At 74.8% G+C, this 55,940-nt stretch carries 58 protein-coding genes and 1 pseudogene (2 of these 59 only partly in view); 39 read left to right on the top strand and 20 right to left on the bottom strand.

The features are described from left to right. The 19 genes from I4I81_RS17880 to I4I81_RS17790 form a co-directional block, all read left to right on the top strand. Positions 1-376: the final stretch of a hypothetical protein gene (locus I4I81_RS17880; protein WP_218603712.1), read on the top strand. Its footprint begins 842 nt before the window's first position; only the last 376 of its 1,218 coding nucleotides appear in the window; the start codon falls outside the window, past its left edge; the stop codon is at positions 374-376. Continuing rightward, a complete protein-coding gene (locus I4I81_RS17875; protein ID WP_218603713.1) occupies positions 373-1,236 on the top strand; it encodes a NifU family protein in 864 nt (287 codons plus the stop codon). Before I4I81_RS17880 ends, I4I81_RS17875 begins: the two co-directional genes overlap by 4 nt. After that, entirely contained in the window at positions 1,233-2,420 is a 1,188-nt protein-coding gene (locus I4I81_RS17870; RefSeq protein WP_218603714.1) for an NHL repeat-containing protein, read from the top strand. Before I4I81_RS17875 ends, I4I81_RS17870 begins: the two co-directional genes overlap by 4 nt. Then, on the top strand, positions 2,417-4,741 hold the full coding sequence (hypF, locus tag I4I81_RS17865; protein ID WP_226363434.1) for a carbamoyltransferase HypF: 2,325 nt from the start codon (positions 2,417-2,419) through the stop codon (positions 4,739-4,741). The genes I4I81_RS17870 and hypF overlap by 4 nt, the downstream gene beginning before the upstream one ends. A 3-nt stretch (positions 4,742-4,744) precedes the next feature. Continuing rightward, complete coding sequence (locus I4I81_RS17860) at positions 4,745-5,005, top strand: HypC/HybG/HupF family hydrogenase formation chaperone (protein WP_218605177.1); 261 nt, start codon at positions 4,745-4,747, stop codon at positions 5,003-5,005. Further along, positions 5,002-5,682 (top strand): hydrogenase assembly protein HupF, encoded by a 681-nt coding sequence (locus tag I4I81_RS17855; RefSeq protein ID WP_218605178.1) that lies wholly within the window; start codon positions 5,002-5,004, stop codon positions 5,680-5,682. The genes I4I81_RS17860 and I4I81_RS17855 overlap by 4 nt, the downstream gene beginning before the upstream one ends. After that, complete coding sequence (locus I4I81_RS17850; protein ID WP_218605179.1) at positions 5,679-6,317, top strand: D-sedoheptulose-7-phosphate isomerase; 639 nt, start codon at positions 5,679-5,681, stop codon at positions 6,315-6,317. The genes I4I81_RS17855 and I4I81_RS17850 overlap by 4 nt, the downstream gene beginning before the upstream one ends. After that, positions 6,314-7,402 (top strand): hydrogenase expression/formation protein HypE, encoded by a 1,089-nt coding sequence (hypE, locus tag I4I81_RS17845; protein WP_275967473.1) that lies wholly within the window; start codon positions 6,314-6,316, stop codon positions 7,400-7,402. The genes I4I81_RS17850 and hypE overlap by 4 nt, the downstream gene beginning before the upstream one ends. Positions 7,403-7,414: 12 nt before the next feature. Then, the gene (locus I4I81_RS17840; protein WP_218605180.1) at positions 7,415-7,684 is read left to right on the top strand and encodes a HypC/HybG/HupF family hydrogenase formation chaperone; all 270 of its coding nucleotides are present in this window, start codon (positions 7,415-7,417) and stop codon (positions 7,682-7,684) included. Beyond that, positions 7,681-8,808: a hydrogenase formation protein HypD gene (gene hypD, locus I4I81_RS17835; RefSeq protein WP_218605181.1), complete on the top strand. Its 1,128-nt coding sequence runs from the start codon at positions 7,681-7,683 to the stop codon at positions 8,806-8,808. Before I4I81_RS17840 ends, hypD begins: the two co-directional genes overlap by 4 nt. After that, positions 8,792-9,499 (top strand): DUF6390 family protein, encoded by a 708-nt coding sequence (locus I4I81_RS17830; protein ID WP_218605182.1) that lies wholly within the window; start codon positions 8,792-8,794, stop codon positions 9,497-9,499. The genes hypD and I4I81_RS17830 overlap by 17 nt, the downstream gene beginning before the upstream one ends. Next, positions 9,496-10,326 (top strand): hypothetical protein, encoded by an 831-nt coding sequence (locus tag I4I81_RS17825; RefSeq protein WP_218605183.1) that lies wholly within the window; start codon positions 9,496-9,498, stop codon positions 10,324-10,326. The genes I4I81_RS17830 and I4I81_RS17825 overlap by 4 nt, the downstream gene beginning before the upstream one ends. An 81-nt stretch (positions 10,327-10,407) precedes the next feature. Next, the gene (locus I4I81_RS17820; RefSeq protein ID WP_218616201.1) at positions 10,408-11,067 is read left to right on the top strand and encodes a DedA family protein; all 660 of its coding nucleotides are present in this window, start codon (positions 10,408-10,410) and stop codon (positions 11,065-11,067) included. A gap of 62 nt (positions 11,068-11,129) precedes the next feature. Beyond that, complete coding sequence (locus tag I4I81_RS17815) at positions 11,130-11,870, top strand: class I SAM-dependent methyltransferase (RefSeq protein ID WP_218604072.1); 741 nt, start codon at positions 11,130-11,132, stop codon at positions 11,868-11,870. Then, positions 11,870-12,886: a pyridoxal-phosphate dependent enzyme gene (locus I4I81_RS17810; protein ID WP_218604071.1), complete on the top strand. Its 1,017-nt coding sequence runs from the start codon at positions 11,870-11,872 to the stop codon at positions 12,884-12,886. The genes I4I81_RS17815 and I4I81_RS17810 overlap by 1 nt, the downstream gene beginning before the upstream one ends. Beyond that, on the top strand, positions 12,883-13,686 hold the full coding sequence (locus tag I4I81_RS17805; RefSeq protein ID WP_218604068.1) for a Rossmann-like domain-containing protein: 804 nt from the start codon (positions 12,883-12,885) through the stop codon (positions 13,684-13,686). The genes I4I81_RS17810 and I4I81_RS17805 overlap by 4 nt, the downstream gene beginning before the upstream one ends. Further along, positions 13,686-14,654 carry an ABC transporter substrate-binding protein gene (locus tag I4I81_RS17800; protein ID WP_218604067.1) on the top strand — a complete coding sequence of 323 codons (969 nt, stop codon included), beginning with the start codon at positions 13,686-13,688 and terminating at the stop codon, positions 14,652-14,654. Before I4I81_RS17805 ends, I4I81_RS17800 begins: the two co-directional genes overlap by 1 nt. Further along, positions 14,651-15,730 carry a FecCD family ABC transporter permease gene (locus tag I4I81_RS17795; protein WP_218604066.1) on the top strand — a complete coding sequence of 360 codons (1,080 nt, stop codon included), beginning with the start codon at positions 14,651-14,653 and terminating at the stop codon, positions 15,728-15,730. The genes I4I81_RS17800 and I4I81_RS17795 overlap by 4 nt, the downstream gene beginning before the upstream one ends. Before the next feature lie 10 nt (positions 15,731-15,740). Beyond that, positions 15,741-16,523 (top strand): ABC transporter ATP-binding protein, encoded by a 783-nt coding sequence (locus I4I81_RS17790; RefSeq protein WP_218604065.1) that lies wholly within the window; start codon positions 15,741-15,743, stop codon positions 16,521-16,523. On the opposite strand, the gene I4I81_RS17785 is transcribed toward I4I81_RS17790, so the two are convergent. Next, positions 16,493-18,052, bottom strand: a complete 1,560-nt coding sequence (locus I4I81_RS17785; RefSeq protein ID WP_226363433.1) for a molybdopterin-dependent oxidoreductase — start codon at positions 18,050-18,052, stop codon at positions 16,493-16,495. The two genes, I4I81_RS17790 and I4I81_RS17785, sit on opposite strands and share 31 nt — an antisense overlap. Before the next feature lie 107 nt (positions 18,053-18,159). Here I4I81_RS17785 and I4I81_RS17780 point away from each other — a divergent pair, with 107 nt between their 5' ends. Further along, a complete protein-coding gene (locus I4I81_RS17780; protein ID WP_218604064.1) occupies positions 18,160-18,981 on the top strand; it encodes an SAM-dependent methyltransferase in 822 nt (273 codons plus the stop codon). Here the strand turns inward: I4I81_RS17780 and I4I81_RS17775 are convergent. From I4I81_RS17775 to I4I81_RS17755, 5 genes are all read right to left on the bottom strand, one after another. Continuing rightward, positions 18,978-19,853: a Sco1979 family transcriptional regulator gene (locus I4I81_RS17775; protein ID WP_226363432.1), complete on the bottom strand. Its 876-nt coding sequence runs from the start codon at positions 19,851-19,853 to the stop codon at positions 18,978-18,980. The two genes, I4I81_RS17780 and I4I81_RS17775, sit on opposite strands and share 4 nt — an antisense overlap. A gap of 31 nt (positions 19,854-19,884) precedes the next feature. Then, positions 19,885-20,535, bottom strand: coding sequence for a class II aldolase/adducin family protein (locus tag I4I81_RS17770; protein WP_218604063.1), 651 nt, complete (start codon positions 20,533-20,535; stop codon positions 19,885-19,887). Continuing rightward, entirely contained in the window at positions 20,532-21,986 is a 1,455-nt protein-coding gene (locus I4I81_RS17765) for a YibE/F family protein (RefSeq protein ID WP_218616200.1), read from the bottom strand. Before I4I81_RS17765 ends, I4I81_RS17770 begins: the two co-directional genes overlap by 4 nt. 67 nt (positions 21,987-22,053) lie before the next feature. Continuing rightward, positions 22,054-22,761, bottom strand: coding sequence for an SIMPL domain-containing protein (locus tag I4I81_RS17760; RefSeq protein WP_218616199.1), 708 nt, complete (start codon positions 22,759-22,761; stop codon positions 22,054-22,056). 233 nt (positions 22,762-22,994) lie between these two features. Further along, entirely contained in the window at positions 22,995-23,408 is a 414-nt protein-coding gene (locus I4I81_RS17755) for a MarR family winged helix-turn-helix transcriptional regulator (RefSeq protein ID WP_218603737.1), read from the bottom strand. A 61-nt stretch (positions 23,409-23,469) separates the two neighbouring features. On the opposite strand from I4I81_RS17755, the gene I4I81_RS17750 reads away from it, so the two are divergent. The 7 genes and pseudogenes from I4I81_RS17750 (at position 23,470) to I4I81_RS17720 (ending at position 30,538) form a co-directional block, all read left to right on the top strand. Then, positions 23,470-24,045: an AMP-binding protein gene (locus tag I4I81_RS17750; RefSeq protein WP_225925764.1), complete on the top strand. Its 576-nt coding sequence runs from the start codon at positions 23,470-23,472 to the stop codon at positions 24,043-24,045. Further along, entirely contained in the window at positions 24,042-24,815 is a 774-nt protein-coding gene (locus I4I81_RS17745) for a crotonase/enoyl-CoA hydratase family protein (protein WP_218603735.1), read from the top strand. The genes I4I81_RS17750 and I4I81_RS17745 overlap by 4 nt, the downstream gene beginning before the upstream one ends. Further along, the gene (locus I4I81_RS17740; RefSeq protein ID WP_218603734.1) at positions 24,812-26,719 is read left to right on the top strand and encodes an acetoacetate--CoA ligase; all 1,908 of its coding nucleotides are present in this window, start codon (positions 24,812-24,814) and stop codon (positions 26,717-26,719) included. The genes I4I81_RS17745 and I4I81_RS17740 overlap by 4 nt, the downstream gene beginning before the upstream one ends. Next, positions 26,716-27,606, top strand: coding sequence for a 3-hydroxyacyl-CoA dehydrogenase NAD-binding domain-containing protein (locus tag I4I81_RS17735; RefSeq protein ID WP_218603733.1), 891 nt, complete (start codon positions 26,716-26,718; stop codon positions 27,604-27,606). The genes I4I81_RS17740 and I4I81_RS17735 overlap by 4 nt, the downstream gene beginning before the upstream one ends. Then, on the top strand, positions 27,606-28,472 hold the full coding sequence (gene couO / locus I4I81_RS17730; RefSeq protein ID WP_218603740.1) for an amidohydrolase family protein: 867 nt from the start codon (positions 27,606-27,608) through the stop codon (positions 28,470-28,472). The genes I4I81_RS17735 and couO overlap by 1 nt, the downstream gene beginning before the upstream one ends. A 284-nt stretch (positions 28,473-28,756) precedes the next feature. After that, positions 28,757-29,086, top strand: a pseudogene (locus I4I81_RS31340) (transglycosylase family protein); the annotation flags it as partial. Between the two features lie 126 nt (positions 29,087-29,212). Further along, positions 29,213-30,538 carry an ABC1 kinase family protein gene (locus tag I4I81_RS17720; protein WP_218603731.1) on the top strand — a complete coding sequence of 442 codons (1,326 nt, stop codon included), beginning with the start codon at positions 29,213-29,215 and terminating at the stop codon, positions 30,536-30,538. A 5-nt stretch (positions 30,539-30,543) separates the two neighbouring features. Here I4I81_RS17720 and I4I81_RS17715 read toward each other — a convergent pair whose 3' ends face one another. Further along, positions 30,544-30,858: a hypothetical protein gene (locus I4I81_RS17715; RefSeq protein WP_218603730.1), complete on the bottom strand. Its 315-nt coding sequence runs from the start codon at positions 30,856-30,858 to the stop codon at positions 30,544-30,546. A 105-nt stretch (positions 30,859-30,963) separates the two neighbouring features. Between I4I81_RS17715 and I4I81_RS17710 the strand changes: the two genes are divergently transcribed. Then, positions 30,964-32,076 (top strand): cysteine--tRNA ligase, encoded by a 1,113-nt coding sequence (locus tag I4I81_RS17710; RefSeq protein ID WP_226363431.1) that lies wholly within the window; start codon positions 30,964-30,966, stop codon positions 32,074-32,076. Here the strand turns inward: I4I81_RS17710 and I4I81_RS17705 are convergent, their stop codons facing one another. The 9 genes from I4I81_RS17705 to I4I81_RS17665 all read right to left on the bottom strand — a co-directional run bounded on the left by I4I81_RS17705 (position 32,077) and on the right by I4I81_RS17665 (position 41,550). Further along, positions 32,077-32,949, bottom strand: coding sequence for an oxidoreductase (locus tag I4I81_RS17705; protein ID WP_218603729.1), 873 nt, complete (start codon positions 32,947-32,949; stop codon positions 32,077-32,079). It abuts the gene before it with no gap. 44 nt (positions 32,950-32,993) lie between these two features. Further along, positions 32,994-34,820: a thiamine pyrophosphate-requiring protein gene (locus I4I81_RS17700; protein WP_218616198.1), complete on the bottom strand. Its 1,827-nt coding sequence runs from the start codon at positions 34,818-34,820 to the stop codon at positions 32,994-32,996. 44 nt (positions 34,821-34,864) lie between these two features. Further along, positions 34,865-35,524 carry a glycosyltransferase family 2 protein gene (locus tag I4I81_RS17695; protein ID WP_218616197.1) on the bottom strand — a complete coding sequence of 220 codons (660 nt, stop codon included), beginning with the start codon at positions 35,522-35,524 and terminating at the stop codon, positions 34,865-34,867. Beyond that, positions 35,524-36,774, bottom strand: coding sequence for a bifunctional PIG-L family deacetylase/class I SAM-dependent methyltransferase (locus I4I81_RS17690; RefSeq protein WP_218606246.1), 1,251 nt, complete (start codon positions 36,772-36,774; stop codon positions 35,524-35,526). Before I4I81_RS17690 ends, I4I81_RS17695 begins: the two co-directional genes overlap by 1 nt. Beyond that, complete coding sequence (locus I4I81_RS17685) at positions 36,771-37,691, bottom strand: acyl-CoA dehydrogenase family protein (RefSeq protein WP_226363430.1); 921 nt, start codon at positions 37,689-37,691, stop codon at positions 36,771-36,773. Before I4I81_RS17685 ends, I4I81_RS17690 begins: the two co-directional genes overlap by 4 nt. Further along, positions 37,688-38,518, bottom strand: a complete 831-nt coding sequence (locus I4I81_RS17680; RefSeq protein WP_218616196.1) for a glycosyltransferase family 2 protein — start codon at positions 38,516-38,518, stop codon at positions 37,688-37,690. Before I4I81_RS17680 ends, I4I81_RS17685 begins: the two co-directional genes overlap by 4 nt. Beyond that, on the bottom strand, positions 38,515-39,495 hold the full coding sequence (locus I4I81_RS17675) for a glycosyltransferase (protein ID WP_218605292.1): 981 nt from the start codon (positions 39,493-39,495) through the stop codon (positions 38,515-38,517). The genes I4I81_RS17680 and I4I81_RS17675 overlap by 4 nt, the downstream gene beginning before the upstream one ends. After that, a complete protein-coding gene (locus I4I81_RS17670) occupies positions 39,492-40,556 on the bottom strand; it encodes a glycosyltransferase (RefSeq protein WP_218605293.1) in 1,065 nt (354 codons plus the stop codon). The genes I4I81_RS17675 and I4I81_RS17670 overlap by 4 nt, the downstream gene beginning before the upstream one ends. A 100-nt stretch (positions 40,557-40,656) precedes the next feature. Then, positions 40,657-41,550 carry a WcbI family polysaccharide biosynthesis putative acetyltransferase gene (locus I4I81_RS17665; RefSeq protein ID WP_218605294.1) on the bottom strand — a complete coding sequence of 298 codons (894 nt, stop codon included), beginning with the start codon at positions 41,548-41,550 and terminating at the stop codon, positions 40,657-40,659. Positions 41,551-41,604: 54 nt separating this feature from the next. Between I4I81_RS17665 and I4I81_RS17660 the strand changes: the two genes are divergently transcribed. The 4 genes from I4I81_RS17660 to I4I81_RS17645 all read left to right on the top strand — a co-directional run bounded on the left by I4I81_RS17660 (position 41,605) and on the right by I4I81_RS17645 (position 45,792). Then, positions 41,605-42,612 (top strand): glycosyltransferase family protein, encoded by a 1,008-nt coding sequence (locus tag I4I81_RS17660; RefSeq protein ID WP_218605295.1) that lies wholly within the window; start codon positions 41,605-41,607, stop codon positions 42,610-42,612. Next, complete coding sequence (locus tag I4I81_RS17655; protein WP_218605296.1) at positions 42,609-43,538, top strand: glycosyltransferase family protein; 930 nt, start codon at positions 42,609-42,611, stop codon at positions 43,536-43,538. The genes I4I81_RS17660 and I4I81_RS17655 overlap by 4 nt, the downstream gene beginning before the upstream one ends. Then, positions 43,532-44,719 (top strand): glycosyltransferase, encoded by a 1,188-nt coding sequence (locus I4I81_RS17650; protein ID WP_218616195.1) that lies wholly within the window; start codon positions 43,532-43,534, stop codon positions 44,717-44,719. The genes I4I81_RS17655 and I4I81_RS17650 overlap by 7 nt, the downstream gene beginning before the upstream one ends. A 113-nt stretch (positions 44,720-44,832) precedes the next feature. Next, on the top strand, positions 44,833-45,792 hold the full coding sequence (locus I4I81_RS17645; RefSeq protein WP_218616194.1) for an IS481 family transposase: 960 nt from the start codon (positions 44,833-44,835) through the stop codon (positions 45,790-45,792). Here the strand turns inward: I4I81_RS17645 and I4I81_RS17640 are convergent. Further along, complete coding sequence (locus tag I4I81_RS17640) at positions 45,789-46,298, bottom strand: GtrA family protein (RefSeq protein ID WP_218616193.1); 510 nt, start codon at positions 46,296-46,298, stop codon at positions 45,789-45,791. The two genes, I4I81_RS17645 and I4I81_RS17640, sit on opposite strands and share 4 nt — an antisense overlap. Before the next feature lie 46 nt (positions 46,299-46,344). On the opposite strand from I4I81_RS17640, the gene I4I81_RS17635 reads away from it, so the two are divergent. The 3 genes from I4I81_RS17635 (at position 46,345) to I4I81_RS17625 (ending at position 49,041) form a co-directional block, all read left to right on the top strand. Continuing rightward, entirely contained in the window at positions 46,345-47,520 is a 1,176-nt protein-coding gene (locus tag I4I81_RS17635; protein WP_226363429.1) for a 5-(carboxyamino)imidazole ribonucleotide synthase, read from the top strand. Next, positions 47,513-48,016 (top strand): 5-(carboxyamino)imidazole ribonucleotide mutase, encoded by a 504-nt coding sequence (purE, locus tag I4I81_RS17630; protein ID WP_218616192.1) that lies wholly within the window; start codon positions 47,513-47,515, stop codon positions 48,014-48,016. The genes I4I81_RS17635 and purE overlap by 8 nt, the downstream gene beginning before the upstream one ends. Before the next feature lie 137 nt (positions 48,017-48,153). After that, positions 48,154-49,041, top strand: coding sequence for a helix-turn-helix domain-containing protein (locus tag I4I81_RS17625; protein WP_218604198.1), 888 nt, complete (start codon positions 48,154-48,156; stop codon positions 49,039-49,041). Between the two features lie 256 nt (positions 49,042-49,297). On the opposite strand, the gene I4I81_RS17620 is transcribed toward I4I81_RS17625, so the two are convergent. Beyond that, complete coding sequence (locus I4I81_RS17620) at positions 49,298-49,972, bottom strand: TetR family transcriptional regulator (RefSeq protein WP_218604197.1); 675 nt, start codon at positions 49,970-49,972, stop codon at positions 49,298-49,300. Positions 49,973-50,031: 59 nt separating this feature from the next. Between I4I81_RS17620 and I4I81_RS17615 the strand changes: the two genes are divergently transcribed. Further along, positions 50,032-51,186, top strand: a complete 1,155-nt coding sequence (locus tag I4I81_RS17615; RefSeq protein ID WP_218604196.1) for an acyl-CoA dehydrogenase family protein — start codon at positions 50,032-50,034, stop codon at positions 51,184-51,186. 41 nt (positions 51,187-51,227) lie between these two features. Next, the gene (locus tag I4I81_RS17610) at positions 51,228-51,821 is read left to right on the top strand and encodes an HNH endonuclease (RefSeq protein ID WP_218604195.1); all 594 of its coding nucleotides are present in this window, start codon (positions 51,228-51,230) and stop codon (positions 51,819-51,821) included. Between the two features lie 5 nt (positions 51,822-51,826). Here I4I81_RS17610 and I4I81_RS17605 read toward each other — a convergent pair whose 3' ends face one another. After that, on the bottom strand, positions 51,827-52,534 hold the full coding sequence (locus tag I4I81_RS17605) for a TIGR03089 family protein (protein ID WP_218604194.1): 708 nt from the start codon (positions 52,532-52,534) through the stop codon (positions 51,827-51,829). A 23-nt stretch (positions 52,535-52,557) separates the two neighbouring features. Next, complete coding sequence (locus I4I81_RS17600) at positions 52,558-54,303, bottom strand: LCP family protein (RefSeq protein WP_218616191.1); 1,746 nt, start codon at positions 54,301-54,303, stop codon at positions 52,558-52,560. A gap of 168 nt (positions 54,304-54,471) precedes the next feature. On the opposite strand from I4I81_RS17600, the gene I4I81_RS17595 reads away from it, so the two are divergent. Next, a complete protein-coding gene (locus I4I81_RS17595; protein WP_218604192.1) occupies positions 54,472-55,299 on the top strand; it encodes a glycosyltransferase in 828 nt (275 codons plus the stop codon). Positions 55,300-55,348: 49 nt separating this feature from the next. Beyond that, positions 55,349-55,940: the 5' portion of a tetratricopeptide repeat protein gene (locus I4I81_RS17590; protein ID WP_218604191.1), read on the top strand. 251 nt of this gene lie beyond the right edge of the window; only the first 592 of its 843 coding nucleotides appear in the window; it begins with the start codon at positions 55,349-55,351; the stop codon falls past the right edge of the window.

The raw sequence follows: 55,940 nt of genomic DNA, 5'->3' as shown, positions 1-55,940 counted from the left end.
GCGCAACGCACTCAAGGTCTTCACCCGCGAGGACCACCCGGAGCGCTGGGCGTCGACGCAGCTCAACCTGGCCAACTCGCTGGTCTACACCCCGTCCACGCACCAGGCCGACAACCTCGTGGAGGCCGTCGAGCTCTACGAGGCGGTGCTGGAGGTCCGCGACCGGACCACCGACCCGCTCGGCCGGGCCCGCGTGCTCGCCAACCAGGGCAACGCGCTCGCGCACCTCGGGATGTTCGACCCGGCCAAGGCGAAGCTGTACGAGGCCCGGTTCCTGTTCGAGGAGTTCGGCGACCACGACTCGATGCGCGCGGTCCGCGGTGTGCTCGACGAGGTCGCCCGCAGCCGCACGCTGGCGAAGGAGGAGCCCGCATGACCGCCGTCGTCGACACCGGGACGTCGTTCGAGGAGCTCGCCGGCCGCGTCGACGCCGCCGCACGGGCCGTGGCCGACCTCGACGGGCCGGCCCGGGCCGTGGCGGAGGAGCTGAAGGACGCCGTCGAGGCCGTCCACCGGGCGGGGCTGACGACGATGGTCCGCGCGATGAAGGCCGACGACGCGGCGCGCGGTGTGCTGTTCGAGCTGGTCGACGACCCGGTGGTGCACCTGCTGCTCTCGCTGCACGGGATCGTGCGGCCGGACCCGGTGACGCTGGCCGAGCGGGTGCTGGTGGAGGTGCGGCCGCAGCTGCGGTCGCACGGCGGGGACGTGTCGCTGGCCCGCATCTCCGACGGCGTGGCCTACGTGCGGCTGGAGGGCGCCTGCAACGGCTGCTCCATGTCCTCGGTGACGCTGCGGAACCTGGTGGAGGAGGCACTGGTGGCCGGGGTCCCGGCCGTCACCGCCGTGGAGGTGCTGCCGAACGAGCCGTCGCCGACGCTGATCTCCGTCGACGCGCTGTTCATGGGGCCCGACCCGGAGAAGGAGGGCTGGGTGCGGGCCTCGTCCACCGCGGCGCTGCTCCCCGGCACGGTCACCCCGCTCACCGTCGGCGGCGCGGACGTGGTGGTCGTCAACGTGGGCCAGCAGCTCACCGCCTACGTCAACGCCTGCGCCCACGAGGGCCTGCCGCTGGACAACGCACTGCTCGACGCGGGCAACGGCACGCTGACCTGTCCCTGGCACGGCTTCTGCTACGACGCCACGTCGGGGGAGTGCCTGTCGGCGCCCGGCGCCCAGCTCGAGCAGCTGCCGCTGCGCGTCGACGCCGGCGTCGTCTGGATCCGCACGGGATGAGCCGGTACTCGACGTACACCTCCCGGCCGGGCGACGTCGCCCGGCGGCGGGGCGGTGCCGTCGTCATGACCTCGGAGCTGACCGGGGGATGGGCGCCGCGGGTCTGGGTCGGGGCGCCAGCACCCGGCGGGCTCGCCCTGCCCGCCGCGCATCCCACGGCCGCGCACCTGTACTCCCCGCGGGGCGTGCACCTCGACGCCTCCCACCTGGTCGTCGCCGACTCCGGCAACCACCGGGTGCTGGTCTGGCACGGCGTCCCGACGTCGGACGAGCAGCCCGCCGACGTCGTGCTCGGGCAGCCGGACGAGCGGACCGAGGGCCGCGCCGCGGGCGGGCGCGGACCCGAGCGCGGCATGGCCGTGCCGTGCGGGGTGCTCGTGCACGAGGGGCGGCTGGTCGTCGCGGACGCCTGGAACCACCGGGTGCTGGTCTGGGACACCGTGCCCGTGACCTCCGACGTCGCCCCCGACCTGGTGCTCGGCCAGGACGACCCGGCCGCGGTGGAACCGAACCGGGGCCGGGGGTGCGCGGCGGACTCGATGTACTGGCCGTTCGGGATCGCCGTCGTCGGGGGCCGGTTCTGGGTGGCCGACACCGGCAACCGACGCGTGCTCGGCTGGGACGGCGGGCTCCCCGACCACGACCGCCCGGCCGACGTCGTGCTCGGTCAGCCCGACGCGGCGCACCGCGAGGAGAACCGGGGAGGTGACGTCGGCCCCGACAGCTTCCGCTGGCCGCACGACGTCACCGGGACCGACGACCTGCTGCTCGTCGCCGACGCGGGTGACCACCGCGTGCTCGGCTGGACCCCGCACCCCGGCGCCGACGGCCCGGCCGGCACGGTGCTCGGCCAACCCGACCTGCGCAGCGCCGAGGAGTGGCCCTACGGCCCGCACACCGGCGACCGCTTCCGCTCCCCGTACGCGGTGGCGCTGCTCGACGGCACGCTCGCCGTCGCCGACACCGCGAACAACCGGATCCTGCTGTGGGACGGCGTCCCCGCGGACGGCCGCGCCGCCGACCACGTGCTCGGCCAGCCGTCGTTCGCGGCGAACGGGGAGAACCGCTGGTCCGCCGTCGACCGCGACACCCTGTGCTGGCCCTACGGGCTCTCGCTGCACGGCGACCGGCTCGCCGTGGCCGACTCGGGCAACAACCGCGTGATGCTGTGGGGCCGGTCGTGACCGCGGTGGTGACCGTCCTGCGTCGGCGGTTCGCCGTCACCGGGGTGGTGCAGGGCGTCGGGTTCCGGCCGCACGTGCACCGGCTCGCGACCGGGCTCGGGCTGGCCGGGTTCGTCGGCAACGACGCCGCGGCGGTGTTCGTCGAGGTCCAGGGGCCCGCGGCGGAGGTGGGGGAGTTCGCGCGGCGGCTGGTCGACGACGCGCCCCCGCTCGCCAGGGTGGAGTCGGTGCGGGCCACGGACCTGGACCCGGCCCCGGAGCAGGGGTTCACCATCGTCGCGAGCCGTGCCGCCCCCGGGTCGCGCACGCCGATCCCGCCGGACGTCGCGGTGTGCGACGACTGCGTGGCCGAGCTGTTCGACCCCGCCGACCGCCGCTTCCGCCACCCGTTCGTCACCTGCACGAACTGCGGCCCGCGCTTCACCATCATCCGGGCGCTGCCCTACGACCGGCCGGCCACGACGATGTCCGGCTTCGCGATGTGCGCGGCCTGCGCTGCGGAGTACCACGACCCGGCCGACCGCCGCTTCCACGCCCAGCCGATCGCCTGCCCCGGCTGTGGCCCCACCCTCACCTTCCGCTCCTACGGGGGCGGGCCGGGCCGGCGGTCCGACGACGCCGTCGCGACCGCCCGCCGGACACTGGCGGACGGGCGGGTCGTCGCCGTCAAGGGGATCGGGGGGTACCACCTCGCCTGCGACGCCACCTCCGAGCCGGCCGTCGCGGCGCTGCGGGAGCGCAAGGCGCGGGACGGGAAGCCGTTCGCCGTCATGGTGCGCGACCTCGCCGCGGCCCGGCTGCTCGCCCGGATCGACGACGACGAGGCCGCCGTCCTGACCTCGCCGGCCCGCCCGGTGGTGCTGCTGCGCCGCAGGCCCGGTGCGGGCGTCGCCGACGGGGTGGCGCCGGGCAGCCCGTGGCTCGGGATCCTGCTGCCCTACACCCCGGTCCACCACCTGCTGCTCGAACACGGCGGGGCCCTCGTCGTGACCAGCGCGAACCGCTCCGACGAGCCGATCTGCTCCACCGACGACGACGAGCGCGACCGCCTCCCCGCGCTCGCCGACGCGGTGCTCACCCACGACCGGCCGGTCCACGTGCCCTGCGACGACTCCGTGGTCCGCGTCGTGGACGGCCACGAGCTGCCGATCCGCCGCTCCCGCGGGTACGCGCCGCTGCCCGTCGACCTGGGCCGGGACGCGCCCGTCGTGCTCGCCGTCGGCGGGGAGGTCAAGAACACCTTCTGCCTCACCGACGGTCACCTCGCGTACTGCTCCGGCCACGTGGGCGACATGGGCACGCTGGAGACGCAGCGGGCCTTCGAGCGCGCGGTCGCCCAGCTCACCGGGCTGCGCACCCGCCCGGAGCGGATCGCCGCCGACCTGCACCCCGGTTACCGCACCCGCGCCTGGGCCGAGGACCACGCGGGCGACCGACCGCTGCTGCTCGTGCAGCACCACCACGCGCACGTCGTCTCGCTGCTGGCCGAGCACGGCCGCCTGGGGGAGCCGATCCTCGGGGTGGCGTTCGACGGGACGGGGTACGGCACCGACCACACGATCTGGGGCGGGGAGTTCCTGCTGCTGGGGTCGGACAGCCACCGGTTCGAGCGGGTGGCGCACCTGGCCCCGGTCGCGCTGCCCGGCGGCGACGCCGCGGTGCGCCACCCGCGCCGGATGGCGCTGTCGCACCTGCACGCCGCGGGGATCGGCTGGGCCGACGACCTGCCCCCGGTCGCGGCCTGCACCGGGCCGGAGCGCCGCCTGCTCGCCTCCCAGCTCGCCTCCGGCGCCGCCTGCGTCCCGACCACCAGCATGGGCCGGCTGTTCGACGCCGTCGCGAGCCTGCTCGGCGTCCGCCACGAGGTCACCCACGAGGGCCAGGCGGCGATGGAGCTGGAGGCGCTGGCGGCGGCCCCGGAGTCGCAGCATGGCCACCTTCCCGCAACGAGATGGCGTGAAGGTGGCCATGCTGCAACGGGGACGGGGGTAGCGGGCGGCGTGCTGGACCCGGCTCCGTTGCTCCGCGGGCTCGTCGACGGGCTCCGCGCCGGGGTGCCCGTGCCCGAGCTGGCGCTCGCGTTCCACGTCGCCGTCGCCGACGCCGTCGCCGAGACGGTGACGCGCGTGTCGGCCGGTGTCCGGCTGGTCGGGCTCACCGGCGGGGTGTTCCAGAACGTGCTGCTGCTGCGGATGACGCGGCAGCGGTTGCAGGACGCGGGGTTCACGGTGCTCACCCACCGCCTCGTCCCACCGAACGACGGCGGGCTCGCGCTCGGTCAGGCGGCCGTCGCCGTCATGCACGCCAACGAGGAGGGCTGAGCCATGTGTCTGGGGGTTCCCGGCCGGATCGCGGAGATCTGGGACGAGCCGAGCGGTGCGCGGATGGCGCACGTCGAGTTCCCCGGATCGGCGGAATCGGGTCCGGAGGTGCGGCGCCTGTGCCTGGCCTACCTGCCGGACCTGCGGATCGGCGACTACACGATCGCCCACGCGGGCTTCGCGCTGACGCGCATCGACGAGGACTCCGCCCGCGTCACGCTGGCGACGATGGTCGACTACGGCATCCTGGACGGGGCACCGTGACCGCCGCGCTGGACCAGGACCTCTCCGACGACCTCGCGGCCGCGGCGCTGTCGCTGGCCCGCAGCTTCGCCGCCGGGGCCACGCTGTGGTGCCTCGCGCCGGACTGGGAGCCGCACGCCCAGCACGTCGCGGTCGAGTTCGTGCACCCGGTGATCGTCGGCAAGAAGGCGTTGCCCGCGGTGGCGCTGACCGGGCCCGGGCTCGTCGCCACCACCCGGGTCTCGGTGCGCCCCGGTGACGTCGTGCTCGCCGTGGCCGCCGCCGCCGAGCCCGCCGTGCGCGAGGTGATGCTCCGGGCCCCGGCCTGGGGCGTCGACACCCTCTGGATCGGCAGCGGCGTCCGTCCGCCCGACGGCGCTGCCGGGCACGTCCTGTGGCTCGAGGACCCCGACCCCCGGCTGCCGGCCACCGGCGGCTTCGTGTTGATCTACCATCTGCTCTGGGAGCTGACGCATGTGTGCTTCGAGCACCCCGGCCTGCTGACGACGCAGGAGTGCGCGGACGAGGTCTGCATCACCTGCTCCGACGAGGGGCGGCTCGGCGAGGTCGTCGGCCCCGGGCGGGTCCGCACCGCCACGGGCGTCGAGGACGTCGAGACGATGCTCGTCGGGGCGGTCGCGCCCGGTGACCTGCTGCTCGTCCACGCCGGTACGGCGATCTCGCGGGTGACGGCGTGACCGGCTTCCTCTACCCCTTCCTCGACGCCGGGGAGCGTGACCGGGACGCGCTGCTGCGCGACCTCGCCGCGTCGGCGCGGTCGAAGGCGCTGCAGAGCGCGGCGCTGCGGGCCTCGACGCTGGCCGCGTGCGCCGCCGACCTCGATCGGGCCGCGGTGGAGATGGCCCGGCGGTTCGCCGCGGGTGGGCGGTTGTTCTGCTTCGGCAACGGCGGCAGCTCCACCGACGCGACGACCCTCGCCGGGCTGTTCGCCCGCCCGCCGCTGCACGCGCCGCTGCCCGCGTGGTCGCTCACCGCCGACCAGGCGGTCCTCACGGCGCTGGGCAACGACGTCGGGTTCGACCTGGTGTTCGCCCGGCAGCTGATGGCCCGCGGCGGCCCCGGTGACATGGCGGTCGCCCTGTCCACCAGCGGCAGCTCCCGCGACCTGGTGGCCGCGTTCCGGGAGGCCCGCACCCGCGGGATGTTCACCGTCGGGTTCGCCGGGTACGACGGCGGGCGGTTCGCCGAGAGCCCGGACGTCGACGTCTGCTTCACCGTCGACTCGCAGAGCGTCCACCGCATCCAGGAGGCGCAGGCCCTGCTGGGCTACCAGCTCTGGGCCACCGTCCACGACCGCATGGGGGACCAGTGACCGCCGCCGACTACCTGAGCTCGGGCCCGGGCTTCGCCGAGGGCGAGGTGATCGAGCGGATCGAGGCGTTCCGCCGCCGCCGCCCGCGGCTGCGCGACGAGATCGTGACGCTGGCGCACGGGGCGGGCGGCAAGTCCTCGGCCGCACTCGTCGACGCCGTGTTCGTGGAGGCGTTCCACAACGAGCTGGGCGACGGGGCCGTGCTCACGACGCCGTCCGGGGAGCGGCTGGCGTTCTCCACCGACTCGTTCGTCGTGCAGCCGCTGCGCTTCCCCGGCGGCTCGATCGGCCACCTCGCCGTACACGGCACCGTCAACGACCTGGCCTGCTCCGGGGCGGTGCCGCAGTGGCTCTCGGCGGCGTTCGTGCTGGAGGAGGGCTTCGGGGTCGCGGAGCTGAAGGAGATCGTCGCCGACATGGCGTCGGCAGCCGCCGCGGCGGGCGTGCGGATCGTCACCGGCGACACCAAGGTCGTGCCCCGCGGAGCTGCCGACGGCCTGTTCGTCACCACCTCGGGGGTCGGGGTGATCCCGGCCGGGCGGAGGTTCCCCGCGGTGCGTCCCGGCGACCGGCTGATCCTGTCCGGGACGATGGGCGACCACGGCATGGCCGTCATGCTCGCCCGCGGCGACCTCGCGATCGAGGCCGACATCGCCTCGGACACCGCACCGGTGCACGGCGTCGTCGAGGCGCTGCTGGCCGCCGCCCCCGGCACCCGCTGGCTGCGCGACCCCACCCGCGGCGGCGTCGGCACCGTCGCCAACGAGCTCGCGCAGGACACCGGTCTCGGCGTCGTCCTCGACGAGCAGTCGTTGCCGGTGCGCCCGGTCGTCAACGGGGCCTGCGAGATGCTCGGCATCGACCCGCTCTACGTCGCCAACGAGGGCAAGTTCCTCGCGGTCGTCGCCCCGGAGGAGGCCGACGCCGCGCTGGCCGCGATGCGGTCGCACCCGCTGGGCGCCGACTCCGTCGTGATCGGCGAGATCACCGCGCAGCCGGCCTCCACGGTCGTGCTGCGCACCGCCTTCGGGGGCACCCGGATCGTCGACATGCTCGTCGGCGACCCCCTGCCGAGAATCTGCTGAGAGGGGACCGACATGTGCCTGGGGATCCCGGGGAGGATCGTCGCGATCACCGACGCCGCGAACTGCATGGCGAAGGTGGACGTCAGCGGCGTGCAGCGCACGATCAGCGTCCGCCTGCTGGAGCGGGACATGCCCGAACCCGACGACTGGGTGCTCGTCCACGTCGGGTTCGCCATGGCCCGGATCGACGAGGCCGAGGCGCTGCTGACGCTGGCCGCCGTGCAGAAGCTCGGCGACGCCTACACCGACGAGCTCGACGCGTTCAGGGGGAGTCCGGCATGAAGTTCGTCGACGAGTTCCGCGACCCGGCCGCCGCCCGGAAGCTGCTGGGCGCGATCGAGGTGCTCGCGGAGTCCGGCCGCCACTACAAGTTCATGGAGGTGTGCGGCGGGCACACCCACACCATCTACCGCCACGGCATCGAGCACCTGCTCCCGTCGAACGTCGAGCTGGTGCACGGGCCGGGCTGTCCGGTGTGCGTCATCCCGATGGGCCGCGTCGACGACGCCATGTGGCTCGCCGAGCAGCCGGGGGTGATCTTCACCTGCTTCGGCGACATGATGCGCGTGCCCGGGTCGCGGGGGAGCCTGCTCGACGCGAAGGCCCGCGGCGCCGACGTCCGGTTCGTCTACTCCCCGCTCGACGCGCTCACCCTCGCCACGCGCAACCCGGACAAGCAGGTCGTGTTCTTCGCGTTGGGCTTCGAGACCACCGCACCGTCGACGGCCGTGACGCTCGTGCGGGCCCGCGAGCTGGGCGTCACGAACTTCTCGGTGTTCTGCAACCACGTCACGATCGTGCCGCCGCTCAAGGCCATCCTCGACTCGCCCGACCTGCGCCTCGACGGGTTCCTCGGCCCGGGGCACGTGTCGACGGTGGTGGGGAACCGGCCCTACCGGTTCGTCGCCGAGACCTACGGCAAGCCGATCGTCGTGGCCGGGTTCGAGCCGCTGGACATCCTCGCCTCGGTCGCGATGCTGCTCACCCAGCTCCGGGAGGGCCGCTGCGAGGTGGAGAACCAGTACTCCCGGGTGGTCCACGAGGACGGGAACCCGGCGGCGCTCGCGCTGCTCGGGCAGGTCTTCTCGCTGCGGCCGCACTTCGAGTGGCGCGGCCTGGGCTTCATCTCCCAGAGCGCGCTGCGGCTGCACGACGACTTCGCGGAGTTCGACGCCGAGATCCGCTACGCGATGCCCGGTGTCCGCGTCGCCGACCCGAAGGCGTGCCAGTGCGGGGAGGTGCTCAAGGGGGTCCTCAAGCCGTGGGAGTGCAAGGTGTTCGGCACCGCCTGCACGCCGGAGACGCCGATCGGGACGTGCATGGTCTCGCCCGAGGGGGCGTGCGCGGCGTACTACAACTTCGGGCGGATGCACCGGGAGGCGGTCCAGCTTGTCAGCGGGGGTTGAGCTCTTCGCCCGCTACGCGCTGGCCCCCAACGCGCTGGGGTTCTGCGGGCCGCCCACCGGGCTGGGGTCGACGGAGCGGGAGGTCCGGGCGGCCGCGACCCGGTTCTCCGGGGCGTGGCCCTACCTGCGGGTGCTCGCCCGGCTCACCGGCACCGCGGACCCCCTGGACGCCCGGCTGGTCGAGGCGTACTGGCTGGGCCGCGACACCGGTGTCGACGGGGCCCGGTTCGGCACGGACCTGCTGGAGATCATCGGGCCGCAGGCGGGGCACTACTGGGGCCACCTGACGCCGGACCTGCTGTCCGGTGCGTCCGGGGACCACGGCTTCCACGTGTTCGCCGTCTACCCGTGGTCGCGCCTGCTCGACACCGGTCTCGACCATCCCCGGCACGTCCTCGACAGCTGCCGGATCCGCTGGGGGACGGTGCTCACCCGCACGGCCGACGGGGTGGAGGTGGAGAGCCGCCGCCTGGACTGGGACGGTGCTGCGCTCACCCTCGGATCCCCGGCCCCGGAACGGATCGAGGCGGACCACGTGCTCGTCGGCGTCGAGGTGGGGGACACGGTGGCCCTGCACTGGGAGTGGCTGTGCGACCGCCTGACGGTCGAGCAGGCCACGGACCTGGAGCGCACGACGCGGCACCACCTGGCCGCGACGACGGCCCGGCTGCGGTCCGGTGAGGCACGGTGAGGCCGCGGATCGTGCAGGACGAGGGGCAGGTCGGGTTCCACTGGGCCACCCCGGCGGGGCGGCCGATCTCGCTGCCCGCGCTCATGCGCACCGACGACGAGCCGGACCGGCTGGTGTCCACCCACCTCGAGGCGCTCGACGACGCCCTGATCATCGCGGCCGGGCGCTTCGGCGAGGTGCTCGGCGGCGGGCGCCGGCCGTCGGCCGGGGAACGGGACGGGCTGCGTGAGCTGCACCGGGCGGTCGACCGCCTGTGTCACGAGTACGCCGCCGGTCTGGCGCTGCTCGGCACGGGGGCGGAGCTCCGGGCCGGGCAGATCGTCGGCACCGCCGCGCTGCTCGCCATCCGCGCGCGCCGGCCGCTGGACCTGCTCGGCCCGGCCCCGTTCGACGGGCGGCTCGACGATCCCGCGCTCGGTGTCGTCGGCGGGTTCGGCGAGATGACCGTGGTCGACCCGGACCGGCCGTGGCTCGGGGGGCGCTGGATCGTGCGCACCGAGGACGGGCGGCGGTTCCCGCTGACGCTCGCGATGATCCTGTTCGACAGCTCGGGCACGAACAAGGACGCGTCCCTGCAGGAGCACCGCGAGGCGCTGCGGGCGGTGCTGGCGGCGGCGACGGCGGCCGATGCGGACCCGCTCGCCGTCGCGTGCGCACTGGACTGGCTGCTCTACGACTGGCTGATGGCCCACCGCGACGGCCCCGACAGCGCCGCGATCGAGATCCCGAAGGGCCGCGAGGCCGACGCCGGGCTGATCGTGGATGCCGCGGCGGGGTCGGTCGCCGCGCGGGCGGCGTTCGACCCGGGGCTGCTCGTGGTGGGGTGAGCCGGAAGTAGGGGCGATCCCCGAGGCGACTCGGTCTTTGTACCGATGTATCAGGGTGCCGGCCCCGGCAGTCTGAGGCGCATGGTCGACATGCTCCGGTTCGTCACCGAGGCCGCACTCGCGTCACCCTGGCTGCTCGCGGTGATCGTCGGGATGGCCCTGGTCGATGCGCTGCTGCCGGTGGTGCCGAGCGAGGCGCTGATCATCGCGGCCGGGGTGTCGGCGGTGACGGGGGAGCAGAACCTGTTCGCGGTGATCGCGGCGGCGGCGTTCGGCTCCCTGCTCGGGGAGTGCCTGGGCTACCTGATCGGGCGCGGGGTCGGGCCCGCGGTCCGGTCCCGCTACGCCGCCGACGGCCGGCGCGCCGAGAACTACGACCGGGCCGAGCGGTTGCTGCACCGCCGCGGCGGAACGGTCCTGCTCACGGCCCGGTTCCTGCCGGGCGGGCGCACCGTCGCGACGCTCGCCGCGGGGGCCACCGGCTACCCGGCGGCACGGTTCGTCGGCTTCACCGTGCCCGGGACGCTGCTCTCGGCGTCGTGGTCGGCGGTGCTCGGGTTCGTCGGCGGGGCCGCGTTCGCCCACGACACCGTGACCGCGCTCGTCGTCGGCTTCTGCTTCGCCAGTGCCGTCGGGTTCGTGGTGGAGGGGGTGCGCCGGCTGCGCAGGCGGGCGGTGGTCGGGGCGGGGCCCGTCGAGGCGGCCCCCGAGCGGGAGCTCGTCGGGGTCGCCCACACCTGACGACGATAACCATGCGCACGTAAAGGCTTGTTCTGGAAACCATTGTCATTAACTATGAGGGCATGACCTCGACCCGCGCCTCCAGCTGGGCGCTGCACGACCGGCTGCCGCAGACGCTCCAGCCCGCGGAGATCCGCGCGATCAACAACCCGAGTCGGGCGATCCACGACCACCGCACGTACACCTGGAACGGCTGGGACTTCGACCTGCCGCCCGGCGTGTTCCGTCCCGGCGGGACGAGCCGGCTGGTGCACGCCCGGCTGCTCGACGGCACGCTGCCCGTCGCGGGCCTGCGGTACGCGGCGATGGGGGCCGGGCTCGGGGTCGAGGCCGTCGTCGCCGGGGTGCGCGGGGCGTCCGCCGTGTACGCCCTCGACGTCCACCCGGAGAGCGTCCGCACCGCGGCCCGGCACTACGCGCGGATCGTCGGGACCGACGGTCCGCCGCTGTACCCGGTCGTCGCCGACGTCTGGGAGGGCTTCCCGGACGGCGTGCAGGTCGACGTCGTCACGTTCAACCCGCCCGCGATCGAGCTGCCGCTGTCCGACGACCCCGACATCGTGCGCAACCTGTGCGTCGGGCGCGACATCGCGGCGCGGTTCTTCGGCCAGCTCGTCGCGCGCGACCTGCTCGCGCCCGGCGGCGTCGTGTACCTGATCGTCTCGAACACCGCGCCGCTGCGCGACGTCGTCGCGACCGCCCTGGACGCGGGGTTCGACGCCGAGGTGGTGCACGTCGAGGACTGGCCCGGCGACGACGTGCAGACCTACCTGTTCGCGCTGTGTCGGCCGGACAGCCGGTGATCCACGCCCACTACGCCGACGCCATCGCCGATCCGGACCCGATCCTGGTCGAACCCGGCGTCGTCTGCCTGCGCTTCGAGGTCATGAAGGTGCGCTCGGCGCTCGGGGCGGTGCGCCACCTCGTCGAGTCCGGCCTGGTCCGCCGCGGCGACACGCTCGTCGACAGCTCCAGCGGCATCTACGCCCACGCTCTCGCCCTCGCGTGCCACCGCTACGGGATGCGCTGCCACATCGTCGGCTCCACGACCATCGACCGGACGCTGCGCCTGCAGCTGGAGATCCTCGGCGCCACGCTGGAGCAGGTCCGGTCCTCCACCGACCTCAAGCTCGACCAGAACCTGCGGGTGCACCGTGTCGGCGAGCTGCTGCTGCGCAACCCGCGCTACCACTGGATGCGCCAGTACCACGACGGCGTGCACTACCTCGGTTACCGCGAGGTCGCCGAGACGGTCGGCGCCGACCTGCCGACGGGCCCGCTGACGATCGTCGGCGGGGTCGGCACCGGCGCATCGACGGGCGCGCTCGCGACCTACCTGCGCCGGGCCGGGCGCGATGTCGAGCTGGTCGGCCTGCAGCCGTTCGGCAGCGTCACGTTCGGGGCGGAGCACACCGCCGACCCCGACATGATCATCGCGGGGATCGGGAGCTCGATCGAGTTCCGCAACGTCCGCCACGACCTCTACGACCGCATGCACTGGATGGCGTTCCCCTACGCGCGGGCGGGGGCGATCGATCTCCTGCGGCGCAGCGGCGTGTTCGCCGGCCTCTCGTCGGGGGCGGCCCACCTGGTGGCGCGGTACGAGCGCGCGCTCGCCCCCGGGCGCACGGTCGTGTTCCTCGCCCCCGACACGGGCCACCGCTACGTCGACGCGGCGTACGCGGGGCACGAGGACGTCCCGGCGGTCGACGGCCTCGCGCCGCGCGTCGTCGGCGGTGTCGAGGACCTCGAGCCGCCGTGGTCGGCCCTGCCGCTGGTGGCCCGGCCGGTGGCGCAGCCCGCGCGGGTCGCGTCGTGAAGGGGGTGGGTGAGCTCGTCGAGCAGGTCCTCGACGGCCTCCACGGGCCGCCGCCCGCGGAGGTGACCGCCACCAGCGTCTTCTGGGTGCACCACGGGACCCGCCTGGCCGGTGGCACGACGACCTATCGCAACCAGTACCTGCTGGTCCGGGTCGGGCCGGCGTTCGGGGCGTGCGGCTTCGAGGCGGGCGAGGTGGATCCCGGCATCTGCGCCGACGCCTCGGGGGCACCGGTCGCCGACCTGCTGCGCGACGGGCCGCCGGTGCTGCGGCTCGCCGCGTTGGACGCCTACCTGGCCTCGGGCGCGCCGCACCGGGAGTCCTCGGCCACTGTCGTGACGCTGAGGGCCGGGCCGCCCGAGGTCCGCGCACGGGCCCGGGACGCGGCCGTCGCGAGCCTGCTCGACGTCGAGCCCGGCGCCCGCGTCGCTCTGATCGGCGTGGTCGACCCGCTCGTCGCGGCGATCCGGGAGCGCGGCGCCGAGCCGCTGCCGTGCGACCTCAACCTGCACACGACCCGGTGGGGCGACCCGGTCACCTCCGACATGGCGGAGGTCCTCGACGTCGCCGACGCCGTGGTCGCCACCGGCATGACGCTCGGCAACGGCACGTTCGACACGATCCTGGCCCGCTGCCGCGACCGGGGCGTCCCGCTGATCGTCTACGCGCAGACCGGCAGCGCCGTCGCGCGCGCGTTCCTCGGCGGCGGCGTCTCCGCCGTGTCCGCGGAGCCCTTCCCGTTCTCCCAGTTCAGCGCCGACCCAACGGCGCTGTACCTCTACACCGACAAGGAAACCTGATGTTCCACCGACTCGGACCGGCCGTGCTGGCCGTCCTCGCACTCGCCGCCTGCGGGGCCCCGGCCGCGCCCGCACCCGCGGCGGCCGCCGTCACCGTCGAGAACTGCGGGCGCCAGGTCACCCTCGACGCACCTCCCGAGCGGGTCATGGTCATCGGCGGGGAGGCGGGCACGCTCGTCGCCGCCGCCGGGGGCGCCGACCGGATCACGACATTCGCGCCGCTGCGGGGCGAGCCGCTCGGCGCCGCGGAGGCCGAGCTGGCCGCGCGGCCGCAGGCCCCGATCGGCACCGCCACCGACATCTCCCGCGAGTTCGTCCTCGGGCAGACCCCGGACCTCGTCGTGACGTTCGGCCTGGAGGGCACCTCGCCGGAGGAGCTGGCGGAGCTCGGCATCCCGACGCTGATCGTCGCGGGCTACTGCGGCGGGTTCGGCGCGGGCCAGTCGCAGCGTTCCGGGTCCGCGCTGGAGGAGGTCGCGACCGACGTCGAGATGATCGGCACCGCGCTGGGCACCTCCGGGGTCGCCGACGCCGTGGCCGACGACCTGCGCGCGCGGGTCGAGGCGGTGCGCTCCGCAGCGGCCCCCGACGGGCGCAGCGCGGTGGCGTTGTTCGTGTCCGGTCCCGACAGTGCGCTCGGGGCCTACGGGAACCTGGGGATGGTGCACGAGCAGCTGGAGCTGGTCGGCCTGGGCAACGTGTTCGGCGCGGAGGCGGAGCGCTACTTCGAGCCGAGCGTCGAGGCCCTGATCGGCACCGCGCCCGACGTCGTGCTGGCCCTCCACGAGCCCGGCGACACGACCGAGCAGGAGGTGCGCGAGTCGGTGCTGTCCCGCCCGGAGCTGGCCGGGCTGCCCGCCGTGGTGAACCGGGACGTCCTGGTGCTCGACTTCTTCCGCTCCGGGCACGGCACCCTGGCCGTCGACGGGCTCGAGGAGCTCACCGCGCAGCTGGCCACGCTCCCGTGACCCTGGACGTCCTGGCCGCCCCCGTCGTCGACGACCTCGGCCGGGCCGCCCGGCGGTGGCACACCGCGCTGTGGACCGGCGGGCTCGGCGTCGTGCTGGTCCTGACGGTCCCGCTCGCCGTCGGGTTCGGGCCGGTGTCGATCCCGCCGGGCACGGTCGCGGCGATCCTCGGGCACCACGTGCTCGGGTTCCCCGCACAGGCCACGTGGGGCCCGGCCGAGGACAGCATCGTGTGGCTGGTCCGGGCGCCCCGGGTGTTGCTCGGGGCGGCCGTCGGAGCGGCGCTCGCGATGGCCGGGGTCGCGCTGCAGACCCTGGTCCGCAACGTGCTGGCCGAGCCGTACCTGCTCGGGGTGTCGGCGGGGGCGTCGACCGGGGCGGCGGCGACGATCCTGTTCGGCGTCGGCTCCGCGCTGGGTGGCGGCGCACTGACCGGCAGCGCGTTCCTCGGTGCGCTCGGCGCGATCGGGCTGGTGTTCGCCGTCGCGGGGCTCGGGGGCGCGGTCACCTCGGTGCGTCTGCTGCTCGCCGGGGTGGCGGTGGGTTACGTGCTGCAGGCCGTCACCAGCTTCATGATCTTCGCCTCGGACAGCCCCGAGGGGTCCCGTGCGGTGCTGTTCTGGCTGCTCGGGTCGCTCGCCCAGGCCGACTGGGCCGCGGTGACGGTCGTCGCGTCGACCACCGTCGTCACGCTCGGGCTCCTGCTCGTCTGGTCGCGGCGCTTCGACGCGCTCGCCGTCGGCGACGACACCGCCCGCGCACTCGGCACCGATCCGGCCCGCCTGCGGCTCGTCGCCCTGCTCGCCGTCGCGCTGTGCACCGGTGCCGCGGTCGCGGTGTCCGGCGGGATCGGCTTCGTCGGGCTCGTCGTGCCGCACGTCGCCCGGCTGTGCGTCGGCGGCGTGCACCGTCGGGTCCTACCCGTCGCCGCGCTCATCGGTGCGGCGTTCCTGATCTGGGCCGACGTCGTCGCGCGGCTGGCGTTCTCCCCGCGGGAGCTGCCGCTGGGGATCGTCACCGCCGTCGTTGGAGCGCCCTTCCTGCTCGTGCTCGTCCGCCGCCTGCGCGCGGCCTGAGAGGAACCCGATGATCACCGCGTCGGACGTGACGTTCGCCTACGACGGCACCCCGGTCCTCGACGGCGTGGGGATCGCCGCGGCCGCAGGTGGGGTGCTCGGGCTGATCGGGCCCAACGGCAGCGGCAAGACGACCCTGCTGCGGATCCTCTACACCGCGCTGCGGCCGCGGTCCGGGGCCGTGCTGCTCGACGGCGAACCGGTGGCGGCACTGCCGGGCCGGGAGCTGGCGCGCCGGATCGCCGTCGTCGCGCAGGAGAGCCCGCCGGAGCTGCCGATCTCGGTCGCGGAGATGGTGCTGCTCGGGCGGTCGCCGCACCGCTCGTCGTTCCAGGCGTTCACGGGCGACGACCACGCGGTCGCGGCCGCCGTACTGCGCCGCGTCGGGATGCGCGAGCACGCGGAGCGGGGGTTCTCGCTGCTCTCCGGCGGGGAGAAGCAGCGGGTCCTGATCGCCAGGGCGCTCGCGCAGGAGGCCGGGCATCTGCTGCTCGACGAGCCGACCAACCACCTCGACATCCGCTACCAGCACGAGGTGCTCAGCCTCGTCGCCGCGCTGGGGATCACGACGATCGTCGTGCTGCACGACCTGAACCTGGCGGCCCGTTACTGCGACCGGCTGGTGCTGCTCGACCACGGCCGGGTCGCCGCGACCGGCCCGACGGCCGACGTGCTGCGGCCCGAGGTGCTCGAACCCGTCTACCGGGTGTCGGTCCGCCGGTTCGACGATGACGGCTGCGTGCAGCTGGTGTTCCGGCCCGTTCAGACCGCGCTGAACACCACGGAGTGGTAGCCGGTGGCGCCGTCGGGGAGCACCGGGGCGCGCTCCTCGGTCTGCGTCACGCCGTTCGCGTCGGTGGCCCGGACGGTCACGACGTGCGCACCCGCCGCGGCGACGACGTCGGCCCGCCACATCCGCCACGTGTCGCCTCCGACCTCGGTGGCCAGCTCCGCAGGCGTCCACGGGCCGTCGTCGAGGCGTACCTCGACGCGGCTGATCCCGACCGGCTGGGCCCACGCGATCCCGGCGACGGTGACGCGCCCGGCCGGCGTGCTGCCGGCGGCCTTCGGCACGTCGATGCGCGACTGCGTCTTCACCGGCCCGAGCCGCCCCCACCCCCGCTGCAGCCAGTACGCCTGCTTCCGGTCGAACGTCGTGACCTCCAGGTCGGTGACCCATTTCGTCGCCGACACGTACCCGTAGAGGCCGGGCACGACCATGCGCACCGGGAACCCGTGCTCGGGCGGCAGGGCCTCGCCGTTCATCCCGACGGCGAGCAGCGCGCCGCGGTCGGGTTCGAGCAGCACGTCGACGGGGGTGCCCGCGGTCCACAGGCCGTCGCTGCTGGTGGAGAGCACCTGGTCGGCCCCGGGGGCGATGCCGGCCTCCAGCAGGATCTCCCGCAGGTCGACGCCGGTGAAGTTCGAGGTGGAGATGTAGTCGTCGCCCACCTCGTTGGACACGCAGATCATCGTGACCGTGCGCTCCAGCAGCGGGCGGGCGAGCAGGTCGTCGAAGGTCAGGGTGAGCTCGCGGTCGACCATGCCGTGGATGCGCAGCGACCAGTCCGCCGCGGTCTGCGTGGGGATCCGCAGCGCGGTGTCGATGCGGTAGAAGTCGGCGTTGGCCGTCAGGAACGTCGGCGTGCCCACCTCGGGGAACGCGGCCCCCGCGGGGATGGCCGGGGCGCGCTCGGCCAGCGCCAGTCCGCGCAGCCGCGCCGTCACCTCGTCGCGCGAGCCGGTGAGGCGTCCGCCGAGGAGCTGACCCAGCCCGCCCGCGGCGAGCGCGCCGAACCCGACGAGGGCCGACGTGCCGGTCAGCACCGTGCGGCGGTCCATCCCGGTCCCCGCACGGGGGGCCGCGGGGAGCGCGAGCGCGTGCAGCCTGCGCAGCGCCAGGACGCCGACGCCCGCGGCCGCCGCGGGGGCGAGCAGGTCGACGGGGGTGAACGCGGGGGACAGTGCGACGGCGGCGAAGCCGAGCAGCCCGAGCCCGGTCAGCGCCCGGGTGCCGGGCCGCGGCCGCTCGCGCGACGCGAGCCCGACGCCGACCGCCGCCGCGAGCAGGACGACCGCCATCCCGGCGAGCAGCACGGGCTTGTCGGCGACGCCGAACGCGGACTTCGCGAACTCGACGAGCCACTGCGGCGCCAGGGCGATCGCCCCGTTGCCGACGGCCAGGAACGGCGACGACGCGGGGGAGACCAGACCCGCGACGAGGTGCCCGGCGGCCAGCGCGGCGGCGACGGCGAGCACCCCGATCGCCGCGGCCGTGCGGCGGGGGACGACGGGTGTCGGGTGGGTGGTCGTCGTGCTCACGCCCCCATCCTCCTCCGCGGTCGTGCGCGCCCCGCCCGGCGTGTCTGACGAAACGGTGACGATAGGCTGCGCGCGACACACTGGGGAACGGACTGGGGGACGGCCGGATGAGCGACAACAGAGGTCTCGACGACGCGCCGGCGATCCCGGACGTCGACCTGACCCGCCCGTCGATCGCCCGCGTGTACGACTACGTCCTCGGCGGCAAGGACCACTACGAGATCGACCGCCAGGTGTCCGCCGCGCTGTTCAACGCCGTGCCCGAGACCAGCAACCTCGCCGAGGACAACCGCAACCACCTGCGCCGCGCCGTCACCTGGCTGGTGCGCGAGGCCGGCATCCGGCAGATCCTCGACCTCGGCTCGGGCCTGCCGACCGCGGGCAACGTGCACGAGATCGCGCACGCGGCCGACCCGTCGGTGCGCGTCGTCTACGTCGACATCGACCCGATCGTGCTGGCCCACGGCCGCGCGCTGCTCGACGACGACGACACCACCACGGTGATCACCGGCGACGTCCGCGACATCGACGCGATCTTCGCCGACCCCGCCGTCGCCGAGCTGATCGACACCTCGCAGCCGTTCGCGGTGCTCGCGGCCAGCATCTTCCACCACCTCTCCGACGACGAGGACCCGTACGCGGTCGCCGCGGCGATCACCGCGCGGCTCAGCCCGGGCAGCTACCTGCTCGCGAGCAACTTCCTCGACGACGACGAGCCGCGCGCGAAGGCGCTGGAGAAGGCCTTCCTCGAGGGCGGCCTGGGCACCGGCCGGTTCCGCACCTGGGCCGAGCAGCGTCGCTTCTTCGACGGGCTGGAGCTGGTGGAGCCGGGCCTGACCTACGCCAACGACTGGCGGCCCGACGACCAGACGCCGACCGACAGCCCCACCCACACGCTCTACGCGGCGGGCATCGGCCGCAAGGCCTAGAACTTCTCGATCAGCCCGGCCAGGGCGGTGCGGGTGTCGCGCGGCGTGAGCGCCTGCACGACGAGCCGCTCCCAGACCCCCGAGTAGTCCTCCACGTCGGAGCGCTTGTCGAGGTAGACCGCGCTGTTGAGCTGCTCGAGGTAGACGATGTCGGGCAGGTCGGACTCGGCGAAGCGCAGGATCGAGAACGGGCCGCCCGCGGCGGCGTGGCTGCCCGCGCGGAACGGCAGCAGCTGCACGGTGACGTTGGGCCACCGGCTCGCCTCGAGCAGGTGCTCAAGCTGGCCGCGCATCACCGCGGGCGTGCCGTAGGGGCGGCTGACCGCGGCCTCGTCGATCACGACCCACAGCTGCGGCGCACCCGGCTCGAGCAGCATCTTCTGCCGCCCCATCCGCAGCTGCACCCGCTGGTCGACGTCCTCGGGCGGCGAGCCGCGGTGCCCGAGCAGCACCACGCTGCGGGCGTACTCCTCGGTCTGCAGCAGGCCCGGCACGAACTGGAGCTCGAAGCTGCGGATGACCTTCGCGGCCTGCTCCAACCGCAGGTACATCTCGAACCAACCGGGCAGGACGTCGCTGTGCTGCTGCCACCAGCCGCGGGCGTTGGCGCGGGTCGCGAGGTCGCGGTACCCGTCCCGCTCGGCCTCGTCGGTGACGCCGTAGAGGGTCAGGAGGTCGAGTACGTCGCGTTCCTTGCAGCCGACGCGGCCCAGCTCCAGGCGGCTGATCTTCGCGCTGGACGCGCGGATCGCGTCGCCCGCCCGCTCGCGGGTGATGCCGTTGGCCTCGCGCAGCCGACGCAGCTGGGTGCCCAGCACGATGCGCAGGACCGTGGGGCCACCCTGGTCGGGCGGTGGTGACGGTGCGCTCACGGTTGTACCCCCATCGCGTCCAGCATAGCCGTCACGTCCGGGGCGGGGTCTGCCCGTGGCCGCCGAGGGCGGTGCGGACACGGTCGATCTCCGCGGCGTCGAGGGTCCGCAGCGGCAGGCCGGTGCCGAGTGCGCGCAGGGCGACGTCGCAGACGTACTCGAGGTATGCGGCCCGGTCCAGTGCCCCGGCCAGCGCGGGGGCGACGAGCACCGCCCCGTGGTTCGCCATGAGCGCGGCGCTACGGCCGTCCAGCGCGGCGTGGACGTGCGCGGCCAGCTCCGGCGTGCCGAAGGTCGCGTACGGCGCCACACGGACCGCGCCGCCGAAGAACGCGGAGTAGTAGTGCGTCAGCGGCACCTCGTCGACGACGGTCGAGAGCGCGGTCGACGCGGGGGCGTGGGTGTGCAGCACGACCTCGCCGTCGCACGCACCGTCGCGGGTGTGCACGAGGACGTGCAGCGCGAGCTCGGAGGTCGCGCGCAGCGGCGCGTCGATCGGGGTGCCGTCGAGCGCGTGCACGCCGACCATCTCCGGCGTCATCTCCCCGTAGTCGACGGCCGACGGGGACACCGCGATCCGGTCGCCGTCGCGCACCGAGACGTTGCCCGCGGTCCCGACCACCAGGCCGCGGTCGACGAGCCCCCGGCACAGGTCGACGACGGCGGCCCGGGCGGCGTTCATCGTCCGATCCTCCCGCGCGTGCTCACGACGACGGCGAGCGCCGTGGTCAACGGCACCGCCGCCACGAGCCCGATGCTGCCGACCAGCGTCCGGACGACCTCCGTGGCGATGACCTGGCTGGTCAGGGTGTCGGCGAGGCCGCGCTCGGCGACGCTGAACAGCAGCAGCAGGGGCAGGGCGGCGCCCGCGTAGGCGAGGACGAGCGTGTTGACGGCCGACGCGACGTGGTCGCGCCCGATCCGCATGGCCGCGGAGAACAGGGCCGCCGGTCGCAGGGCCGGGTCGGCGGCGCGGAGCTCCCACACCGCGCTGGTCTGGGTGACCGTGACGTCGTCGAGCGCACCGAGGGCGCCGATCATCAGCCCGGCCAGGACGAGCCCGCGCCCGTCGACCGCGGTCCCGAGGGTGTTGGCCAGGCTCGCGGTGTCCTCGTCGGCGCCGGTCAGGCGGGACGCCGCGGCGAACGCGACGCCCAGCACCCCGATCAGGACGAGGCTGCCGAACGTCCCGAGCACCGCCGTCGAGGTGCGGGAGGAGAAGCCGTGCGTGAGGTACAGCGCGCAGAACATGATCGCCGTGCACCCGACGACGGCGACCAGCAACGGGTCGCGCCCGGCCAGGATCGCCGGCAGCACGAACCCGACCAGCACCACGCCCGTGACCACCAGCGACCCGAGCGCGGCGAGCCCGCGGAAGCGCCCCAGCGCGATCACCGCCGCCGCGAACAGCAGCGCGAGCACCAGCAACGGGACCTCGCGCTGGAAGTCGACGATCTGGTAGGACTCCGGGTCCGCGATGTCGCCGTCGACGGAGAGCGTCACCTCGTCGCCGGTGGTGAACGGGGAGACCCCGCGTACGACGGACACGAGGGTGACGATGCTGGTGCCCGCCGCGTCGCCCCCGGTCAGCCGCACCGTCAGCGCCGCGCAGCCGCGGTCGCCCTCGCCGGGGGAGCAGTCGCTCTGCGCCGTCGCCGCCACGGTGCCGGTGACGCGGGGCAGGGCCGCGGCCCCGTCGAGGGCCTCGGCGCGCACGAACGGGAACAGCAGGACGAGTCCGACCAGGGTCGCGACGGCCGCGGGCACCAGCAACGCCGCGATCGCGATGCGCACCCGGCGGTCGGCGTGGGGGGCCGGACCGTGCCCGTGCCCGTGCCCGTGCCCGGTGAGGGTGGGGGTGTCGGTGGGGTGGACGTGCTCGGGGCCGGCGGGGCCGGGTGCGTCCGCCTGCTCTGCGTCCGCGTGCGCCGTGTCCGGGTGGCCGCCGTCGGGTGCGGTGGGCGGGTCTCCGTGGCCGGGGTCGTCCTCGCCGCCACCTCTATGTCGGCCGGTGGGGCGGGGGTCGATCTCGATCGGGCCGGTGGGGGCGTCCGGGTCGCCGGTCGCGGCGTGCGGGCCGGTGCGGGTGGTGCTGTCGCCGCGGTGGCGGGGCCCGTGCCGGGGGGAGCTCATCCGTCGGATTCTCCCGTGTCCCCGCCCGCGCCCGGTGTCCGGTCCGTCCGGTCCGTCCGGTCGCCGGTCAGCCGACCGCGCGCACGACCTCCACGACCACGCTGACGTCCTGGCTGCCCGGCAGCAGCGGCACCGCCGCCTCCTGTCGCGCGAGCGCGTCGGCGGCGTAGGGCTGCGGCGCGTTCCCGGTCGGGATCTCGGTGATCGACAGCAGCCCGCCCGGTGACACCCCGGCCGCCTCCGCCATCTGCTCGACCTGCGCCTCGGCCCGCCGCACGGCGTCGGCGCGGGCGGCCGCGCGCTGCTCGGAGTCGTCGTCGATGGAGAAGCTGATCTCCTGCACCCGCACGGCGTCCCCCGCCGCCTGCGCCGCCGCGTCGATCAGGGCCCCGGCCCCGCCGAGGTCGCGCAGCGTCGCCGTGACCTCGTTGCTCACCTCGTACCCGGTGACGGTGCCGTCGGGGGAGTAGTTCGGGTAGATCGACAGCCCGCTCGTGCGCAGGTCCTCCTCCGCGACCCCGCTGCCGCGCAGTACCTCGATCAGCGCGGCGGAGCGGGTGTTGTTGTCCTCCAGCGCCGCGGCCGCAGCCGGGGCGTTCGTGGCGACGCCGAGCACGACGGTGAGCGTGTCCGGTGTGCCGCTGACGGTGCCGACACCTCGCGCCGAGATACCGGGCGACGGGGCGGGGGCCGCCGACCCCAGCTGGGCGGGGGCGGCGCAGCCGGCGAGGGCGAGGGCGAGGGCGGCGGTGGGGAGCAGGAGGGCGCGCTTCATGCCCTCAGGACGGAACGGGCCGCGATCCGGTTGCACGGCCCGATCGGGTGGCGGTGATCAGGATGGCGGAACGCGGGCAGCCGGCGAGCTCAGGCTGCGCCGGTGCGTCTCCGGCGCCAGCGCCAGGCAGCCGATGGCGAGGACGCAGAGGACGGCGATGATCACCGAGATCACGAGCTCGCGCCGCGGGCCGCGGAGGTGGCGGTGGAGATCCTGACGGTGCACGCGGCCGGTCAGGTCAGGGCCTCCCGGCACGCGTTGAGGTGGGTGCGCAGGGCGGCGCGCTGGCCAGGGTCGAGGTCGGCCAGCATCCGCTCCTCCAGTGCCCCCACCTCCTCGGCGAGGGCGGCGAGCAGGGCTCGGCCCTCGGCGGTGAGGCTGGTGCGCAGCCGCCGGCCGTGGGACGGGTCCGGCGTGCGGACGATGTGCCCGCGGGCCTGCAGTGCCGCGACGATGTCGGCCATGGCCTGCGGTGTGACGAACGAGGTGCGGGCGAGGTCGGCGGTGGTCAGGCCGTCGCGGCGCTCCAGGACGGTGAGCGCGGTGTAGGTCGAGGTCGTGAGGCCGTGCGGGCGCAGCAGCTCGTCGAGGTGCGACCGCACGGCCAGCTCGACCTGCTTCACGACGTAGAGCAGGGACGGCGGCACCTCTCGACAATAACAGGTTTCCTGTTAACCTCGGAGCCGTGCACCCACCCCGACGGACACGCTGCAGCAGGGCTACGGGATGACCGAGGCGAGCCCCGGCGTGCTCATGGCCACCCGCGAGGGGGCCACGGCACACCCGGTGTCCGTGGGCGTGCCGCACTTCTTCACCGACGTGGCGATGGTCCGCGACGGCGAGGTCGTACCCGTCGACGCCGGGCCCGCCGAGCTGCTCGTCCGCGGGCCGGACGTGTTCGCCGGGTACCGGGGGCGACCGGAGGACACGCTCGACGGCTGGTTCCGCACCGGCGACGTGCTGACCGTGGCGCCGGACGGGTGGGCCACGGTCGTCGACCGCGTCAGGGACATGTCCATCTCCGGCGGCGAGAACGTGTACCCGGCGGAGGTCGAGGCGGTGCTGCTGGCCGTCGACGGGGTGGTGGGCGAGACCGGCGTCGGGTTCGTGCAGCCGGGCGAGGGCGTCGACCTCGATCCCGACGCGCTGCGCGAGCACCTGACCGCACACCTGGCCCGGTACAAGGTGCCGCGCCGCATCGTGATCACCGGGGAGCTGCCCCGCAACGCGACGGGCAAGCCCCGCCGCACCGAGCTGCGGGCGACCGCGGAAGGACTCACGTGAACCTCCCCGACTCCGTGCAGGTCGAGGACCACGGCGCCGTCGCCGTCGTCCGGTTGCACCGCGCCGCCAAGCGCAACGCCCTCGACGATGCCACCGTGCTGGGCCTGGAGGCCTACTTCTCCGCGGTGCCCGAGGGGGTCCGCGCGGTCGTCCTCGACGCCGACGGCGACCACTTCTCCGCAGGCCTCGACCTCGGCGAGCTCGCCGAGCGCGACGCCTACGAGGGACTGCTGCACTCCCGGATGTGGCACCGTGCCTTCGCCCGCATCGAGCACGGCGCCGTGCCGGTCGTCGCGGTGCTCAAGGGCGCGGTCGTCGGCGGCGGGCTGGAGCTGGCCTGCGCCGCGCACATCCGGGTCGCCGAGCCCAGCGCGTTCTACGCCCTGCCGGAGGGCAGCCGCGGGTTGTTCGTCGGCGGCGGCGCGTCGGTCCGGGTGCCGAAGCTGATCGGGGCGCACCGGATGGCCGACATGATGCTGACCGGCCGCGTCCTCGACGCCGACGAGGGGCACGCGCTCGGGCTGTCGCAGTACCGGGTCGACGACGGGCAGGGCCTCGACCACGCCCTCGGCCTGGCGAAGAAGATCGCGGGCAACTCGCCCGTCACGAACTTCGCGGTGCTGCAGGCCCTGCCCCGCATTGCCGACGCCGACCCCGAGCAGGGCTACCTGATGGAGGCACTGATGGCCGCGGTGGCGTCGAGCAGCGACGAGGCGCAGACCCGGATGCGGGAGTTCCTGGCCGGTCGCGGGCCGAAGGTGGAGAAGTGAGCCGCATCGAGGCGTTCGCCGAATCGGTGGGGATCGGCGACTACGCCGCCCTGCACCGCTGGTCGGTCACCGACCTCGACGGGTTCTGGTCGGCCGTCGTCGAGCACCTCGACGTCGACTTCACGACCCCGCCGACCGCCGTGCTCGGCCGCCGGGAGATGCCGGGGGCGCAGTGGTTCCCCGGCGCCGAGCTCAACTACGCCGCGCACGCGCTGCGCGGGACGGGCGGCGTCGCCGTCGTCGCGTACTCCCAGACCCGCGACGTCGTCGAGCTGACCTGGGACGAGCTGCGCGACCAGGTCGCGCGGGCCCGCGCCGGGTTGGCGCGGCTCGGGGTGGGCCGCGGCGACCGGGTCGTCGCCTACCTGCCCAACATCCCCGAGACGCTCGTCGCGTTCCTCGCCGCGGCGAGCCTCGGCGCGGTCTGGGCGAGCTGCGCGCCGGAGTTCGGGGCGCGCAGCGTGATCGACCGCTTCGCCCAGATCGAGCCCACCGTCCTGCTCGCCGCCCCCGGCTACACCTACGGCGCGAAGCCGGTCGACCGGCGTGCCGAGGTGGCGGCGCTGCGGGCGGGCCTGCCGACGCTGCGGCACGTCGTCGCGGTGCCCTACGGCGCGGGGGACCTCCCGGACACCACGACGTGGGAGGAGCTACTGGCCGAGCCGGCAGCACTCGCGTTCGATCCCGTCCCGTTCGACCACCCGCTCTACGTCCTGTTCTCCTCCGGCACCACGGGGAAACCGAAGGCGATCGTGCACGGGCACGGCGGCATCACCGTCGAGCACCTGAAGAACCACGCGTTCAGCTGGGACCTCGGCCCCGGCGACCGGATCCTCTGGTTCTCCACCACCGCCTGGATGATGTGGAACGCGCTGGCGTCCGGGCTGCTCTGCGGGGCATCGGTCGTGCTGGTCGACGGCAACCCGGTCTTCCCCGACGTCGGCTGGCAGTGGCGGATCGCGCAGGAGACCGGCGCGACGCTGATGGGCGCCTCGCCCGGGTTCCTCATGGCGTGCCGCGCCGAGGGGTACGTGCCGCCCGCGCTGCCGCGGCTGCGCCAGCTCGGCGCGGCCGGGAGCCCGCTGCCGCCGGAGGGGTTCCGGTGGGTCGCCGAACACCTCGACGGCGTGCTGCTCAATGTCGGCAGCGGCGGCACCGACGTCTGCACCGGGATCGTGCAGGGCAGCCCGTGGCAGGCGTGCGTGACCGGGGAGATCGCCGGGCCGACGCTCGGCGTGGCCGCCGCCGCGTTCGACGAGGACGGGAAGCCGGTCGTCGGGGAGCTGGGGGAGCTGGTGATCACCGAGCCGATGCCGTCGATGCCTGTGGGGTTCTGGGGTGATCCCGACGGCTCCCGCTACCGCGACGCGTACTTCGACGTCTACCCCGGCGTGTGGCGCCACGGCGACTGGGTGCGGTTCTCCGCGACGGGGAGCTGCGTGATCGCCGGACGCTCGGACGCCACGCTCAACCGCGGCGGCGTCCGGCTGGGCACCGCGGAGTTCTACGCCGTGGTCGAGGAGCTGCCCGGGATCGTCGACAGCCTGGTCGTGCACCTGGAGGACCCGGCGGGCGGCAACGGGGAGCTGCTGCTGTTCGTCCAGCTCGCCGACGGCGCGGAGCTCGACGAGGCCCGGATCGCCCGCGAACTCCGCACCGCGTTGAGTCCACGGCACGTGCCCGACCGCATCACCGCGGTGCCGCTCGTGCCGCGCAACCGCACCGGCAAGAAGCTGGAGCTGCCGGTGAAGCGGATCCTGCTCGGCGCACCGGTCGACGACACCGCCCGCGGCGTGCTCGCCGACCCGACCTCCCTCGACGCCTTCAGCGGCTTCGCCGCCCGTGACCGGAAGAGCGGGCCGGGGCGCGCTTCTCCGCGCACAGGCGCCGCAGGTGCGTCATGAGCACCGTCGCCGTGGTCGGGACCGGCGCGATCGGCGTCAGCTGGGCGGCGCACTTGCTGAACCACGGGCTCGACGTCGTGGCGTCCGACCCCGCGCCCGGCGCGGAGGAGCGGCTCCGGGCGGGTGTCGTCGAGATCGGCGCCGACCCGGCCCGGCTCACGTTCACCGCCGACGCAGGGGACGCCGCCGCGGCCGCCGACTTCGTGCAGGAGAACGCCCCGGAGCGCGCGGACGTCAAGCACACGCTGTTCGCTCGGCTCGACGAGGCCGCCCGCCCGGACGTCGTGCTCGCCAGCAGCTCGTCCGGGATGCTGCCGAGCACGATCGCGCGGGCGGCGACCCGGCACCCCGAGCGCGTGCTCGTCGGCCATCCGTTCCACCCGCCGCACCTCGTTCCGCTGGTGGAGGTCGTGCCGGGGGGACGCACGTCGGAGGCCGCGATGGACGCGGCGATGGCGTTCTACGTCTCCGTCGGGAAGAAGCCGATCCGGCTGCGCCAGGAGCTGCCCGGCCACATCGCCAACCGGCTGCAGGCGGCGTTGTGGCGCGAGGCGTACTCGCTCGTCGACCGCGGGGTGGCCTCGGTCGCCGACATCGACACCGCGATCTCGCAGGGCCCCGGCCTGCGCTGGGCCGTGCTCGGCCCGTTCGCCAACCAGCACCTCTCCGGAGGTTCCGGCGGGATCGCGCACATCCTGGAGCACCTCGGCGCGCCGACCGAGGCGTGGTGGCGCGACCTGGGCCACCCCACCATGACCCCCGAGCTCGAGAAGAAGATCATCGACGGCGTCGACGAGGAGCTGGCCGGGGTCGACCCGGCCGTCCTCGCGCGCCACCGCGACACCGTGGTCCGCGCGCTGCTGGCCCTCAAGGAGGAGACCCCGTGATCGACCTCGCGACCATCGACGCGATCGACGTCCACGTCCACGTCGAGCAGGACGGCCACGGCTGCCTCTCCCTCGACCAGGAGCTGATGGACGCCTCCGCGGCGTACTTCCGCGCCGACCAGGACCGCACCCCCACCGTCGAGACGATCGCCGGGCACTACCGCGAGCGCCGGATGGCCGCGGTCGTGTTCACCGTCGACGCGACGACGGCGACCGGGCACCCGAGCCTGTCGAGCGAGGAGATCGCCGACGCCGCCGCGGCACACCCCGACGTGCTCATCCCGTTCGGCTCGGTGGACCCGCACGGCGGGGCGGCGTCGGTGCGCCGGATCCGATCCCTGGTGGACGCGCACGGCGTCCGCGGGTTCAAGTTCCACCCGAGCCTGCAGAACTTCACGCCGAACGACCCCGCGTTCTACCCGCTCTACGAGGCGATCACCGAGGCCGGGGTGCCCGCGCTGTTCCACACCGGGCAGACCGGGATCGGCGCGGGCCTGCCGGGCGGGCGGGGGATCAAGCTGCGGCTGTCGGACCCGATGCTGCTCGACGACGTCGCCGCCGACTTCCCCGAGCTGACGGTCGTCCTCGCCCACCCGTCCGTGCCGTGGCAGGACGCGGCGATCTCGATGGCGACGCACAAGTCGAACGTCTTCATCGACCTGTCCGGCTGGTCGCCGAAGTACTTCCCGCCGCAGCTCGTGCGCGCGGCCAACTCGTTGCTCAGGCACAAGGTGCTGTTCGGCTCCGACTTCCCGGTCATCACCCCGGACCGCTGGATCGCCGACTTCGCGAAGCTGGACATCAAGGACGACGTCCGCCCGCTGATCATGAAGGACAACGCGGTGCGGATGCTGGGCCTCGCCTGAGCTGTGGCCCGGGTCACCCCCGGCCGGGTGACGGACCACGGATCGCCAGGTGGGGGCGATGGTGTGATTCGTCACCGGTGTCCGACCTTGACCGGTGCGGGGGAGTGGCGCTTAGCGTCGGCGACCGTCCGGCCCACGATGGTGGCCGGGCGTTGCACGGACGAGCCGACACCGCCGCGTCACCACGCACCCCGTCCCGCGGTCGTCGGTCCCTCGATCACACGAGGCGGGACGGGGGCCGGTGCCACCGGGTGACGCGGGATTCGGATCCTGGATTCACACGCATGTTCCGCTCTTCCCTGCCCTTCTCCGCCCGCCTGGCCCTCGTCGGCACCGCCGCCGTGGCCGCCCCCCTGCTGATGGCCGGCACCGCGAACGCCGCACCGGCCTCCACCTGGGACGCCCTCGCCGCGTGCGAGAGCAGCGGGAACTGGAGCACCAACACCGGCAACGGCTACTCCGGTGGCCTGCAGTTCTCCCCGTCCACCTGGCGCGCCTACGGCGGTGAGGGCAGCGCGCACAACGCGAGCCGCAGCGAGCAGATCGCCGTCGCCGAGCGCGTGCTCGACGGCCAGGGCTGGGGCGCGTGGCCTGCCTGCGCCTCCGAGCTCGGCCTGCGCTGACGCGGTGAACGGTCCCGGTCCGCGCACCTCCCGACCGTCCGCGCATGTCCCGACATGCGCCGACGGCGCGACGGTGCGCGGACCGGGACCCGTCGCCGGTCTCCTAGGCTGATCCACATGGGCGATGCGATACCCCGCAGCGGAGCCGCACGGTCGGCGCGGCTGGCGATGCTGCCGCTCGGGTTCGCGGGGCGGGCCGTCGCGGGCTGGGGCCGGTCACTGGCCGGCGCCGACGCCGACGAGGTGTCCGCCTCCACGGCCGCGCGCAACGCCGAGCAGCTCTTCGCCGTGCTCGGGAAGCTCAAGGGCGGCGCGATGAAGCTGGGTCAGGCCCTGAGCGTCTACGACGCGATGGTGCCGCCGGAGTTCGCCGACTCCTACCACGACGCTCTCGCGAAGCTCCAGACCGCGGGCCCGCCGATGCCCGCCCGCGAGGCGCACCGCGTGCTCGCCGAGCAGCTCGGCTCCGGGTGGCGTGAGCGCTTGCGGGAGTTCGACGACGAGCCGGTCGCCTCGGCCAGCCTCGGTCAGGTCCACCGCGCGGTCTGGCACGACGGGCGGGCTGTCGCGGTGAAGGTGCAGTACCCGGGCGCCGACGTCGCGCTCGACGCCGACCTGCGCCAGCTCCAGCGCTTCGCGGGGCTGTTCGGCTCCCTGCTCCCCGGCCTCGACGCCCGCGCGCTGATCCGCGAGCTGCGCGAGCGCATGTTGGAGGAGACCGACTACCGCGCCGAGGCCGACCACCAGCGCGCGTTCGCCGCCGCGTACGCCGACACCGCGGGGCTGCACGTCCCCGCCGTCGTCGCGTCCGCCCCGAAGGTGCTCGTCTCGGAGTGGCTCGACGGCGTACCACTGGGCCGCCTGATCGGCGTGCCCGCCGTCGACGCATCCGAGCAGGCCGCCCGCGACGGCCACGCGCACACGATCGTCGAGACGATGTTCGCCTCGCCCGCGACGGTGGGGCTGCTGCACGCCGACCCGCACCCCGGCAACTTCCTCGTCCTCGACGACGGGCGCCTCGGGATGATCGACTTCGGGGCGGTCGCCCGGATGCCCGACGGCCTCCCGCCCGTGCTCGTGCGGATGCTGCGGCTCACCGCCGACGGGGAGCGCGGCCCGCTCACCGATCTGCTCGTGGCCGAGGGCTTCCTCGCCCCGGACGCCCCCGACGCCGACGTCCTGCGCTGGGTCGGCGCGCTCGCCGACCCGTTGCGGGAGCCGGAGTTCCACTTCACCCGCGAGTGGATGGCCCGGCAGGGAGCGCGGGTCGCGAACCCGAACAACCGCGCGTTCCAGGGCACCGGCCGTGCCCTGAACCTGCCGCCCGAGCACGTTCTGGTGCTGCGCGTGCTGTCGGGCTGGGTGGCGATCCTCGCGCAGCTCGACTGCACGGTGGCCGCCCGCGGGATCGCGGAGGAGCAGGTGCCGGGGTTCGCCGCCTGACCGACCTACGCGGACGGTTCCCGCTCGGCGAACACGTCCACCGTGCGCTGGGCCGGGATCCGCACGACCGGGATGGGTCCGGTGTCGAGGTAGCCCTGCCAGTCGTGCGTGGGGAAGCCCGCGTACCTGGCGGCGAGCCAGTCGTAGTCGTGCCCGCGTCCACCGCAGCGCTCGCACATCTTCTCCCGGCCGTGCCAGGTGCGCAGGCAGCGGCAGCACTGCAGGTGCGCCGGGAGCCAGCGCTCGTCGACCCGCATCATGGCCAGCGAGCCGAGCGCGATGGTGGCGATACCGATGGCCAGCGTCACCCAGATGAGCATCGTCGGAGGGTATCGATCGGGTGATCAGAGCACTACGCACAGTGCGTCGTGCACGTGGTATCCGTCGCCGAACGGTCGGCGCCCGGATCCTGCCAGGATGGGCAGGTGACCGCACCCGACCCGATCCTCACGCTGTGCGGTGCCCCCGTGCCGCTCACCGTCCCCGCCCGCCTGTACGTCTGCGGCATCACGCCCTACGACGTCACCCATCTCGGCCACGCGTCGACGTTCGTCTGGGCCGACACGGTCGCCCGCGTGATGCGGATGACGGGCACCGACACGGTCGTCGCGCGCAACGTCACCGACATCGACGACGAGCTCACCCGCGCGGCGGCGGAGCGCGGGAAGCCCTACGACGAGTTCGGGCTCTCGCAGGAGTTCACCGTCGAGCAGGACCTCGCCGCGCTGCACGTCCGGCGGCCCGACCACGAGCCGCACGCGCGCCACCACGTCCGCCACGTCGTCGCCCTCGCCGCGGCGCTGCTCGGGGCGGGCGCGGCCTACGAGCGCGGCGGCGGGGTGTGGTTCCGCGGATCCGGCGTGCCCGCCGCGGCCGGGCTCGACGCCGACACCGCGCTCGCGCTGGCCCGCGCCAACGGCGACGACCCGGACGACCCGCGCCGCGACGACCCGTTCGACGTGCCGGTCTGGTGGCCCGCCGACGACGCCGGCCCGTCCTGGCCGAGCCCCTGGGGCCCCGGCCGGCCGGGCTGGCACGCCGAGTGCGCGGCGATGGCGCTCGCCACGCTCGGCGGCACCGTCGACGTCCTGATCGGCGGCGCCGACCTCGCCTTCCCGCACCACGCCTACCAGGTGGCACTGGCCACCGCGGCCACCGGCGCCGTGCCGTACGCGCGACGCCGGATGCCGATCGGCACCGTGCACGTCGACGGAGCGAAGATGGCGAAGTCGACCGGCAACCTCGTGCTCGTCGGCGACCTGCTCGCGCACCGTCCCGGTGCGGCCCTGCGGCTGCTGCTGCTCGACCGCGAGTGGGCGGCCGACTGGGAGTACCGGGCCAAGGACCTCGACGTCGCCGCCGAGCGGCTCGACCGCCTCTACCGCGCCGCGGCCACCGGGGGCGGCTCCGATGCCGACGTCGCGGCCGTCCGGGCCGCCCTCCTCGACGACCTCGACGTGCCGACCGCGATGCGGATCGCGCTCGACGCCGGCGGGGCCGCCGCGCGCCAGGCCGTCCGGACCCTGGCGCTGCAGTAGCTACGGTTCCTGCGCACGGCGGCGGGCCCCCCGTCCCGGCCGGTACCGCTTCGGGGGGACGTGACCGCGGTAGTCCTGCTCGATCGCCGCGTCGAGCGTCCGGTACGGGTCGACCAGGTGCGGACGCGCCAGGCAGCACAGGGCGGCGCGGCCGGCCGCGATGATCGTGTTCGCGTCCTCGGCCGACGCGATCGCGCCGACGGTCATGGTCGGCACGCCGGTCTCCTGAGGGATACGGTCGCCGCGCGTCGGGCGGCGGCGACGCGGTCGTCGATCACCTGTGCCGTGTCGGCGTGCGTCATCTCCCGCGGGACCGCGCCGTCGGACCGGTGGGGGACCGGCGACGGGCCGACGATCTCCCAGCCGTCCTCGTCGAGGGTCGTCGACGCCCTGCCACATGACCTTCGTGGAACCCCCACGGCCCGCGTGCCCGAGCTGCACCCCGATCTTCGCGTCGCTGTTCGCGTGCACGAAGTCGACGGTGCGCGCCCACGCGGCGGCCTGCTCGTCGTTCCCGATCCCGGGGCATCCGGGGGTGATCCGCGCGTCCGGGGACGTGCACGTCGTCTCGGTCATGGCGAGCCCGGCCCCGCCGACCGCGCGCCCGCCGAGGTGCACGGGGTGCCAGTCGGTGGGCATGCCGTCCACGGCGGAGTACTGCGCCGGCGGCGAGACGACGATCCGGTCGGCCGGCTCCATGCCCCTCGGCGTGCAGGGGTGGAACATCGGCGGCGTGCCGTCGGCGACGTCGAGGCCGCTCGCGCTGGTGCGGTCGGCGAGCCAGCGGTCGAGGCGGGCCACGTAGTCGGCGGCGGAGTTCCGGGCCGGGTCCGACGAGGAGGAGCGCGGCCCGGCCGAGGCGACAGGCGGCATCCACGCCGCGGCCTGGCCGGGCTCCGGAACCAGGTGACGGCCTCCTAGGACCGGTGCGGGAGCAGTGTCGCCACCGCCGACGGGAGGCCGCGGCGCAGGATCCCGCGCCAGTCCGAGTCGCCCCGGATGATCGACGTCGCCATGTTGGTCGCCTGCTCGCGGGTGAACTGCGGCGGGATCATCAGCTCGGCGGGGTCGACCACCGCGTCGATGACGAACGGCCGGTCGGCGGCCAGCGCGGCCTCCCACGCCGGCCCGACCTGCGCCGGGTCGTCGATCCGGATCCCGTCGAGCCCCAGGCTCCGCGCCCACGCCGCGTAGTCGACGTCGGGCACGTCCTGGCTGTCGTCGAACTTCGGCGTGCCCTCGCTCGCCCGCTGTTCCCAGCTGACGAACGCGAGGTCGCGGTTGTTGAGCACCAGCACGGCGAAGCGGGGGTCGGCCCACTCGCGCCAGTACTTCGCCACCGTGATCAGCTCGTTGACGCCGTTCATCTGCATCGCGCCGTCGCCGATCAGCGCGAACAGCGGGCGGTCGGGATGCGCGAACTTCGCGGCGATCCCGTACGGCATGGCCCCGCCCATCGACAGCAGCGTCCCCGACAGCGACGCCAGCATCCCGGGCCGCACGTGCAGGTGCCGCGCGTACCAGGCCGTCACGGTGCCGCAGTCGACCGCGACCATCGCGTCGGCGGGCAGCCGGTCGTCCAGCTCGGTGACCGTCCGCTGCGGGTTGAGCGGCTCGGCGTCCTGGTGCGCGACCTGGACCTGACCCGTGCGCCACGACGCGGTCCGCTCCGCGACGTCCGCGCGCCACGCCGTCGGCGGGGTGTGGTCGACGAGCAGGGCGTCGAGGGCACGCAGCGTCGGGGCGGCGTCCCCGGTGAGGTTGAGCTGAGTCGGGTACCGCATCCCCATCTGTGCGCCGTCGATGTCGATCTGGACGGCCGGGCGGCCCTCCGGCGGGTAGAACTCGCTGTAGGGCGTGTTGGAGCCGACGATCAGCAGCCGGTCGCAGTGTTTCATCAGGTACGAGCTGGGGGTGGTGCCCAGCAGCCCGAGTGCGCCGGTGACCCACGGCTCGCGCTGGTCGACGACGGTCATCCCGAGCAGCGCGGTGGCCACCCCGGCGCCGAGCCGGGCGGCGATCGCGGCCACCTCGGCCTCGGCGCCGAGCGCGCCCTGCCCGACGAGCATCGCCACCCTCTCCCCGCCGCGCAGCAGCTCGGCGGCGGCGCGCAGGTCGGCCTCCGGCGGCACCGTCGAGCGGGTGCTGGGGGCGTTGGAGGTGGCGTAGTGGGCGTGGGTCTGCGGCGGGTCGAGCACCGCGTCGAGGTCCTGGACGTCGTTGGGCAGCACGAGCACGGCGACGGTGCGGTGCGCGAGCGCGGTGCGGCAGGCGCGGTCGACGAGGTGGCGGACCTGGCTGGGGTCGTCGAGCTGGGCCTGGAAGCCCGCGACGTCCTTGTAGAGCGAGAGGAGGTCGACCTCCTGGTAGTACCCGCCGCCCTGTGCGGTCAGCGCCGTCTGGCCGACGAGCGCGACGACCGGCTGGTGGTCGAGCTTCGCGTCGTAGAGGCCGTTGAGCAGGTGCACCGCGCCCGGACCCGACGTGACCAGCGCGGCCCCGATCGTCCCGCCGCCGTACTTGACGTGCGCGGTCGCGGCGAACCCCGCGGTCTCCTCGTGGCGCACCTGCACGAACCGGGTGTCCCCGCGGCGCTGCAGGGCCGCGGTCATGCCGTTGATGCCGTCGCCGGGGTAGCCGTAGTAGTGCCGGACGCCCCAGGAGGCCAGCCGGTCGACGATGTGGTCGGCGACGGTGGGACGGCGGGGCTGGTCGCCCGTGGCGGGGGTCTGCGGGGTGGGCATGCGAGCCGGGTGCCCGGCCCGTCACCCGGCCAACCCCGACTGGCTCACACCAGCCCGGCGAGCAGGTCGGCCAGGCCACCGGGGGCGCGGCCGACGGTCCGCCCGCTCGTGCGGACCCGTCCGTCCAGTGCCGTGACGACCCGGAACCCGCCCGCCCGCAGCATCCCGACCAGCGCGTGGTCCTCGCCGTGCACCGCGGCCGGGAAGCCGCCCGTCGCGAGGTAGGCGTCGGCGCGGACGCCGAGGTTGGCCCCGTAGACGTGGGTGTGGCCGTCGGCCCGGATGCCGGAGCGGACGAGCCGCGCGTAGGCCCCGTCGACCGGCGTGTCGAGATCGGCCAGCCCGGCCACGGCGTGCGCGCCCGCGGCGGCGTGGCGGAGGTGGTCGGTGACCCAGTCCGGGCCGACGACGGTGTCGGCGTCGGTGCTGAGCAGCCAGGTCCGCTCCGGGCGGTGGCCGGCCAGGCGACCCAGCAGGTGCCGCACGCCGCGGTCGCGCAGCTCCCCGACGCTCGACGGGTGGGCGTTGGTCAGGACGTCGACGCCGGCGGGGACGCGCTCGGCGGTGCGGTCGGTGCAGCGGTCGAGGACGACGACCACCGCGGTCGCGACGCCCGGGGGGAACGCGGCGAGGACGCTGCGCAGGCACGCGGCGACCCGGTCCTCCTCGTCGCGGGCCGGGACGAGGACCCCTACGGCGTCCACTACGCGCGCCGCAGCACGTGCAGCAGGAAGTCCTCGTCGACGTGCGTGACGAGCGGGACGAAGCGCGGGTCGTCGAGCAGCTCGCGGTGGGTGGCCTCGGCGTCGCGCGGTGCCTCGGCGGGCCAGCCGCGCCAGTGCGCGATCACGATGTCGCCGCCGGGGAGCACCGCGTCGGCGAGGCGGTCGACCGTGGCGGCCAGCGTGGCGTCGTCGAGGTAGTAGAGGACCTCGCTGACGACGGCGAGGTCGATCCCGTCGGGCAGGGCGTCCGGGTGGGGCAGTGCCGCCCGGATCACCGGGACGCCGTCGACCGAGCCCCGGGTGGCGGCGACCGCGGCCGGGGAGAAGCCGGAGGCGTCGAGCCGGTCGCAGCGCTCGGCGAGCTCGACGGTGAGCGCCCCGGTCCCGCACGCGGGCTCGGCGGCGTGCCGGTACCGCTCCCGGGGCAGGCTGGCCAGCAGCACCGCACGCTTGCGTCGCTCGTACCAGCTGGTGCGGGTCGCCCAGGGGTCGCCGTCGTCGCCGGCGTAGAGCGTGTCGAACCGCTCCCGGGGGGCGGATCCACCCGGCGGGGTGCGGAACACGACCTCGGTGCCGGTGTCGAAGTGCGCGAGCACGTCGGGCGGCACGATCGGGGCCGGGCCGCCGGTCTGCGACGCGTAGCAGGCCAGCGCCCGCCGCTTCGCCGTCCGCGCGGTCTCGTCGAGGGGGTGGGCGTGGGCGTGGGACCACGGGATCGACGGGTCGTCCGGTTCCAGCCACGCCCACATCCAGATCGGGTACGTCCAGCCCGTGGCCGTCACCGGGGAGGCGGCCGCGGCGGCGAGCCCGGCGGCGGTGTGGTCGGGATGCGGGTCTCCCGCCCAGGGCGCGACCCAGGCGTCGGCGTCGCGCAGCAGCGGTTCCAGAGCGGTGGCCAACGTGTCGGCGTCGAGGGCCGAGTCGGGCATTCCGAGCCGGTGCACCGGCACGCCGGACAGGCCCAGCGCGGCGAGTGCGTCGTCGGTCTCGCGACGGCGGGTGGCGGCCAGCGCGTCGCGGGCCGGCCCGTCGAGGTCGGGGAACGCGGCCTCCCCGTCGGTGGCGACGACGAGCTCGACCTGCCCGCCCGACTCGTGCACGGCCCGCATCAGGCCGCCCGCGCCGAGCGTCTCGTCGTCGGGATGGGCGGCGACGACGACCACGCGGTGGCCCAGGATGCCCAGGTCGAGCGGGCGCGGCGGCGGGTCCCGCAACCAGGGTCCGGTCATGACTCCTCCTCCACGACCCGAGCGCCGAGGGCGGCGAGGTCGCGTTCGGCGTGGTGCTGGCGGACGTAGACGCCGAGGTCGGCGAGGCGCGCCCCGAGGCGGCCGTGGCGGCTGAGCACGGTGGCCCCGGCGAGGCGGGGGGCGAGGTCACCGACCGTGCGGCACAGGTGCTCGGCGGCGGCGCGGGCGGTCCAGACCGCGGTGGTGTGGTCGGCGACCGGGTCGGCGTCGATCGCGGCCGCGGTACGGGCGAGCAGGGCGTCGGTCGTCGCCAGCGCGGTGTGCAGGGCGCCGAGGTGGGCGAGGCGGTGCGGGTCGGTGCCCGCGGCGTCGCGCACGTCGTCGACGACCCCGGCTGCGCCACCCAGCCACACGGCCGCGACCCCGCCGCCGCCCCACCAGAACCCCGGACGGCCGGTGTAGAAGCCCGGCGGGCCCACGGTGACCTCGGCCGGCACCGCGGAGAACTCGACGTCGACGCTGTCGCTCGCCGCCATCCCGGCCGGATTCCAGGTGCCCTCGACGGGGCGGACGCGGGGATCGCGCAGGTCGACGTCGACGATCAGCGCGTCGGCGATCACCAGGGCCCGGTCGAGCCGGTGCGCGCCGGAGCAGAACCGGACGGTCCCGCGCACCGCCCCGTCGTGCAGCTCGGCACCGATCCCGCCGGACCGGGCCGCCCACACGCCGTAGAGCGCGCCGGGGACGGGGGTGCACCCGGCCTCGGCGAGGATCGCCAGCGCGTCGGTGTGGCCCTCGGCCAGCCGGGCGAGGACGAGGTCGGTGCGGCCCCACGCGGCCAGGGCCCGCCAGCGGCCGGGGGTGTCGCCGTGGCCGGGGAGGGGCAGCGGCTGGCGGACGGCGTCGGCGAGGTCGGGCGCGGGCCCGGGGGGAGCGGCGTCGAGCAGCGTGGTCACGGGGGACCTCCCGGGGTGAGGTGCAGGACGCCGCGATCGGGGTCGAAGACGACGACACCGCGGGCGGCCAGGTCGTCGAGCCAGCCGGTCATCGGCCACCAGCCGCGGCGGCGGTGGAACAGCCGCGCGTTGCGCACGATCTCCGCGATCCGCGCGGGGGTCTCCCGGGCGGGGGGATGGTGCTGGTGGAACGCGTCCGCGCCGCCCACCCAGAACAGCCCGGCCCCGGCGTCCTGTGCGGCGCAGGCGAAGTCGGTGTCCTCGCCGCCGTAGCCGGTGTAGTCGGTGCAGAAGCCGCCGAGCGCCGTCCAGGTGGCCGCCGTGACGGCGAAGGACAGCGACCAGAACAGCGCGAACCGGGTCTCGGCGACGATCTCGCCGTCGGGCGGGGCGGGGCGGGCGGGGTGCGGCGGGGCGAGGGCGGCGAGGCCGTCGACCGGGTAGCCGCCGTCCGGGGGCGGGGGCAGGTAGTGCACGGGCCCGCACAGCAGCGCGGGCCCGTCGACGCGGCGGACGGCGTCGGCGTAGCGACGCAGCATGGCGGGTGCGGGGATGCAGTCGACGTCGAGGAACACGAGCAGGTCGGCGTCGGCGGCGGCCGCACCGGCGTTGCGGGCCGCGGCCAATGGCAGACCGGAGTCCGGGACCGGGACCTCGACGACCGTCACCGGCGGCGCGCCGGGCACGTCGGCGAGGGCGGGCCGCACCCCCATCCCGACGACGACGTGCCGGTCCGGCGGGTCCGCGGCGAGCCCGACGCGCTGGCGGTGCAGGTGGGCGTCGCGGTCGCGGGTGATCGTGACGACGGCGACGGTCGGCGGTCTCATGCAGCCAGCTCGTCGAGCACGGCGGCCGCGCGCGCGGCCCCGTCGCCGGTCGACCACCCCGACCACGCCGAGCCGTCACCCGCCCGCTCCAGCAGGGCGGCCCACGCCGCCGGGTCCGGCCAGGCGGTGACGGCGATCCCGGCCCGGTGCAGTGCCCGGCCGGTCGACGCCTGCTCGCCGTGCGGCCGCCGTTGCGGCACGACGACGGCCGGTCGACGGGCCGCGGCCACCTCGGCGAGCGCGTTCTGTCCCGCGTGCGTCACGACGATCCCGGCACCCGACAGCTCCGCCCAGACGTCGTCGACCCAGCCCAGCCACGTCAGGTTCGGCGGCCCGCCGGTCCCGGACGGCCCGGCGACGACCCAGTGCCGGTCGGGCGTCGCGGCCGCGGCGGCGGCGAGGTCGGCTGAGGTGACGTCGAGCCCGCCGGATCCCCAGAGCACGAGCACACGGCGCGGGTCACCGGGCGGCGGCACCGGGTGCGCGTCGAAGCGGGACAGCGCCCCCAGGTGCACGGTCTTGGCGGTCCACCCGGCGGGCCAGCCGTCGGACGGGCGCTCGGGCCACGGTGCGAGCAGCCGGTCGGCGAGGTCGTAGGCCGTGCGGTGGGCGCGGTCGGTGCGGTCGCCCGGCTGGGCCAGCACCACCACCGGGACACCGTGCAGCCGCGCGAGCAGCGCCACCTCCACCGACACGTCGACGACGACCAGCCGGGCGCGCGCCACGACCTCGGAGATCATCCGCATCCGCTCGCTCAGGCCGGGGTGGCGGCGCGGGGCCCAGTGCAGGGTGCCGCCCGCGGTCACGTCGTCGACGGCGCCGTCGCTGTCACCGGGCAGCTCGACCCACTCGCCGCTCCAGCCCTCCGGGCGGGGCCGCGAGGAGAGCCCGACGACCGCCGCGCGGGCCGCCGCCGTCACCGCGGTGGCCCGCTGGAGGTGACCGCTGCCCTGGTGGTGCACGTAGTAGGCGATCACGCGGCGAGCTCGTCGTAGAGGTCCTCGTAGCCGCGGACCATCGCCTGCACCGAGCAGAACTCCACCGCGCGCCTACGGACGGCGGAGCGGTCCAGCTCCGCCGCAGCGCGGATCGCGGTGGCGAGGCCGTCGACGTCACCGGGGGCGGCGAGCACCCCGCAGGTGTCGTCGAGCAGCTCGGGCAGGGCCCCGCGGGCGAACCCGGCGATCGGGGTGCCGCAGGCCAGCGCCTCGGCGACGACCAGCCCGTACGGCTCGTCCCAGCACGGCGCCACGACCGCCACCGACGCCGACCCGACGAGCCGGGCGAGCGCGGCGTGGTCGAGGTGCCCGACCCACTCGACGCCGTCGCCGAGCAGCGGGGCGACCTCCGCGTCGTAGAAGTCCCGGTCGGGGCGGGGCCCGGCCAGCCGGAGCCCGGTGCCGGCGGCGCGGGCCGCCCGGATGGACTCGACCGGTCCCTTCTCCGGCACGATCCGGCCGGACCACACGGGGGTGTCGCCTCCGGGGCCGGGTGTCCAGGCCGCGGTGTCGACGCCGTTGCGCACCACCCGGATGTCCGGGACGAGACCGCGCCACTGCTCGGCGGTGGTGCGGCTGACCGCGGCGAACCGGGGGGTCGACGCGGTGCGCGGCAGCCGGACCGCCGACTCCAGCCACGGCGTCGGCGGCGTGTGCAGCGTCGTGAGGACCGGCCGTACGACCGCCGGGCCCATCGCGACCGGCAGGTAGTGCAGCGAGTTGTTGTGCACGACGTCGTACGGGGCGTCGGGCGCGGCCAGCTCCAGCATCAGGCCGAGGTACGCGTGGTGTTCGGCGAGGAACCACTCCGCGGGCATGCTCACGTCACTGCGCGCGTGTGCCGACAGCGCCGGCAGCGGGGCCATCTCGCGGACGTCGAGAGCGGGGTCGGAACCGGCGCCGCCGAACACGGTGACCTCGTGGCCGCGCTCGCGCAGCCGGGAGGCGAGCTGCCACGTGTGGGCCTCCAGCCCCCCGGGGAACGGTTCACGGATCGGGTACCGGGCCGAGGCGATCAGGGCCACGCGGTAGGTGCTCAACGGGAGGTGGAGCGGGGCATGGGTGACTCCCGGTGATCAGCGGGCTAGGGGGCTTCCGTGGTCTACCCCGTCCGGGCCCCACCCACGCCTGCGACGCCGGTCACGCCCCGCCGAGCAGGACGATCCGCTCCGCGTGCCGCTCCAGACCGGCCGCCACCCACTGCGGATGCGTGCGGTACCAGTCGAGCTGGGCGGCCCGGACCTCCGCGTCGTCGACCGGGACGCCGTCGACGATCCAGTGCTCCCGCGGCGGTGCGTCGAGCCCGAGCGCGGCGAGCACGGAGGGATCCAGCGGGGCGCGGATCCCGCCGAGCAGCGCGCGCCCCGGTTCCTCGGCGTCGGCGGGCAGCCCGAGCGCGGCCTGCACGCGGCGGGCCAGGGCGATCAGCACGGGGTTGCCGGGGTGGTTGAGGGTGTGCGCGGCATCGACGCCGAGGCCGCGGAGCAGGTCGGAGACACCGACGTCGGTGCCCCGTTCGCGCTGCGCGAGCTCGGCGACGGTCAGGTCGGCCGCAGCGCGGAACGCCGCGGCGGTCGGCGCCGCGGCGGGGGGGAGCCCGGCGGCGGCGGTGAGGGTACGCAGGTCGTGGTACGGCACGACGGGTGGCACCACCGCCATGTCGGAGCGGTGCCGCACGATCACCGTCCACGGGTGCAGCCCGGCGTACCGGACGACGGGCCAGCGCAGCACCCGGGCGCCCGGCGCGAGGCGGGCGGTGAGCTCGGCGGTGCCCAGCGGCAGGTCGCGGTACCCGTCGCGGACGGGCTGGCTCAGCAGCACCGTCGTGCGGGGGAGCAGGGCGTGCAGGTGCGGGAGGTCGTCGGCGGTGAGCTCGTGCACCGGGGGGATCCGCACCGGCCGTGGCGCGAACGTCGGCGACCCGGCGAGCAGCACGCGCAGCGACTCGGCCTGGCAGTTGCCGTGCACCAGGGCGAGCGGGCCGTCGACGCCGTCGTAGAAGTCGCCGTAATGGCGTCGGCGTCCGGGGTCCACGTGACGCATGCTGCTCCGGCGGTTGGGAGCGGGCGCGACGGGGCACCCGGTCCGGTGCGCATCGCGTCGGTCCCCGCAGGTCACGTCTACGTGCGGCACCTCGCGCACCCCGGGTCCCGCGACGGCGTCGTGCGCCTCCCGGACCCGCCCGTCGCCGGTGTCCCGGCCGGGCAGTGGTGGCCGCCGCCGATGCTCGACCCGTCCTGGGTGCGCGCGCACGCCGCCGAGTTCGACGTCCTGCACGTCCACTTCGGCTACGACGACCGCAGCCCGGCGGACCTCACCGCGCTGGCCGCCGCCGTGCGCGACACCGGGAAGGCGCTCGTCGTGACCGTCCACGACCTGCGCAACCCGCACCACGCCGACCCGGCGGCCCACGACGCCGCGCTCGGCGTCCTCGTCCCCGCCGCCGACGCCCTGCTCACCCTCACCCCGGGGGCCGCGGCGGAGATCGCGCGGCGCTGGGGGCGCGCCGCGACGGTCGTGCCGCACCCGCACGTCGTGGGACCCGACCGGATCGCGGCACCCCGCCCGCCCCACGACGGGTTCGTCGTGGGGATGCATGCGAAGAGCGTGCGCGCCAACGCAGACCCGCTGCCGGTGGCCCGCGCCCTGGCCGACGCGGTCGCGGAGCTGCCCGGCGCGCGGCTGCGGGTCGACGCGCACGACGACGCGCGGGGCCGGGCCGTCGCGGCGGCCCTCCCCGGTGTCGACGTGCGGGTGCACCCCCCGTTCTCCGACGACGACCTGTGGGACTACCTCACCGGCCTCGACCTTTCGGTCCTGCCGTACCGCTTCGGCACCCATTCGGGCTGGCTGGAGGCCTGCCACGACCTGGGCACCGCGGTGCTCGCCCCCGACTGCGGGTTCTACGCCGAGCAGGCGCCGTGCCTGCTCTACGGCCACGACGAGCGGCACCTCGACGTCGAGTCGCTACGGGCCGCGGTGCGCCGCGCCCACGACGAGCGCCCGGCGTGGCGGGCCGACCCGGAGGAGCGCCGCGTGCAGCGGGAGGGGATCGCGGCGGTGCACGCCGCGGTGTACCGGTCGGTCGCGGCATGAGGGTGGCGACGGTCGCCCCCGGCCCGGCCGGGCACGGGGTGGTCCGGCACGCCGCGCTCCTGGCGGCCCGCGTCGCGGAGCACGGGGTGGGTCCGGCCGGGCCCGATCTCGTGCACGCCCAGTTCACCGACGCCCTGTGGGGCCCCGACATCGCCTCCGCCGCCGACGCGTTCACCGCGTGGGCCGCGACCGTGCGGCGCCCGCTCGTGGTGACCCTGCACGACGTGCCCGGTGCCGATCCCGACCCGGCCCGCGACGCGCGGCGCACCGCGGGGTACGCGCGTGTCGTCGCGGCCTGCGAGGCCGTCGTCGTGTCCGCGGAGCACGAGGCGGCGAAGGTCGCAGCGTTCTCCGGACGGGTCGCGACGGTCGTCGAGCTGCCGGTGCCGCGTCCGGTCGACGGCGGCGCGGTGCCGGTGTGGGCCGACCGCCCCACGCTGGGCGTCCTCGGCTTCGTCTATCCGGGCAAGGGCCACGCCGACGTCCTCGACGCCGCGGCCCGGCACCCGTCGCGGCCCCGGGTGGTGGCCGCGGGCGGACCGTCGCCGGGGCACGGCCCGCTGGTCGCGGAGCTGTGCGCGCGGGCCGCGGCAGCGGGCGTGGACCTCGTCGTCACCGGGGCCCTGAGCGACGCCGACCTCGCCGCCGCGGCCCGGGCCGTCACGGTGCCGGTGGTGCCCGGGCGGACCGTCAGCGCGAGCGGCACGCTGGCCACCTGGTGGGGGTGCGGGCGCCGCCCGCTCGCGGCGAGCGGTCCGTACGTCCGGGAGCAGGCCACCCGCCGTCCCGGCGCGGTGATCGTCTACGGCACGCTGGACGTCACCGACGCGCTGGCCGACCCCGCCCACACCCGGCTCGGCGCGCCGCTGCGCTGCACCGCCGGGGCCGACCACGTCGCGCTCTACCGGAGGGTCCTCGCGTGCTGACCGACGTCCTCGTGCCGGGCAACCGCTACGACCTGCTCGACGAGCACCCGGTCCCGCGGCCGGAGGTCAGCGTCGTCGTGGCGCACTACCGCCAGCCCGAGCAGCTCGCCCGCACCTGGCACGCGCTGTGCCACCAGACGCTGCGACCGGTCGAGATCGTGATCGCCGACGACGGGTCGGACCCGCCGCCCGAGGTACCCACCGGTGGCCCGCCGGTGCGGGTCGTCACCCAGGCGGACCTGGGGTTCCGGGCCGCCGCCGCGCGCAACCTCGGGGTCGCCGCCACGAGCGGCGAGGTGCTGGTGTTCCTCGACGCCGACACCGTGCCCGAGCCCGACTTCCTGGAACGCCTGACGGCGCGCGTCGCCCGGTGCTCCGACGTGCTCGCCGTCGGGCGCCGTCGGCACGCCGACCTCACCGGCCTGCCGCCCGGCACCGACCCGCGGACGCTCCCCGAGCTGCCCGAGCCCGCCTGGCTGCGGAAGGGCTACGCCGAGACCCGCGACCTCCTCGACGCCGACGGCACGTCCTTCCGGTTCGTCATCAGCGCGGTGCTCGCGTGCCGGCGCAGCCTGTTCGACGACATCGGCGGCTTCGACGAGCGGTTCGTCGGCTACGGCGGCGAGGACTGGGACCTGGCCTACCGGGCCTGGAACAACGGCGCGGTCCTGGTGCACGAGCGCTCCGCGGTGGCCTGGCACGACGGCCCGGACTGGGCGTTGCGCGGGGGAGCGGGGAAGGACGCGGAGAAGGACCGCGAGCGGACCCGGCTCGCCGAGCTGATCCCGGAACCCGGCACGCGCCGCGGCGGCCCGCCCGGCGGGCTGCCGGACGTGCTCGTCACGACCGAGCCGGGTCCCGGGGCGGCACTGGTGGCGTCGTCGCTGCGCGACCAGGAGCACCACGACATGGAGATCGGGGACCGGTGGAGCCCCGACCAGCTCCTGCGGGCGCGCGTCCGGATGCGGGTCGCGGGCCCGCTGCCGCGGTGGGCGGTGGGGGCCGCCGTCCGCGCGCTCGTCGACGGCGACCTCGCCACCGTCGTGCTGCGCCGCGGCGACACGGAGGTCGCCACGGCCTGCAGCACCCGGGCGCTGGGCCGCGCCCGCCGCCAGCCCACCCGCGCCGACGTCGACGGGTTCGCGTTCGGCCACGCCGACCTGGAGCTCGGGCCGCCCTAGGTGTACTGCCCACAGAGGTTGAGAACGACACGCGACAGATGATCTTGGCGTAAGGGAGGGCCTCCAGGTCCGGTGTGGATAGCGACATCTGCACCCGACCCAAGGAGGCCCTCGTGCTCCACCGTAACGCCCCGCTGTCCGAGACCGGCCGGCTCCGCCTCGCCCGCTGCGTCGTCGAGGACGGGTGGCCACTGCGCCGCGCCGCGGAACGGTTCCAGGTCTCAGTCGGCACCGCGAAGCGTTGGTCAAGCCGCTACCGCACCGAAGGCCCAGCCGGGATGGTCGACCGTTCCTCCCGCCCGCACCACAGCCCGAACCAAACCCCGACCCGCACCGAGCGACGCATCATCAAAGTCCGGGTCCTGCGCCGCTGGGGACCGGCCCGGATCGGGTTCCTGCTCGGCATCGCCTCCTCCACCGTGCACCGGGTCCTGACCCGCTTCGGCATGGCCCGTCTGGCCCACCTCGACCGCACCACCGGCCAGACCGTCCGCCGCTACGAACACAAACAGCCTGGTGACCTGGTCCACGTCGACATCAAGAAGCTGGGCAACATCCCCGACGGCGGCGGCCACAAGACCCTCGGCCGCGCCGCTGGCCGCCGCAACAGAGGTAGCCGAAAGATCGGCTACAGCTACCTGCACAACGCCCTGGACGACCACTCACGCCTGGCCTACACCGAGATCCTGCCCGACGAGCGCAAGACCACCGCGGCACAGTTCTGGGCCCGCGCCGCGGCCTGGTTCCACGCACAAGGCATCGAGAACATCGCCCGCGTCCTGACCGACAACGGGTCCTGCTACCGCTCCCGCGACTTCGCCCAAGCCCTGCACAACACCGACACCGTCCACAAACGGACCCGCCCCTACCGGCCCCAAACCAACGGCAAGGTCGAGCGGTTCAACCGCACCCTGCTCGACGAATGGGCCTACGCCCAGCCCTACCGCACCGAGACCGCCCGACGAGCCGCCTTGCCCGACTGGCTGCACTACTACAACCATCACCGCGGACACACCGCGATCGGCGGCCCACCCGCCACCCGAGTCCCCAACCTCACGGGACAGAACAGCTAGGCCTCGGGGGCCTGGCGGCGCACGTCCTCGTCGGGGAAGACGAAGCGGCGGAAGGCCCACCAGCGGAACGCCATGCCGAGCAGGACGCCGATGATCTGGCCGCTGACGAAGTCGGCGACCTCCTGCGTGAACAGGCTCACATCGGGCACGCTGAGGTGCAGCAGGTAGCGCGACACGGCCAGCGGGGCGGTGTAGACGGCCACCCCGACGCCGCTGACCAGGAAGAACAGCAGCGCCTCGTGGTGGGTGTCACGGCCGCCGCGGGTACGGAAGGACCATTCGCGGTTGAGGACGTAGGACGCGATGGTGGCCACCAGCACCGCGATGATCTTCGCGGTGAGCGGCTTCTCGATCAGCACGGTGTTCTTGAGCAGCAGGAACACGGCCGTGTCGATGATCCAGGTGGTGCCCCCGACCATCGCGAACTTGATCAGCTCGCGGTGCTTGATCGCGACGGACCGGTACGGCTGCGGGATCTGGGCCAGCACCGACTCGACGACGGACACCTGGTGAATCGTGCCAGAGCCCCCCGCTGGGTAGGCTCCCGGCACCGTGAACACTCTTCCCGTCGTCGGCATGGTCGGTGCCGGCCAGCTCGCCCGCATGACCCACCAGGCCGCGATCGCGCTCGGTCAGTCGCTGCGCGTGCTCGCCGCGGGCACCGGCGAACCCGCCGCCCAGGTATGCGCGGACGTGCGCGCGGGGTCGGCCGACGACCTCACCGCCGTCCGCGCCTTCGCCACCGGGTGTTCCGCGGTGACGTTCGACCACGAGCAGGTCCCGCAGGACGTCCTGCGCGCGCTCGTCGCCGACGGTGTCACCGTCCACCCCGGCCCGGACGCCCTGCTGTTCGCCCAGGACAAGCTCGTCATGCGCCGCCGCCTGAGCGAGCTGGGGGCCGCGGTGCCGCCGTTCACCCCGGTCGATACGCCCGCCGACGTGAAGGCGTTCGGGGCGGAGCACGGCTGGCCGGTCGTGCTCAAGGCCGTCCGCGGCGGGTACGACGGGCGCGGGGTGTGGATGCTGCCCGACGCCGACGACGCGCTGGTCGACGAACTGCTCGCCGCCGGCACCCCGCTGATGGTCGAGCAGGCCGTGCCGCTGCGCCGCGAGCTGGCCGCGCTCGTCGCCCGCTCGCCCTACGGGCAGGCCGCGGCGTGGCCGGTCGTGGAGACGGTGCAGGAGGCGGGGCAGTGCGTACAGGTGCTCGCGCCGGCCCCCGGCCTCGACGAGGAGGTCGCCGCCGGTGCGCAGCGGCTCGCGCTGAGCCTGGCCGCCGAGCTCGGCGTCACCGGACTGCTCGCCGTCGAGCTGTTCGAGCGGACGGACGGCACGCTGCTGGTCAACGAGCTGGCGATGCGGCCGCACAACTCCGGGCACTGGACGATCGAGGGTGCGCGCACGTCGCAGTTCGAGCAGCACCTGCGCGCCGTCCTCGACTACCCGCTCGGCACCACGACGCCCACCGCCCCCGCGGTGGTGATGGCCAACGTCCTCGGCGCCGACGGCCCGGTGGAGATGGGCATGGACGAGCGGGTGCACCACCTGTTCGCGCGGCTGCCCGACGTCAAGGTGCACCTGTACGGCAAGGCCGAGCGACCCGCGCGCAAGATCGGTCACGTGACGGTGCTCGGGTCGGACATGGGGGCCGTGCGGGAACGTGCGGCGCTGGCGGCGCACTGGCTGTCGACGGCGGAGTGGGAGGACGGGTGGTCGATCCATGGCTGAGCCGATCGTCGGCGTGATCATGGGCAGCGACTCGGACTGGCGGGTGATGGAGGCCGCCGCCGACGCGCTCGCCGAGTTCGACGTGCCCTTCGAGGTCGGCGTGTACTCCGCGCACCGCACCCCGCAGCGCATGCTCGACTACGCCGGCGGCGCCGCGGGCCGCGGCCTGCGCGTGATCGTCGCGGGGGCGGGCGGGGCCGCCCACCTGCCGGGGATGGTCGCCTCGGCCACCCCGCTGCCGGTGATCGGCGTCCCGGTGCCGCTGGCCTACCTCGACGGCATGGACTCGCTGCTCTCGATCGTGCAGATGCCCGCGGGTGTTCCGGTGGCCACGGTGTCGGTGGGCGGCGCGCGGAATGCCGGGCTGCTCGCGGTGCGGATCCTCGCCGCCGCCGATCCCGCCCTGCTCGACCGGATGATCACCTTTCAGTCCGACCTGCACGCATCGGTGCTGGCGAAGGACGACGCGCTGCGGAGCCGCCTCGATCGAGAGTGACGGGCATCACATGTGAATCGGACAACCGCATTCCACACTCGGCACGAATGACATTCCGTCAGTCGCCCGAGAATCCGGCGTTAATGAAGTTCCTGGCATATCCGGGAACGGTGTCGTCGTTGTGGAGCAGCATTCCCATGCGCACCTTTCCACCGCTGCAGGTGGAGGCAGACGAGGCGGACGCACTGCGTGCGTGGGCCGCGTCGGCCGGCGTCACGGCCGCCCGCCGGACGCGCATCGTCCTGCTGTCCGCCGAGGGGCACGGGCCCTCCGCGGTGGCGGCGATCGTCGGCTGTTCCCCGACGACGGTGCTCACCTGGCGCGAGCGCTACCGGGCCGAGGGGATCGCGGGGCTCACCGACGCGCCCCGCCCGGGGAGGCCGGTGACGGTCGATCCGGTGTCGGTCATCGAGCGGACGCTGCACGCCCCGCCGCCGCGAGCCCGGCGCTGGTCGAGCCGGCTGCTCGCCGATGAGCTGGGCGTCAGCAACGTCGCGGTGGCGAAGATCTGGCGGACCTGGGGCATCAGTCCGCTCGACGACGGGCACGTGCGATTGGGCTGCGACCCGCCCCTGGCCGAGGTGCTCGCGGCGTTCGCCGGCGTGCACGTCGACGCCGACGCCGCGGTGCTGGCCGTGGTGGTCGGCGACCGCCCGCCCCGCGAGCGGACCCCGATGGGTGCCCGCCCGCGGCTGGGCGGCCGGTTCGGGAGCGTCGACGTCGGAGCGTCGGGCGACCCCGAGGGCCTCGCCCGCCTCCTCGGAGGGCTCGACGACGTCCCCGCCGGCCGGCTGCGGCTGCTCGCCGCCGGTGACACGGCTGCCGCCGAGCGATGGGCCGACGGCCGCGGGACGCCGCTGCACGTCGCCGCGGACTGCCCGGACTGGACACGGTTCGTCCGGGTCTCCGCCGTGCTCGCGGGCGCCACCGAGTGCGGCGCGGCGTCCGTCGCGGGACTGCGGACCGCGGTCCTCGCGCACGAGCCCGGGCGCGCTCTGCAGTGGGTGCACATCCCCACGAAATAACCGTGGCGCGAGTGTGGGACCCGGTCGTAGGGTGGTGTCACACGTGAGAGGAGGTGGTCCAGCGTTGAGTAGCTTCTGGATTCGTGAGGTGGCTGTCCGCTAGCACCACAGAGGACAGTTCTTCGACCGTTGTGGAGCCGGTGTGGTGCCGGCGAGTTCCAGGCAGTCACCCGTGGTCCCCGGGCCCGAGCCCGTCCAGCTCGGCGTGCGCATCCATCGATGCGGCCCGGGGATCACGCACGTCCGGGCCCGGGCGTCAGGCCGTGCCGCGCTCCAGCCGTCCCACCGCGATCTCCAGGCGCTCCGCGACGTCGAGCAGTCCGTCGTCGCCGGGGATCAGGTCGGCGACGCGGCGGAACCGGTCGCGGTAGGCGTCGAGCCGGTCGGCCGGGGCGCCGTCGGCGAGCCAGGCCCGCAGGGCGAGGTTGTGGGCCGCCACGACGGATGCCCCGATGACGGCGGCGCGCAGGTCTCCGTCGTCGGGCCCGCCTGCGAACCGGCGGCGCAGGTAGCGGGTGAACATCCGGCGGTAGTGGTCGACGCTGGCCGACTCGCGGTCGCGCAGCACCGGCACGTCGTGGGTGAGGCGGAACCGGGCGACCGACAGCGGCGGGTCGTCGGTGTAGAGGTCGAACACCGTCTCGCCCGCGCGCAGGACCAGGCTCGGGACCGGCTCGTCGGGGTGCGCGGCCTCGAAGACCTCCGCGATGCGGGCGAGCGCGGTCTCGTGGTCGGGCGAGATCGCGTCCTCCTTGCTGCGGAAGTAGCGGAAGAACGTGCGGCGCCCGACGCCCGCGGCCGCCGCGATGTCGTCGACGGTGGTGTCCTCGTAGCCCCGGTCGCGGAACAGGGCCACCGCGGCGGCCACGAGGTCGCGCCGCACCTCGGCCCGGCCCTCGACGGACCGACCTCTCCGCGTGGCGCCAGTCATGGCACGCAGGGTAACAGCGAGCTTGCCTCGCGGCACGCAGTGCCGTTACGATCCGTGGCATGAACTCCGACTTCGACAGCTACCGGCTCAGCGACGAGCACGAGGCCCTCCGCGACGCCGTGCGGACGCTGGCGGAGAAGGAGATCCAGCCCTACGCGGCCGACGTCGACGAGCAGGGCCGCTACCCGATCGAGGCCCAGGACGCCCTGACCAAGGCGGGCTTCCACGCCATCACGATCCCCGAGCAGTTCGGCGGCGAGGGAGCCGACGAGCTCGCCGGCTGCATCGTCATCGAGGAGGTCGCGCGGGTCTGCGCGTCCTCGTCGCTGATCCCCGGCGTCAACGGGCTCGGGCTCACCCCGATCCTGCTCTCGGCCTCCGACGAGCTCAAGCAGCAGGTCTTCCCGTCGATCGCGTCCGGCGAGGCGATGATCAGCTATGCGCTCTCGGAGCGCGAGGCCGGTTCCGACGCCGCCGCGATGAAGACCCGCGCCGTCCGTCAGGGCGACGAGTGGGTGCTCAACGGCACCAAGTGCTGGATCACCAACGCGGGCGTGTCCTCCTGGTACACGGTCATGGCCGTCACCGACCCGGAGAAGAAGGCCAACGGGATCTCCGCGTTCGTCGTGCACAAGGACGACCCGGGCTTCGAGGTCGGCCCGAAGGAGCGCAAGCTCGGCATCAACGGCTCGCCCACCCGCGAGATCTACTTCCAGAACTGCACGATCCCCGGCGACCGGATCATCGGCGAGCCCGGCACGGGCTTCAAGACCGCGCTGCAGACGCTCGACCACACCCGCCCGACGATCGGCGCGCAGGCCGTCGGCATCGCGCAGGGCGCGCTCGACATCGCGATCTCCTACGTCAAGGAGCGCAAGCAGTTCGGCAAGCACCTCGCCGAGTTCCAGGGTCTCCAGTTCATGATCGCCGACATGGCGATGAAGGTGGAGTCCGCGCGCCAGCTCGTCTACGTCGCGACCTCGCGCGCCGAGCGGGGCGAGAAGAACCTGGGCTTCATCTCCAGCGCCGCGAAGTGCCTGGCCTCCGACGTCGCCATGTCGGTGACGACGGACGCCGTGCAGCTCCTCGGTGGCGCGGGCTACACCAAGGACTTCCCGGTGGAGCGGATGATGCGCGATGCGAAGATCACCCAGATCTACGAGGGCACCAACCAGGTGCAGCGCCTGGTCATGGCGCGGTCGCTGCTGCGCTGACCAGTGCGTCGTTCGAGTGGCTCACCCGGCTGGCGCGCGGCATGTCCGCCGACGGCCCGCGGACGTCGGACCAGCGCCGAGCCGATCTCGCCGCGGCCGCGCTGACCGGGAAGCCGGTCGTCCGCGATCCCGATGCCGACCCGACGGTTGTGGCGCCGGTGACGCCGGGCAAGCCGCTGATCACCGTCCTGGTGCCGTACTGCACGTTGATCGGCGCGGACGACGAGCCCTGCGAGATCGCCGGGTACGGCCCGATCCCCGCCCATCTGGCTCGCTGCCGACGCGGTCTGGGTGGGCCTGGTCACCGACCCGCTGTCCGGGGCGATCCTCGACTCCGGCCGCACCACCTACCGGACACCGGCTGCTCTGGCCGACGTCGTTCGGGCGCGGGACGTCACCTGCCGGGCCCGGGCTGCCGCCGGGCTGCGGCGACCTGCGAGCTCGACCACGTCGTCGCCGGGCAGGAGGACGGGACCACGTCGGAGGCCAACGTCGTTGCGCTGTGCACCGCCCACCACGACCGGAAGGAGCAACCCGGCCGGCAGGTGGCCCTGCACCCGGACCGGTCGATGCAGTGGACCACTCCGACCGGGCGCCGCCACCGCACCGCGGTCCACGACCACCGGGCCGCGTGACGGGATCAGCCCAGGCGGATGGTCGTGCGCTCGGACTCGGCGCGGCGCGTCAGGGCGGCGTCGTCGGCGTTGCGGACCTGGACCAGCGACGCCCCTGCGGCGAGGACGGCGAGCAGGCCGTCGGAGAGGCCGCCGGGGGAGGACCAGTCCAAGGTCGAGAGCACCCGGTCGGAGCCCGACAGGCCCAGTGCCGCGGCCCGGCTGCGCGCAGAGTCGCGCACCCGCTCGACCGGGAGGCCGTCGAGGGCGGGGGCGGAGTCGGGCACCGGCTCCCACGGCACGAAGTCGTCGCCGTGCAGGCGCACCTCGGTGGCGTAGTCGACGACGCCGGCGGGCAGGCCGTCGATGCCGGCGCCGAAGGCGTGCAGCGACAGGGCCACGACGCCCAGGGGCGGGGCGGCGGAGAGGGCGAGGTCGAGGCGCTCGCGGTCGCACAGCACGAGATCGGCGCCGACCGGTTCGCCCACGATCTGCGCCCCGCACCACCACGCGCCGAGGAGTACCGCGGCGGTCTGCCAGTGCGCGGGCAGCAGGACGGCGACGGTCGTGCCCGGTTCCACATCGCACTCGTCGCGCAGCAGGTTCGCGGTCTTGGCGGCCCAGTTCGCCGTCGTCACCCCGGAGAGCTCGATCCGCTCGCCGGTGGCGTCGTCGTAGAACGTGATCAGCGGGCGGGCGGACGAGCGGTCCAGGAGGGCATCGGTGAGGGACACGGACGACAGTCTCCCGGGTCGGCTCAGTCGATGCAGGGCACCCCGGCCGCGGTGATCGGGGCGGCCACCGGAGGGGGCGGCGCTGCCGCGTCGACGACCGGGGCCGGTGCGGGCAGCACAGACGGGTCGAAGTCGCCGCCGAGCACCACGAGGAGGTGGCCCTGGGGGACGGTGTCGTCGCGCGCGGTGTCGATGCCGCCGAGCTGGTCGGCCACCGACCGCGCCGCCTCCCCGTCGGCGCCGGAGTAGCGCACGACGCTCGACTCGGCGGGCTCGGTGTTGTCGACGGTGCCGCCGGTGAAGCCGAGGCCGGTCAGGTAGGTGCGCGCGTCCCCGGCCAGGCCGCCCGCCTCCGAGCCGTTGCGGACGTTGACGATGTAGCGCGACGCGATGACGGTGACGGGCGGCGGGGGCTCGGCCCGGCGCACCTCGGCGGCGGCGTCGGCCGCGATCCGCTGCGCCTCGATCCGCTCCTCGATGAAGCCCTGCACGACGTCGGGGTCGACGAGGACCACGTCACCGCGGTCGTTTCGCTCCGGCCCGGAGGTCGGGATCGTCACGAACTCGAGGTTGCCCGCGGCGATGTCGGAGGCCTGCTGGGCGAACGCGAGGAGGTCCCAGCCCTCGTCGAGGACCACGGACTGCTGGACGACCTCGATCAGGGACCCGAGGGCGGTGGGGTCGGTCAGGGTGCCCGCGGAGAGCACCTTGTCGGCGACGGCGGCGAGGAACACCTGCTGGCGCCGGATCCGGGACAGGTCGCCGTCGGGCAGGCCGTGGCGCTGGCGGACGAACGCGAGCGCGTCGCGGCCGGAGATCGTCTGCGGCCCCGCGGCGAAGCGGGCGCCGGAGAGCACGTCGTCGACGGGGGCGGTCAGGCAGACGTCGACGCCGCCGATCGCGCGGGTGAGGTTGTAGAAGCCGACGAGGTTGAGCTCCGCGTAGTGGTCGATCTGCTGGCCGGTCAGCCGTTCGACGGCCCCGATGAGCGCGCTGCGCCCGGCCCGGGCGGCCTCGGCCTCGATCTGGGCGGAGTTGCGGATCCCGTCGGCGACCAGCCGCTCGGCGGTGAGGGCCTTGACCGCCGGGTAGGCGGCGTTGATCTTGTCGGTGCGGTACCCGGGGATGTCGACGTACGCGTCGCGCGGGATGGAGAACGCCGCGGCGGCCCCGCCGTCCTCCGGGATGTGCAGCATCATGATCGTGTCGGAGTTCAGGACGCCGGTGTCGGCGCCGCTGTTGAGCTCGCGCAGGATCTCCTCGGGCAGCGGGTTGCCCTGGGCGTCGGTGCGGCTGTCGACGCCGACCAGCAGGATGTTCTGGTCGCCGCCGTTCCCGCCGCCGGAGATGACGTCGGTGGTGACGATGCCGGCGGTGATGTCGCGGTAGAGCCCCCACGCCGTGCCGGTGACGGTGAGGACGAGCACCGAGGCGACGACGGTGGCGGTCCGCAGCCGCCGCAGGAGCCGGCCGGGTGCGGGTGGCGGCGCCGGGGTACGGGCCGGCCTGCGCCGTGCGGCGGACGAGCCGGCGGGCGGCGTCGAGGGGGTGCGCGGCGCGGGCGCCCAGGGGTCGGACCTCCGTGAGGATCCCGGGGACGACCCCGCCGCGGGCCGGCCCGCGCTCGTGCGCGACGATCCACCTCGCGTGGGGGAGGCGGTCCGGGTGGAGGCGGCGACCCGGGTGGCACCGACGCGGGCGTCGCGCTCGCGGGTGGCGCGCGCCAGCCAGGGTGGTTCGGGCAGTGCAGCGGCATTGCGCGGGTCCATGCTCCACCTCACTCCATCCCCGACGGCGTGACCGGTGTGTCCGGCCTTCTAGGGTGCAGCATCGGGCGCGGCCTCGCGGGAGGCTGCCCGCGTGTCGCGGGTGACCGTCGTCGCGCTGCGCCCCGATACGGAACGTGACCGCGCGGAGAAGAGGCGGAGGACCCGGAGTTGCCCGAGCAGTTCTCGCTGTTGTTGCCGGTCTGGGCCGGGGACCGGGCCGACTTCCTCACGACGGCGTTCCGGTCCAGCGTCGAGGGGCAGACCCGCCGACCCGACCACGTCGTGATCGTGCGTGACGGCCCGGTGCCGGCGCCGCTGGCGGCGACGATCGCCGGGCTGGTGGCGTCGAGCCCGGTCCCCGTCGACGTGCTGGAGGGTGCGGAGAACGTCGGACTGGGTCCGGCGCTGGACGCCGGGCTGGACGCCTGCCGCCACGACGTCGTCGCGCGGATGGACGCCGACGACATCTCGTTCCCGCACCGGTTCGCGGTGCAGTTGCCGATCATCGAGTCGGGGGTCGACCTGGTCGGGTCGGGTCTGCAGGAGTTCGGCGACGATCCCGACGAGATCGTCGGCACTCGCACGCCGCCGGTCGACGCGCACGACATCGCGGTCCGCGCGCGCTTCGCCGACCCGTTCAACCACCCCACCGTCGTCTACCGCCGCGACCTCGTCCGCGCCGTCGGCGGCTACAGCGACTTCGCGCTGATGGAGGACTACCTGCTCTGGGCGAAGATGCTCGTCGCGGGGGCGCGGGTGGCGAACGTGGCCGAGCCGCTGGTGAAGTACCGGGTCGGCTCGGGGGCCTACGCGCGCCGCGGCGGGCTGGGCCAGCTGCGCGCGGAACTGGCCGTGCAGCGGCGGTTCCGGGAGCTGGGATTCACCACGCGCGGGCAGTTCGCGCGCAATGTTGTCGTACGCGGCGGGTACCGGTTGGTGCCCGAGTCACTGCGCCGAATGGCGTATCGGAGAGTGATCGCTACCTACAGAGGGTGACGAAATGGGATCGGGCTGACAGCATGGGTCACTCCACCGAGGAGGTTCCATGACGTCGCTTCCGGTCGAACCCCTCGCCGCGGAGGGTGCGGCCCTGCTGGAGTCCGGCCGTCCCCTGGAGGCCGTCGAGGTGCTCCGGCAGGCCGTCGCGTCGGGGGAGCGGACGGCCCCGGACCTGCTGGTCCGCGCCTACCTCGACAGCGGTGACTGGCACGCCGCCGTCGAGTGGTTGACCCCGCTGGTCGAGCAGGGTCACGTCCGGTTCGCGGGACGCCTCGGGGTGGCGCTGAGCGAGCTCGGTGACCGGGTGCGGGCCGAGGACGTGCTGCGGCTGGCCGTGTCGTCGGGCGAGCTGGGGGCGGCCAACGACCTCGGCATCCTGCTGCGGGACGAGGGCCGGGTCGCCGAGGGGATCCTGGTGCTGGCCAGGGCCGCGGAGCAGGGCGACCCGCTCGCCCCGGCCAACCTCGTGGCACTGCACCTGGAGGACGGCGACCTGCCCGCCGCCGCCGACGCCGCCGAGCGCTACGTCGACCCGGCCCGTCCCGACACGGTGCTCGCGCTCGCCGAGGTGCGCTTCGCGCAGTCCCGCATCGAGGAGGCCGACGGGCTCTTCCGGCAGGCCGGCGAGCTCGGCGCGA

The organism is Pseudonocardia abyssalis (assembly GCF_019263705.2).
Lineage (GTDB): Bacteria > Actinomycetota > Actinomycetes > Mycobacteriales > Pseudonocardiaceae > Pseudonocardia > Pseudonocardia abyssalis.
This window is presented reverse-complemented; position numbering and strand designations above follow the sequence as displayed.

Excerpts from the sequence above, each read along its gene's own strand:
- I4I81_RS17770 (WP_218604063.1), bottom strand. The coding sequence starts at position 20,535 with ATGAACGCCGCCCGGGCCGCCGTCGTCGACCTGTGCCGGGGGCTCGTC.
- purE (WP_218616192.1), top strand. The coding sequence starts at position 47,513 with ATGGCTGAGCCGATCGTCGGCGTGATCATGGGCAGCGACTCGGACTGG.
- I4I81_RS17600 (WP_218616191.1), bottom strand. The coding sequence starts at position 54,303 with ATGGACCCGCGCAATGCCGCTGCACTGCCCGAACCACCCTGGCTGGCG.
- I4I81_RS17760 (WP_218616199.1), bottom strand. The coding sequence starts at position 22,761 with ATGAAGCGCGCCCTCCTGCTCCCCACCGCCGCCCTCGCCCTCGCCCTC.
- I4I81_RS17610 (WP_218604195.1), top strand. The coding sequence starts at position 51,228 with ATGTCCGCCGACGGCCCGCGGACGTCGGACCAGCGCCGAGCCGATCTC.
- I4I81_RS17870 (WP_218603714.1), top strand. The coding sequence starts at position 1,233 with ATGAGCCGGTACTCGACGTACACCTCCCGGCCGGGCGACGTCGCCCGG.
- I4I81_RS17765 (WP_218616200.1), bottom strand. The coding sequence starts at position 21,986 with ATGAGCTCCCCCCGGCACGGGCCCCGCCACCGCGGCGACAGCACCACC.
- I4I81_RS17790 (WP_218604065.1), top strand. The coding sequence starts at position 15,741 with ATGATCACCGCGTCGGACGTGACGTTCGCCTACGACGGCACCCCGGTC.
- I4I81_RS17625 (WP_218604198.1), top strand. The coding sequence starts at position 48,154 with ATGCGCACCTTTCCACCGCTGCAGGTGGAGGCAGACGAGGCGGACGCA.
- I4I81_RS17815 (WP_218604072.1), top strand. The coding sequence starts at position 11,130 with ATGACCTCGACCCGCGCCTCCAGCTGGGCGCTGCACGACCGGCTGCCG.
- I4I81_RS17705 (WP_218603729.1), bottom strand. The coding sequence starts at position 32,949 with ATGCCGCCTGTCGCCTCGGCCGGGCCGCGCTCCTCCTCGTCGGACCCG.
- I4I81_RS17820 (WP_218616201.1), top strand. The coding sequence starts at position 10,408 with ATGGTCGACATGCTCCGGTTCGTCACCGAGGCCGCACTCGCGTCACCC.
- I4I81_RS17875 (WP_218603713.1), top strand. The coding sequence starts at position 373 with ATGACCGCCGTCGTCGACACCGGGACGTCGTTCGAGGAGCTCGCCGGC.
- I4I81_RS17680 (WP_218616196.1), bottom strand. The coding sequence starts at position 38,518 with ATGAGACCGCCGACCGTCGCCGTCGTCACGATCACCCGCGACCGCGAC.
- hypD (WP_218605181.1), top strand. The coding sequence starts at position 7,681 with ATGAAGTTCGTCGACGAGTTCCGCGACCCGGCCGCCGCCCGGAAGCTG.
- I4I81_RS17690 (WP_218606246.1), bottom strand. The coding sequence starts at position 36,774 with ATGACCGGACCCTGGTTGCGGGACCCGCCGCCGCGCCCGCTCGACCTG.
- I4I81_RS17780 (WP_218604064.1), top strand. The coding sequence starts at position 18,160 with ATGAGCGACAACAGAGGTCTCGACGACGCGCCGGCGATCCCGGACGTC.
- I4I81_RS17720 (WP_218603731.1), top strand. The coding sequence starts at position 29,213 with ATGGGCGATGCGATACCCCGCAGCGGAGCCGCACGGTCGGCGCGGCTG.
- I4I81_RS17715 (WP_218603730.1), bottom strand. The coding sequence starts at position 30,858 with ATGCTCATCTGGGTGACGCTGGCCATCGGTATCGCCACCATCGCGCTC.
- I4I81_RS17860 (WP_218605177.1), top strand. The coding sequence starts at position 4,745 with ATGTGTCTGGGGGTTCCCGGCCGGATCGCGGAGATCTGGGACGAGCCG.
- I4I81_RS17615 (WP_218604196.1), top strand. The coding sequence starts at position 50,032 with ATGAACTCCGACTTCGACAGCTACCGGCTCAGCGACGAGCACGAGGCC.
- I4I81_RS17735 (WP_218603733.1), top strand. The coding sequence starts at position 26,716 with ATGAGCACCGTCGCCGTGGTCGGGACCGGCGCGATCGGCGTCAGCTGG.
- I4I81_RS17800 (WP_218604067.1), top strand. The coding sequence starts at position 13,686 with ATGTTCCACCGACTCGGACCGGCCGTGCTGGCCGTCCTCGCACTCGCC.
- I4I81_RS17655 (WP_218605296.1), top strand. The coding sequence starts at position 42,609 with ATGAGGGTGGCGACGGTCGCCCCCGGCCCGGCCGGGCACGGGGTGGTC.
- I4I81_RS17620 (WP_218604197.1), bottom strand. The coding sequence starts at position 49,972 with ATGACTGGCGCCACGCGGAGAGGTCGGTCCGTCGAGGGCCGGGCCGAG.
- I4I81_RS17700 (WP_218616198.1), bottom strand. The coding sequence starts at position 34,820 with ATGCCCACCCCGCAGACCCCCGCCACGGGCGACCAGCCCCGCCGTCCC.
- I4I81_RS17840 (WP_218605180.1), top strand. The coding sequence starts at position 7,415 with ATGTGCCTGGGGATCCCGGGGAGGATCGTCGCGATCACCGACGCCGCG.